Genomic DNA, 56,301 nt, shown 5'->3' on the forward strand with positions numbered 1-56,301 from the left:
CGCCAGTACGAAACCGTAGGCTGCGTGGTTGCGCAGCAGCGAGGCGCCGGTGGTGCAGAAGGCCAGCCACAGGGCCATGGCCAGCAGGAACAGCAGGGGCGCCTGGCCCAGGGTAGCGATCAGCAATATCGACACCACGGCCCCCACCAGGGTGCCCAGCAGGCGGTAGGCGCCCTTGGCCAGGACCATGCCGCTGCTGGACTGGCTGACGATGAACACCGTGGTCAGGGCCCATTGCGGTTGTTCGAAATCCAGGCGGAACGCCAGGTACAGGGCCAGGCCACCGGCAATCAGGTTGCGCGCGGCGAACAGCAGGTCGGCAGGGGCGGGGGCGAAGAGGGCTTGCCAAATATCGGCGCGGAAAAAGGTCGGCAGTTTCATCTTTCAGACACATCGATAGCTAGCTAATGATTAGCATCGTATCGATTTTGCCAGGGTGTGCCAATCGGCTTTTCAACGAGCGGGGGAGGAAGGGGCTTTGACGGGGAGCGCACGCCCCGCCGGATGGCGGGGCGAGGCAGGGTTACTCGGCGATCTGCAGCTTGCGCGACTCGGTGTAGACGTAGCGCACTTTCTCGTATTCGAACGGCGAGTTCAGCTGGCCATAGCGGAAGCTGGTCTGGTAGCGCTTGTCGACCCCGCGCAGGACCCAGATTTCCGGGTGGTTGCTGCTGGCTTCCGAAACATTGAGGAAGTTGATCGCCGATTCGGCGGTGTAGTCCACCGCCAGCCCGGCGGTATCGCGCAGGTTCGACGGACCTAGGATCGGCAGCACCAGGTAGGCGCCGCCGGGCACCCCGTAGAAGCCCAGGGTCTGGCCGAAGTCTTCGTTCTGGCGCGGCAGGCCCATCTTGGTGGCCGGGTCCCACAGGCCGGCCACGCCGATGGTGGTGTTGAGCAGCAGGCGCGCGGTGGTTTCCATGGAGCGCTGGCCCTTGAACTGCAGCAGGCTGTTGACCAGGTTCGGCACATCGCCCAGGTTGTTGAAGAAGTTGCTCACCCCGCTGCGCAGGAACCCCGGGGTCACATAGCGGTAGCCGTCCACCACCGGCAGGAACACCCACTGGTCGAAGCGGTAGTTGAAGTGGTAGACCCGACGGTTCCACGACTCCAGCGGGTCATAGACGTTCAGCGCATTGAGGGTCGAGCGCTCGAATTCGCGCTGGTCCAGGCCCGGGTTGAACTTGAGTTTCTTCAACGGTTCGGTGAAGCCGTCGGGATCGGGCGTGACCGGGGTGTTGGCCTTGCTGTTGTCGGCTTGGGCATAGCCTGCGCAGAACAACGCAGCGATAAGCAGGAGATGTTTAGCCACGGAAGAACTCCAGCATGGCGTCGCTGTTGACGCGGTAGTTGAGGTTGCCGCAGTGGCCGCCATGGGGGTAGACGGTCAGGCGGTCACCAAAGGTTTTACGCAGGAAACCCAGGTCGCCGGGGCCCAGGATCACGTCGTCGGCGTTGTGCATCACGGCGATCTTCGGGCTGGCCTTGAGGTAGTCCTGCAGGGCGTAGAGGCTGACCTGGTCGATCAGTTGCAGCAGGCTGCCGCCATCGGTGCGGGCGCGCCACATGGGGATCACCTGCTCGGTCAGGTAGCAGTCGAAGTCGCATTGCAGCGCACGCTTGAGAAACGGCGTGAGGCTGGTGCCTTCGCGGATCGGGTATTTGGGCGGGGTGATCAGGCCGCGGCGGTTGATCAGGTCCGAGGTGAAGGCAATGTCCGCCGCCGAGAAACGGAAGGAGGTGCCGATCAGCATCGCCATCTGCTCGTTGGTCAGGTGCTGCTTGGATTGCTGGAAGTCGTAGAGCAGGGCGTCGTTGAGGTCGATATAGCCCTTCTGCTGGAAGTAGCGGGTCAGCTTGCCCAGCACCAGTTCGTAGAAGGTGGTGCTGTTGTTGATGCCCTTGACCTCGGTCTGCACCAGCTTGTCGAGGTTGGTGATCGAGGTATAGAGGTTGACCGGCGGGTTGAGCAGCAGGACTTTCTTGAAATTGAAGCTGCGCCGGGTTTCATCCAGCTTGCTGACGAAGGCCGCATCCAGCGCGCCAAGGCTGTAGCCGGTGAGGTAGAACTCGGTGATCGGCAGCTTGGGATTCTGCGCCCGTACGGCCTGCATCACCCGGTACATGTCCTCGGCGTCTTCCTGGGTCACGCCCGGGGTGGCAAAGCGCGAAGCGGCGCTGATGAAGTCGAAGCTGGTGGGCGAGGACAGCTGCACCACGTGGTAGCCGGCTTTGTAGTAGAGCTTCTTCAGGTACTCGTTGAGGCTACTGTCATAGCGCGCCCCGGTGCCGGCGATCAGGAAGATCAGTGGCGCGGCGTGGTCCTGGGTGGCAATGCGGTAGGTGAGTTTCTTCACCGCCCAGAAGTTGTCCGGGAGGATGAATTCCCGTTCCGGGCGCAGCCTCAGGCTGTGGTCAGACTGGCGGATGTCATCGTTGGAGGGCAGTTCCGGGCGCAACTCCGGAGGCGTTGTGGCAATGGTGGCTTCGAAGGGGTTGGTCAACGGGTAGCCATAGGTGGCCGGGTCGACGTCGACCGCCAGCGCGGACGCACTCAGGATAAGGCCGCCAAACAAGGCAGCGAAGCGCAAGGAACGAAGCATGACTGTATCCCTAGAAGAAGGTACCGAATGAGGTTCGCAGGCTATGACCACCGCGCTGCTGCCGAAGTGCCATGGTTGGGCACAAATAACGCCTGCGACAGGCTTATTGGGAAGTGATAGTAGCCGGACGATACACTTTGCCGCCATTTGCATGACAGATATCTGCTCCTGGCGCTTGCCAAGCGTTCGCGGGGGATTATGCTGGGCGCCGTTTTGACTGTTCGGAGTGTTTCATGTCCCGCCGCCTTCCCCTGATTCTGCTGCTCGTGGTCCTGCCGCTGTGGCTGGCCGCCAGTTATGGCCTGCGCTACGGCTTCATGGAGGATGCTCGCTGGGTGGGTGCCTGTGTCGAGGCCGCGAGCCGCTGGGAGTGCGGGCTGCGCTCCAGCCTGGGTTGGATGATTCACTTCAAGGTGCTGGGCTGGAGCGCGGTGGCCGTGGCGCTCCTGGGTTTTGTCATGCCCGGGCGTGCCGGTTGGGGGCTGGGCGTACTGGCATTGCTGATCGGCATTCCGGCCCTGGCCCTGTACAACACCACCCTGGCGGTATTTGCCGTGGTGATTGCCGGCTTGCGCCTGGTACGCGCCAGCAAGCCATAGCCGCAGCAGCGGCCATGGCCTATGGCCTCAGGCCCTGGGGGCCCGCAGGTTGCGCCAAAGCGCCGCTACCATCAGCAGGCTGACCAGGGCCCAGCCCCAGGCCTGCTGGTTGGCCAGGCCTTCCTGATACAACTGCGGGGCAATGCCGGCACCGACGATAAAGGTCAGCAGGGCAATCTCCCGGCGCGGCACTCGCACCGGCCGGCACAGGTAGACCAGTGCCGGCAGTAGCAGGGCCGCGCTGGGGAAGCTGCGGTAGCGCGGGTCGAACACCAGCTCCAGCATCATCACCGCCGCGGCGAAGCCTGCGGCCGTCAGCAGCCAGCCGGCCCGTTTCTCCAGTGCATTGAAGGCCTCCAGGCGCCAGCCCTGGCGAGGGCTCAGGGCCAGGGCGGCGTGGGCCAGCACCAGCAGGTTGAGCCCCAGCAGAAACGCGGCCCAGCACCATTCACCGGCGAAACGGCTGGTTACCCGCGCCAGTTCTCCCCAGGTTCCGATGCTGCAAGCGGCCACTGCGCCCAACAGGGGCAGCAGCAGGGCGGCGCGGTGGTCGCGGGGCCGGCCGCCGAGCACCAGTGTGCCGAGCAGTATCAGGCCGCCGACGCCCAGCCACAGCGGCCAGTACGGCAGGTTGGACACCGGGCCGGCGAGGATGCCCTTGTCTTGGCGATCAGCATCGAACAGCCCCCAGTAGCCACCGACGGCACCTTCGCTGGCGCGCTTCCAGGGCTGGTCGAAAGCTTCGATCAGGTTGTAGTGCCAGCCATTGTGTTCCGCCAGGGCGACGAAACCGCGGATGAACTTGGCCTCGTTGACCCGGCTGGGCAGCGCGGTTTCTCGCTGCCGGCCTTCACTGGGCCAGCCGGTCTCGCCAATCAGCACGTCCTTGGGGGCGAAGCGGTTGCCGAACACCTGGCGCACCTCGGCCACGTGGTTCAAGGCGGCGTCGATGTTCGACGGATCGTCTTCCCAGTACGGCAGCAGGTGGATGGTGAGGAAATCCACCGCCGGGGCGATTTCCGGGTGCTTGAGCCAGAACTCCCAGACATCGGCGTAGGTCACCGGCTGCTTGACCCCGGCCTTGACCTTGAGGATCAGCCGCGCCAATTGCGCGCCGGTGACCTCCTTGCGCAGCAGGGCTTCGTTGCCGACGATCACCGCACTGACCACGTCCGGGTTGGCGTTGGCCGAGGCGATCAGCAGGTCGACTTCCTTCTCGGTGTCCACCGGGTTGCTGTTGACCCAGGCGCCGATCATCAGCTTCAGGCCGTGCTTGCGCGCCAGGTCCGGCAGGGCTTCCAGGCCGGTCATGGAATAGGTACGGATGCATTCGAAACGGGTCGCCAGCAGGGCCAGGTCCGCGTCCATGCGCTGTGGGCGCAGTTTGAACGGCTGGTCGAAGGGCGACTGGTCCTTGTCGAACGGGGTGTAGGACGCGCATTGCAGCTTGTGGCTGGCGCTGGCGACATCCGGCAGGTGCACTGGCCGGCCAAGGCCGTACCAATAACCGCAGAGGGCCAGCAGCCCGAGCAGGCAGGCGAACAGATAGGGCAGGGCGGGGAAACGAGGGGTGGCGGGCATGATCGGGCCGTCGTGGAACAAAGCCGGGCATCTTACCCGCATTTGTCCGCAGCTTGGTGGGCTGCATGATTTTGACATGCAAAGTTCGGGCGGACCCACTGCTCGGGAGAGGCCGGCCGTTGGTTACTGGCTATCTGATGTCGCTGCTGGCTGCCTTGAGGTCGTAGACAGAGCAGGTCGCGGAGCAGGGCGGGTTGATGATCCAGGCATCAGTACTCCGCTGATGATCGAACGTGTTCGCGGTGAGGCGTGATGGGGGCGCTGAGCACCATAACCATACGTTGACGTGCCTGGCAGCCGCCCGGCACTGCACTTTTCGGGGAAGTAACGATGAAGATGCGACGACTCTTAGGCGCAGGTGCCGCACTGGTACTTGCCATCAGCTCCACTCTGGCCAGTGCCGACAGCAAGACCCTGAGCATCGGCTATGTCGACGGCTGGTCCGACAGCGTGGCGACGACCTATGTGGCGGCGGAAGTGATCAAGCAGAAGCTCGGTTATGACGTCAAGCTGCAAGCGGTAGCGACCGGGATCATGTGGCAGGGCGTAGCCACCGGCAAGCTCGACGCCATGCTTTCGGCCTGGCTGCCGGTGACCCATGGCGAGTACTGGGCCAAGAACAAGGACAAGGTGGTGGACTACGGCCCCAACTTCAAGGACGCCAAGATCGGCCTGATCGTGCCGGAGTACGTCAAGGCCAAGTCCATCGAGGACCTCAAGACCGATACCACGTTCAAGAACAAGATCGTCGGCATCGACGCCGGCTCGGGGGTAATGCTCAAGACCGACCAGGCGATCAAGGACTACGGCCTGGACTACAAGCTGCAGGCCAGTTCCGGGGCCGCAATGATCGCCGAGCTGACCCGCGCCGAAGAGAAACAGGACGCCATCGCCGTAACCGGCTGGGTGCCGCACTGGATGTTCGCCAAGTGGAAACTGCGCTTTCTCGAAGACCCCAAGGGCGTGTACGGCGCTGCTGAAACCGTCAACAGCATTGGCAGCAAGGGCCTGGAGAAGAAGGCGCCGGAAGTGGCAGCCTTCCTGAAGAAATTCCAGTGGGCCTCGAAAGATGAAATCGGTGAGGTCATGCTGGCCATTCAAGAGGGTGCAAAACCCGATGTGGCGGCCAAGGATTGGGTGAGCAAGCACCCGGAAAGGGTTGCCGAGTGGACTGCTAAATAAGCATAAAGCGTCTAGATCAGGGGTCTTGAGGCCGCGCACTGGAAACAGTGGGCGGCCTTGTCATTTATTGAAGAAAAAACCGGCGCCAACGCTAATGTCGTTCTAATACTAAGGTCGTCTGGAACCTGCTCCATAGCCGCATAGAGTGGATTAGGTTCCACCTAAAATCTGTGCTGCGAGGATAAAAACAATGAACGACAGCATTTACCTCTCGATTCAAAACAGCCCGCGTTTCAAGGAGCTGGTCAGCAAACGAGAGCGGTTCGCCTGGATTCTCTCGGCGATCATGCTTGGGCTTTACTCGGCTTTCATTTTGTTGATCGCCTATGGTCCCCAGATCCTGGGAGCCAAACTCAGTCCCACCTCATCCATCACCTGGGGCATTCCCATCGGTGTTGGCTTGATTCTCTCGGCCTTCATCCTGACGGCCATCTATGTCCGACGCGCCAACGGCGAATTCGACGAGTTGAACAATGCGATCCTGAAGGAGGCTCAGCAATGATCCGACGTCTATTCGCAGCACTCGGTCTTGCCGCCTTCGCTCCCGCCCTCTGGGCTGCAGACGCCTTGACGGGCGAAGTCCACAAGCAACCGCTCAACGTATCGGCGATCGTGATGTTCGTGGTCTTCGTCGGTGCCACCCTGTGCATCACCTACTGGGCCTCCAAGCGCAACAAGTCGGCTGCCGACTATTATGCGGCGGGCGGCAAGATCACCGGCTTCCAGAACGGCCTGGCGATCGCTGGCGACTACATGTCCGCGGCGTCCTTCCTGGGGATTTCCGCCCTGGTGTTCACTTCCGGCTATGACGGCCTGATCTACTCCATCGGTTTCCTGGTGGGCTGGCCGATCATTCTGTTCCTGATCGCTGAGCGCCTGCGCAACCTGGGCAAGTACACCTTTGCCGACGTGGCGTCCTACCGCCTCGGGCAGACCCAGATCCGCACCCTGTCGGCCTGTGGCTCGCTGGTGGTGGTGGCGTTCTACCTGATCGCGCAGATGGTGGGTGCCGGCAAGCTGATCCAGCTGCTGTTCGGCCTCGACTACCATGTGGCGGTGATCCTGGTGGGCATCCTGATGTGCCTGTACGTGCTGTTCGGCGGCATGCTGGCCACGACCTGGGTGCAGATCATCAAGGCGGTGCTGTTGCTCTCCGGCGCGTCCTTCATGGCACTGATGGTGATGAAGCACGTCAACTTCGACTTCAACACCCTGTTCTCCGAAGCGGTCAAGGTTCACCCCAAGGGTGAAGCGATCATGAGCCCCGGCGGCCTGGTGAAAGATCCGATCTCGGCGTTCTCCTTAGGCCTCGCGCTAATGTTCGGTACCGCTGGCCTGCCGCACATCCTGATGCGTTTCTTTACCGTCAGCGATGCCAAGGAAGCCCGCAAGAGCGTGCTCTATGCCACAGGCTTCATCGGCTACTTCTACATCCTGACCTTCATCATCGGCTTCGGCGCGATCCTGCTGGTTAGCACCAACCCGGACTTCAAGGATGCCGCAGGCGCCTTGCTGGGCGGCAACAACATGGCGGCGGTGCACCTGGCCAACGCAGTGGGCGGCAGCGTGTTCCTCGGCTTCATTTCGGCCGTGGCCTTCGCCACCATCCTGGCGGTCGTTGCAGGCCTGACCCTGGCCGGCGCCTCGGCGGTGTCCCATGACCTGTATGCCAGCGTGATCAAGAAGGGCAAGGCCAACGAAAAGGACGAGATCCGCGTTTCCAAGATCACCACCGTGGCATTGGGCGTACTGGCCATCGGCCTGGGCATTCTCTTTGAAAGCCAGAACATCGCGTTCATGGTAGGCCTGGCGTTCTCCATTGCCGCCAGCTGCAACTTCCCGGTACTGCTGCTTTCCATGTACTGGAAGAAGCTCACCACCCGTGGCGCCATGATTGGCGGCTGGATGGGCCTGGTGAGTGCCGTGGCGCTGATGATCCTCGGCCCGACCATCTGGGTGCAGATCCTGCATCACGAGAAGGCGATCTTCCCGTACGAGTACCCGGCGCTGTTTTCGATGATCATCGCCTTCATCGGTATCTGGTTCTTCTCCATCACCGACAAGTCGACCGCGGCGGTCAACGAGCGGGCGCTGTTCTTCCCGCAGTTCGTGCGGTCGCAGACCGGCCTGGGCGCCAGCGGGGCGGTGTCGCACTAAGCCAGATGAATGTATCGGCTTCTATATAGAAGCTGCGTAATGGCGAAATGCCCCGATCGAGAGACCGGGGCATTTTTCTGTCCGCTCGTCTTGCCCGGATTTCCCCGACTGCAGGCGCAGGCGCATAGATGCTGGCTTGCCAGCGAAAGCGTATGTGAGGGGCGAGGCTTACGGGGCGCTTCGCCGCGAGGCCAGTTGCAGCGGGAGGCGAGGGCAGGGCAGAAACAAATACGACCTCTGTTAGAGGCCGTATCCGGTGCAGCTAAGACGTGTGCGTAAGGCAGGTCTTATTTGCGGTCTTCCAGTTTGGTGATGTCACGCGACTCGTAGCCGGTGTACAGCTGGCGTGGACGGCCGATCTTGTACGGGCTGGAGAGCATTTCCTTCCAGTGCGAGATCCAGCCGACGGTCCGCGCCAGGGCGAAGATCACGGTGAACATGCTGGTTGGAATGCCGATCGCCTTGAGGATAATCCCCGAGTAGAAGTCGACGTTCGGGTACAGCGAGCGCTCGATGAAGTACGGGTCGGTCAGGGCGATCTCTTCCAGGCGCATGGCCAGTTCGAGTTGCGGATCGTTGTTGATGCCCAGTTCCTTGAGAACTTCGTCGCAGGTCTGCTTCATGACGGTGGCGCGCGGGTCGCGGTTCTTGTACACGCGGTGACCGAAGCCCATGAGCTTGAACGGATCGTTCTTGTCCTTGGCCTTGGCGATGAACTTGTCGATGTTCGAGACATCGCCAATTTCGTCGAGCATGGTCAGTACCGCTTCGTTGGCACCGCCGTGGGCCGGGCCCCAGAGTGCAGCGATACCAGCAGCGATACAGGCGAACGGGTTGGCACCCGAGGAGCCCGCCAGGCGCACGGTGGACGTCGAGGCGTTCTGTTCGTGGTCGGCATGGAGGATGAAGATCCGGTCCATTGCCTTGGCCAGTACCGGGCTGATCGGTTTGATCTCGCACGGGGTGTTGAACATCATGTGCAGGAAGTTTTCCGCGTACGACAGGTCGTTGCGCGGGTACATCATCGGCTGGCCCATGGAGTACTTGTAGACCATCGCTGCCAGGGTCGGCATCTTGGCCACCAGGCGCACGGCGGAGATTTCGCGGTGCTGCGGGTTATTGATGTCCAGGGAGTCGTGGTAGAACGCCGACAGGGCACCGACTACGCCGCACATCACCGCCATCGGGTGGGCGTCGCGACGGAAACCGTTGAAGAAGCTCTTGAGCTGTTCGTGAACCATGGTGTGGTTCTTCACGGTGCTGACGAACTGGGCCTTCTGTTCGGCGGTGGGCAATTCACCGTTGAGCAGCAGGTAGCAGGTTTCCAGGTAGTCCGATTTCTCGGCCAGCTGTTCGATCGGGTAGCCGCGATGCAGCAGAATGCCGTTGTCGCCGTCGATGTAGGTGATTTTCGACTCGCAGGAGGCGGTCGACATGAAACCCGGGTCAAAAGTGAAGCGGCCCGTGGCCGTCAGACCCCGAACATCGATTACATCGGGACCAACGGTGCCGGTTAAAATGGGCAGCTCGACGGGGGCTGCGCCCTCGATGATCAACTGCGCTTTTTTGTCAGCCATGTGGCCTCCTATTTATGCTTGAAATCATCAGACAGACCCCCCACGCAGGGCCCGCACCACTATAGTGAGATAAATCCGAATGTCAATTTGCCTAAAGTCTTGTCCCAGAAGGCTTTGGGAGGGATTTTTTCGCGAAATTCAGCGCCATTTACGCCTTTTATAACGCTAACGCAATCAGCTATTAGGGGAAGGTCTTTGCGTTGTCATTAGTAGCCTAACTGTCTATACTCGGCCACCGACCTCCGTAGGCTTCTGGGCCCGCTTTGCTGGGGGTCGCACTCCCTGGGTAGTGGTTGCCTGACCAGTGCACTCCCCAACAACTTTGCCCTGATTGTTAGGGGCTCTTCAGTGTGAAAAAAGCCGTGAATAGCCAACGACCTGTAAACCTAGACCTAAGGACCATCAAACTCCCCATCACCGGCGTTACGTCGTTTCTTCACCGTGTTTCCGGCATCATCCTCTTCCTGGGCATCGGCATCATGCTTTATGCATTGAGCAAATCCCTGGGTTCCGAGGAAGGCTATGCCGAGGTGAAGGCGTGCTTGACCAGTCCGCTGGCCAAATTCGTTGCATGGGGCCTCCTGTCCGCCTTGCTGTATCACTTGGTGGCCGGTGTACGCCATCTGATTATGGACATGGGCATCGGTGAGACGCTGGAAGGCGGCAAGCTGGGCTCGAAAATCGTTATCGCCGTATCCGTGGTGGTAATCGTTCTGGCGGGAGTTTGGATATGGTAACCAGCGTTACGAACCTGTCGCGTTCGGGCCTTTATGACTGGATGGCACAACGTGTGTCTGCGGTCGTTCTCGCGGCTTATTTCATTTTCCTGATCGGATACCTCGTAGCGAATCCGGGCATTGACTACACCCAGTGGCATGGCCTGTTCGCAAACAACTGGATGCGTATCTTCAGTCTGCTGGCCATGGTGGCCCTGGGCGCTCACGCCTGGGTCGGCATGTGGACCATCTCGACTGACTACCTGACGCCGATGGCGCTGGGCAAGTCGGCCACAGCAGTACGTTTCCTTTTCCAGGCAGTATGCGGCGTCGCGATGTTCGCTTACTTCGTCTGGGGTGTGCAGATTCTCTGGGGTATCTGATTCATGGCTAACATTCCAACCATTTCATTCGACGCCATCATCATTGGCGGCGGCGGCGCCGGCATGCGTGCCGCACTGCAGCTGGCCCAGGGCGGCCACAAGACTGCGGTGATCACCAAGGTGTTCCCGACCCGTTCGCACACTGTGTCTGCCCAGGGCGGCATCACTTGCGCGATCGCCTCGGCGGACCCGAACGATGACTGGCGCTGGCACATGTACGATACCGTCAAGGGTTCCGACTACATCGGTGACCAGGACGCTATCGAATACATGTGTCAGGAAGGCCCGGCTGCGGTCTTCGAACTGGACCACATGGGTCTGCCGTTCTCCCGTACCGAAACCGGTCGTATCTACCAGCGTCCTTTCGGCGGTCAGTCCAAGGACTACGGCAAGGGCGGCCAGGCTGCTCGTACTTGCGCAGCGTCCGACCGTACCGGTCACGCACTGCTGCACACCCTGTATCAGGGCAACCTGAAAGCCGGCACCACCTTCCTCAACGAGTGGTACGCAGTCGATCTGGTGAAGAACCAGGACGGCGCCTTTGTCGGCGTGATCGCTATCTGCATCGAAACCGGCGAAACCACCTACATCCGCTCCAAGGCCACCGTTCTGGCCACCGGCGGTGCAGGTCGTATCTACGCCTCCACCACCAACGCCCTGATCAACACCGGTGACGGCGTTGGTATGGCGCTGCGTGCTGGCGTTCCGGTGCAAGACATCGAAATGTGGCAGTTCCACCCGACCGGTATTGCCGGCGCTGGTGTACTGGTAACCGAAGGTTGCCGTGGTGAGGGTGGTTACCTGATCAACAAGCATGGCGAGCGTTTCATGGAGCGTTATGCTCCGAACGCCAAAGACCTGGCTGGCCGCGACGTTGTTGCGCGCTCCATGGTCAAGGAAATCATCGCCGGCAACGGCTGTGGCCCGAACGGCGACCACGTGATGCTCAAGCTCGACCACCTGGGCGAGGAAGTGCTGCACAGCCGCCTGCCAGGCATCTGCGAGCTGTCCAAGACCTTTGCGCACGTTGACCCGGTGGTTGCTCCGGTTCCGGTCGTTCCAACCTGCCACTACATGATGGGCGGCGTTGCCACCAACATTCATGGCCAGGCCATCACCCAGAACGCCGCTGGCGAAGACACCATCATCCCTGGCCTGTTCGCAGTGGGTGAAGTGGCTTGCGTATCGGTACACGGCGCCAACCGTCTGGGCGGCAACTCGCTGCTGGACCTGGTGGTGTTCGGCCGTGCAGCCGGTCTGCACCTGGAAAAAGCGCTGACCGACGGTATCGAATACCGCGACGCCAGCGACACCGACGTAGATGTTGCCCTGAACCGCCTGGCCAAGCTCAACGAGCGCACCACCGGTGAAGACGTCGCAACCCTGCGTCGCGAGCTGCAGAACTGCATGCAGAACTACTTCGGTGTATTCCGTACCGGCGAATACATGCAGAAGGGTATCGCCCAGCTGGCTGACCTGCGCGAGCGTATCGCCAACGTCAAGATCAACGACAAGTCTCAAGCTTTCAACACTGCGCGTATCGAAGCACTTGAGCTGCAGAACCTGCTGGAAGTGGCCGAAGCCACTGCCATCGCTGCCGAAGTGCGCAAAGAGTCCCGCGGCGCTCATGCCCGTGAAGACTTCGAAGACCGTGACGACGAAAACTGGCTGTGCCACACCCTGTACTTCCCGGGTGAGAAGCGCGTTGCCAAGCGTGCGGTCAACTTCTCGCCGAAGACTGTTCCGACTTTCGAACCAAAAGTCCGGACTTACTAAAGGGTGATCGATATGTTGCAAGTTGAAGTTTATCGTTACAACCCCGACACCGACTCGGCTCCGAAAACCCAGGTTTTCCAGGTTGACACCGGTGGCAAGGACTTGATGGTGCTGGACGTGCTGGCCCTGATCAAAGAGCAGGACGAAGGTTTTTCCTACCGTCGTTCCTGCCGTGAAGGCGTTTGCGGTTCCGATGGCATGAACATCAACGGCAAGAATGGTCTGGCGTGCATCACGCCACTGTCTGCCGTGGTCAAGAAGAACAAGCTGGTTATTCGTCCTCTGCCAGGTCTGCCGGTTATCCGTGACCTGGTCGTCGATATGAGCATCTTCTACAAGCAATACGAGAAGGTGAAGCCCTTCCTGCAGAACGATACGCCGGCTCCGGCCATCGAACGTCTGCAGTCCCCGGAAGAGCGCGAGAAGCTCGACGGTCTGTACGAGTGCATCCTGTGCGCTTGCTGCTCGACCTCTTGCCCGTCCTTCTGGTGGAACCCGGACAAGTTCCTGGGTCCAGCTGCCCTGCTGCAAGCCTACCGCTTCCTGGCAGACAGCCGTGACACCAAGACGTCCGAGCGTCTGGCTTCCCTGGACGACCCGTTCAGCGTATTCCGCTGCCGGGGCATCATGAACTGCGTCAACGTTTGTCCGAAGGGCCTGAACCCGACTAAGGCCATCGGTCACATTCGTAACATGCTGCTGCAGAGTGGCGTGTGATTCAGCTGTTGTACCCGTAGGACCGCTGTACCCGTAAAAGCCACGGCGCGGGCTTCAACCCGCGTCATGGCTCTAACCTGAGCAGCAGCTCACAAAGTGGCTGCTCTATATTTTGAAGAAATGAGACAAGCAGGGGCATCCGGGCTGGTACCCGGACTATCAGCGTGATCCTAAGTGGCTTGTTTTGGTCGCTGCATTCGGACTTCTGCAAGCTTGCTCGGTGTCGTCGCCGGTGGTGTTCCCCTAACCGAGGGTGACCAAGCATGCAAGAAAGCGTGATGCAGCGCATGTGGAACAGCGCCTACCTATCCGGTAGTAACGCTGCCTATGTGGAAGAGCTCTACGAGCTCTACCTGCACGACCCTAACGCTGTGCCAGAAGAGTGGCGCACTTACTTTCAGAAGTTGCCTACCGACGGCAGCACTGCCATCGATGTTTCGCACTCGACAATCCGCGATCATTTCGTCTTGCTGGCAAAGAACCAGCGCCGCGCCCAACCGGTATCCGCCGGTAGCGTGAGCAGTGAGCACGAGAAGAAGCAAGTTGAAGTGCTGCGATTGATCCAGGCCTATCGGATGCGTGGCCACCAGGCAGCCCAGCTGGACCCGCTGGGGCTGTGGCAGCGTCCTGCACCTGCAGACCTGTCGATCAATCATTACGGCTTGACCAATGCCGATCTTGATACGACCTTCCGTGCCGGCGACCTGTTCATCGGCAAAGAGGAAGCGAGCCTACGCGAAATTCACGAAGCGTTGCAGCAGACATATTGCCGCACCATTGGCGCTGAATTCACGCACATCACCGATTCCGAGCAGCGTCAGTGGTTCCAGCAGCGTCTGGAAAGCGTACGCGGCCGTCCGACCTATTCCGCCGACATCAAGAGCCACCTGCTCGAGCGCGTCACTGCGGCTGAAGGCCTGGAAAAATACCTGGGTACCAAATACCCGGGCACCAAGCGTTTCGGTCTGGAAGGCGGCGAGAGCCTGATTCCGATGCTCGACGAGCTGATCCAGCGTTCCGGTTCCTACGGCACCAAGGAAGTGGTGATCGGCATGGCCCACCGTGGCCGTCTGAACGTGCTGGTCAACACCTTCGGCAAGAACCCGCGCGAGCTGTTCGACGAGTTCGAAGGCAAGAAGAAGGTCGAGCTGGGTTCCGGTGACGTTAAATACCACCAGGGCTTCTCGTCCAACGTAATGACCACCGGTGGCGAAGTTCACCTGGCGATGGCGTTCAACCCGTCCCACCTGGAAATCGTTTCTCCAGTGGTCGAAGGTTCGGTGCGCGCCCGTCAGGACCGTCGCAACGACCAGACCGGCGACAAGGTTCTGCCGATCTCGATCCACGGTGACGCGGCATTCGCCGGCCAGGGCGTGGTGATGGAAACCTTCCAGATGTCCCAGACCCGCGGTTTCCGTACCGGCGGCACTGTGCACATCGTGATCAACAACCAGGTCGGTTTCACCATCAGCAACCCGCTGGACTCGCGCTCCACCGAGTACGCCACCGACGTTGCGAAGATGATCCAGGCGCCGATCCTCCATGTGAATGGTGATGATCCGGAAGCCGTGCTGTTCGTGACCCAGCTGGCCATCGACTACCGCATGCAGTACAAGCGCGACGTGGTGATCGACCTGGTCTGCTACCGTCGTCGCGGCCACAACGAGGCCGACGAGCCAAGCGGCACCCAGCCACTGATGTATCAGCAGATCGCCAAGCAGCGCACCACCCGTGAACTGTATGCCGATCGCCTGACCCAGGGCGGTGTGCTCGACGCAGAGCGTGTTCAGGCGAAAGTCGACGAATACCGCAACGCGCTGGACAACGGTTTGCACGTGGTCAAGAGCCTGGTCAAGGAGCCGAACAAAGAGTTGTTCGTGGACTGGCGTCCGTACCTGGGCCATACCTGGACCGCGCGTCACGACACCACCTTCGACCTCAAGACTCTTCAGGAACTGTCCGCCAAGCTGCTGGAGCTGCCGGAAGGCTTCGTGGTTCAGCGTCAGGTCGCGAAGATCTACGAAGACCGTCAGAAGATGCAAGCCGGCGGCCTGCCGATCAACTGGGGTTACGCTGAAACCATGGCGTACGCGACCCTGGCGTTCGAAGGTCACCCGATCCGCATGACCGGCCAGGACATCGGCCGCGGCACCTTCTCGCACCGCCATGCCGTGTTGCACAACCAGAAAGATGCCAGCACCTATATCCCGCTGCAGCATCTGTTCGACGGTCAGCCGCGCTTCGACCTGTACGACTCGTTCCTGTCGGAAGAAGCGGTACTGGCATTCGAATACGGCTACTCGACCACCACGCCTAATGCGCTGGTGATCTGGGAAGCCCAGTTCGGCGACTTCGCCAACGGTGCACAAGTAGTGATCGACCAGTTCATCACCAGCGGCGAGCACAAGTGGGGCCGTCTCTGCGGTCTGACCATGCTGCTGCCACACGGTTATGAAGGTCAGGGTCCCGAGCACTCCTCGGCTCGTCTGGAGCGTTACCTGCAGCTGTGCGCCGAGCACAACATCCAGGTATGCGTACCGACCACGCCGGCTCAGATCTACCACTTGCTGCGTCGCCAGGTGATTCGTCCGCTGCGCAAGCCGCTGGTCGTGCTGACACCGAAATCCCTGCTGCGTCATAAACTGGCCATCTCGACCCTGGAAGATCTGGCGGAAGGTTCGTTCCAGACCGTTATCCCGGAAATCGATGCCCAGGATCCAAAAGACGTGGGTCGCATCATTCTGTGTAGCGGCAAGGTCTACTACGACCTGTTGGAAAAACGCCGTGCCGAAGGTCGTGACGACATCGCCATCGTGCGTATCGAGCAGCTGTACCCATTCCCTGAGGACGACCTGATCGAAGTCCTGGCTCCGTACAAAAACGTCAAACACATCGTTTGGTGTCAGGAAGAGCCGATGAACCAGGGTGCCTGGTACTGCAGCCAGCATCACATGCGTCGCATCATCAGCGGTCACAACAAGTCGCTCGTACTCGAGTACGCGGGCCGTGACGCTTCTGCTGCTCCAGCTTGTGGTTATGCATCGATGCACGCTGAGCAGCAGGAAAAACTGCTGCAAGATGCCTTTACTGTTTAACGCCTTCGCGCACCTGAAACCGAATTTAAGGAACCACAGATAATGGCTATCGAGATCAAAGCCCCCACTTTCCCGGAATCGGTTGCCGATGGCACCGTTGCCACCTGGCACAAGCAACCGGGCGACGCCGTCAAGCGTGACGAGCTGATCGTTGACATCGAGACCGACAAGGTCGTGCTGGAAGTTCTGGCCACCGCTGACGGCGTGCTGGGCGCTATCGTCAAGAACGAAGGCGACACCGTTCTGTCCGACGAAGTCCTGGGCTCCATCGTTGAAGGCGGCGCCGCTGCCGCTGCTCCTGCTGCCGCCGCCGCTCCGGCCGCTGCCGCTGCTGCCCCGGCTGCTGCCGATGGCGAAGACGATCCAATCGCTGCTCCTGCCGCGCGCAAGCTGGCTGAAGAAAACGGTATCAACATCGCTTCCGTTGCCGGTACCGGCAAAGGCGGCCGTGTGACCAAGGAAGACGTGGTCGCTGCTGTTGCCGCGAAGAAAGCCGCTCCGGCTGCCGCGCCTGCCAAGGCTCCGGCTCCTGCCGCTGCTGCTCCGGTCTTCGCTGCCGGTGATCGCGTCGAGAAGCGCGTGCCTATGACCCGCCTGCGTGCCAAGGTTGCCGAGCGTCTGGTTGAAGCCCAGTCGAACATGGCGATGCTGACCACCTTCAACGAAGTCGACATGACTGAAGTCATGGCCCTGCGTTCGAAGTACAAGGACCTGTTCGAGAAGTCCCACAATGGCGTACGCCTGGGCTTCATGTCGTTCTTCGTCAAGGCCGCCACCGAAGCCCTGAAGCGCTTCCCGGCTGTCAACGCCTCGATCGACGGTTCCGACATCGTCTACCACGGCTACGCCGACATCGGTGTTGCGGTCTCCAGCGACCGTGGCCTGGTGGTTCCGGTTCTGCGTAACGCCGAACTGATGAGCCTGGCCGAAATCGAAGGCGGCATCGCCACCTTCGGCAAGAAGGCCCGTGACGGCAAGCTGTCGATGGAAGAGATGACCGGTGGTACTTTCACCATCACCAACGGTGGTACTTTCGGTTCGATGATGTCGACCCCGATCGTCAACCCGCCACAAGCCGCGATCCTGGGCATGCACAACATTCTGCAGCGTCCTATGGCGATCAACGGTCAAGTGGTCATCCGTCCGATGATGTACCTGGCGCTGTCCTACGATCACCGCCTGATCGACGGTAAAGAAGCCGTGACGTTCCTGGTGACCATCAAGAACCTGCTGGAAGACCCGGCTCGTCTGCTCCTGGACATCTAAAAAGCAGCTGCATGCTGCAAGCGGGAAGCGTCGCGCCCCAGGGCAAGAGGCTTCAAGCTTGTGGCTGCAGCTTCTAGCTTGCCGTTAAAAGGAACCTTTTATGACTCAGAAATTCGACGTGGTAGTGATTGGCGCGGGCCCAGGCGGTTATGTCGCCGCAATCAAGGCCGCACAACTCGGTTTCACCACCGCTTGCATCGAGAAGTACACCGATAAAGAGGGCAAGCTGGCCCTCGGTGGTACTTGCCTGAACGTCGGTTGCATTCCTTCCAAGGCGCTGCTGGACAGCTCCTGGAAATTCCACGAAGCCCAGGACGGTTTTGCCATCCACGGTATCAACCACGCTGGCGTGACCATGGATGTACCCGCCATGGTGGGTCGCAAGGCCAACATCGTCAAAGGCCTGACCAGCGGTGTTGCCACCCTGTTCAAAGCCAATGGCGTCACTTCGATCCAGGGCCACGGCAAACTGCTGGCCGGCAAGAAAGTCGAAGTCACCAAGCCTGACGGTTCGGTTGAAGTGATCGAAGCCGAAAACGTGATCCTGGCTCCGGGCTCGCGTCCGATCGACATTCCACCGGCTCCGGTCGACCAGAATGTGATCGTCGACTCCACCGGCGCTCTGGAATTCCAATCCGTACCAAAACGCCTGGGCGTGATCGGCGCTGGCGTCATCGGCCTGGAACTGGGTTCGGTATGGTCGCGCCTGGGTGCGCAAGTGACTGTCCTGGAAGCCCTGGACACTTTCCTGATGGCAGCCGACACCGCTGTTTCCAAGGAAGCGCTGAAAACCCTGACCAAGCAAGGCCTGGACATCAAGCTGGGCGCTCGCGTGACCGGCTCCAAGGTCAACGGCGAAGAAGTCGTGGTCACCTACACCGACGCCAATGGCGAGCAGACCATCACTTTCGACAAGCTGATCGTTGCCGTTGGTCGCCGCCCGGTGACCACCGACCTGCTGGCCGCCGATTGCGGCGTGACCCTCGACGAGCGCGGTTTCGTGCACGTTGACGATCACTGCGCTACCACCGTACCGGGCGTCTACGCCATCGGTGACGTGGTGCGCGGCATGATGCTGGCTCACAAGGCCTCGGAAGAGGGCATCATGGTTGCCGAGCGCATCAAGGGCCACAAAGCCCAGATGAACTATGACCTGATCCCTTCGGTTATCTATACTCACCCGGAAATTGCATGGGTCGGTAAAACCGAGCAGGCCTTGAAAGCTGAAGGCGTTGAAGTTAACGTCGGCACCTTCCCGTTCGCCGCCAGCGGCCGTGCCATGGCAGCCAACGACACCGGTGGTTTCGTCAAAGTCATCGCCGATGCCAAGACTGACCGCGTATTGGGCGTCCACGTGATTGGCCCAAGCGCTGCGGAACTGGTTCAGCAAGGTGCGATCGGCATGGAATTCGGCACCAGCGCCGAAGACCTGGGCATGATGGTTTTCTCCCATCCGACCCTGTCCGAAGCCCTGCACGAAGCAGCTCTGGCTGTGAATGGCACTGCCATCCACATTGCCAACCGCAAGAAACGCTAAGCAATAATAAGAAACCACGGCGGTTGGCCCGTCGTGAGCCTTGTGCGCAAGACTCACCGCGGAATATCCGCTGGACTCGACCTCTCGAGGTAGCGCCACACACTGGACCGGGGCCCAGGCTCCGGGTTCAGGTGTGGCGCTGGTTTTGAGAGTAGCGGTCACAGGTGGTGCGGCACTCAATCTTGAGCGCAGCGCCGAATGCGCAGTACCTAACGAAGACGGTAAAAAGCATGAATCTTCACGAGTATCAGGGTAAGCAGCTGTTCGCTGAATACGGCCTGCCAGTATCCAAAGGCTACGCGGTAGACACCCCGGAAGAAGCAGCAGAAGCTTGCGACAAAATCGGCGGCTCCGAGTGGGTTGTCAAAGCCCAGGTTCACGCCGGTGGTCGCGGTAAAGCGGGCGGCGTTAAGCTGGTTCGCAGCAAAGAAGACGCTAAGGCATTCGCTCAGCAGTGGTTGGGCAAGCGTCTGGTGACCTATCAGACTGACGCCAATGGTCAGCCTGTCACCAAGATCCTGGTTGAATCGTGCACTGATATCGCTAAAGAGCTGTACCTGGGCGCTGTCGTTGACCGTTCGAGCCGTCGCATCGTGTTCATGGCTTCCACCGAAGGTGGCGTGGACATCGAGAAAATCGCTCACGACACTCCAGAAAAAATTCTCAAGGCCACTATCGATCCACTGGTTGGCGCTCAGCCATTCCAGGGTCGCGAGCTGGCTTTCCAACTGGGTCTGGAAGGCAAGCAAGTTGCCCAGTTCGCCAAGATCTTCGTAGGTCTGGCCAAACTGTTCCAGGATCACGATCTGGCCCTGCTGGAAGTGAACCCGCTGGTGATCAAGGCCGACGGCGATCTGCACTGCCTGGACGCGAAGATCAACATCGACGCCAACGCCATGTACCGTCAGCCTAAGCTGAAAACCTTCCACGATCCGTCCCAGGACGATCCGCGCGAAGCCCACGCTGCCAAGTTCGAACTGAACTACGTAGCTCTGGAAGGCAACATCGGCTGCATGGTCAACGGTGCCGGCCTGGCCATGGGTACCATGGACATCGTCAACCTGCACGGCGGCAAGCCAGCCAACTTCCTCGACGTAGGTGGTGGTGCTACCAAAGAGCGCGTGACCGAAGCCTTCAAGATCATCCTGTCCGACACCAACGTCGCTGCAGTACTGGTCAACATCTTCGGCGGCATCGTTCGTTGCGACATGATTGCCGAGGGCATCATCGGCGCCGTGAAAGAAGTCGGCGTGAAAATCCCGGTTGTTGTTCGCCTTGAAGGCAACAACGCTGAACTGGGCGCTAAAGTACTGGCAGAAAGCGGCTTGAACATCATCGCTGCTACCAGCCTGACCGACGCTGCTCAACAAGTTGTCAAAGCTGCGGAGGGCAAATAATGAGCGTCCTGATCAATAAAGACACCAAAGTTATCTGCCAGGGCATTACCGGTTCGCAAGGTAGTTTCCACACCCAGCAAGCCATCGAATACGGCACCAAGATGGTTGGCGGCGTAACTCCTGGCAAAGGCGGCACCGAGCACCTGGGCCTGCCAGTGTTCAACACCGTGAAAGACGCTGTAGCTGCCACTGGCGCCACCGCCAGCGTGATCTACGTTCCAGCTCCTTTCTGCAAGGACTCGATCCTGGAAGCGGCCTTCGGCGGCATCAAGCTGATCGTCTGCATCACCGAAGGCATTCCTACCCTGGACATGCTGGACGCCAAGGTTAAGTGCGACGAGCTGGGTGTTACCCTGATCGGCCCTAACTGCCCAGGCGTGATCACCCCAGGCGAATGCAAGATCGGCATCATGCCAGGTCACATTCACTTGCCAGGCAAGGTCGGTATCGTTTCCCGTTCCGGCACCCTGACCTATGAAGCTGTTAAGCAGACTACTGACGCCGGTTTCGGTCAGTCCACCTGCGTCGGCATCGGTGGTGACCCGATCCCGGGTTCGAACTTCATCGACATCCTGAAGCTGTTCCAGGAAGACCCGAAGACCGAAGCGATCGTGATGATCGGTGAGATCGGCGGTTCGGCTGAAGAAGAAGCGGCTGCCTACATCAAGGCTCACGTGACCAAGCCGGTTGTTTCCTACATCGCTGGTGTGACTGCTCCTCCGGGCAAGCGCATGGGCCATGCTGGCGCAATCATCTCCGGCGGCAAAGGCACTGCAGACGAGAAATTCGCTGCTCTGCAAGACGCAGGCGTGAAAACCGTGCGTTCGCTGGCAGACATCGGCAAGGCCCTGGCCGAGCTGACCGGTTGGGCTGTCAAGTAAGCCTCGCGCTTAGCTGACGCTTCAACCACAAAGGCCACCTTCGGGTGGCCTTTGTGCTTTCTGCCGTAGGAGATCTGCATCCTGCACAGAGCTTGGGGGAAATATAATTTCAAAAATGCGACATCATTCTGTCGCATATCGGATAGTTCGCCCTGGAACAGTGCGCTTGTCTTACCGATTCTGTAATCTAGCCGCCTCTTTTTGCGTCTGCTGCCCACAAGGTCGCTGCGCGCTAAACGGGTCAGTCTTATACGGACTGACAGCATTTCCCTCACCCATAAGGGAAATCCCTCTCTAAATTCCGATTCAGTAGTGTGGTATTTCCTTAATGAAAGTGTTGAAAGGTCAGGACATCCTGGCACTCGGCTTTATGACTTTTGCCCTGTTCGTCGGGGCCGGCAACATCATTTTCCCGCCCATCGTCGGCCTGCAGTCCGGACCCAATGTCTGGATGGCGGCGCTGGGCTTCCTGATCACCGCGGTCGGTCTGCCGGTGATCACCGTGGTTGCCCTGGCCAAGGTCGGCGGTGCCATGGACGCGCTGAGCACGCCTATCGGCAAGCTGGCCGGTGGCTTGCTGGCAGCGGTCTGCTACCTGGCGGTAGGCCCGCTTTTCGCCACGCCACGTACCGCTACCGTGTCCTTTGAAGTGGGCCTGGCGCCGCTGACCGGCGAAAGCCCGCTGGCGCTGTTCCTCTACAGTTCGGCGTACTTCCTGCTGGTGTTCTTCATCTCCCTGTACCCGGGTCGCCTGCTGGACACCGTCGGACGCTTCCTGGCGCCGCTGAAGATCATCGCCCTGGCTGTACTGGGCATCGCGGCCTTTGCCTTGCCTGCCGGCGACATCGGCACCGCTACTCCCGAGTACGTTGCAGCGCCGTTCTCCCAGGGCTTCATCAATGGTTACCTGACCATGGATACCCTGGGCGCGCTGGTGTTCGGCATCGTCATCGTCAATGCCATCCGTTCCCGCGGGGTCGAGTCGCCTCGGCTCATTACTCGTTATGCCGTGATCGCCGGCCTGATCGCCGGGGTCGGCCTGGCGCTGGTCTACGTCAGCCTGTTCCGCCTGGGCTCGGGCAGCCATGAAGTGGCCGCCGGTGCCAGCAACGGCGCCGCGGTATTGCACGCCTATGTGCAGCACACCTTCGGTTCCCTGGGCAGCGGCTTCCTCGCGGTACTGATTTCCCTGGCCTGCCTGGTAACCGCCGTGGGCCTGACCTGCGCCTGCGCCGAGTACTTCAGCCGTGTCCTGCCGCTGTCCTACAAGACGCTGGTGGTGATCCTCGCGGCGTTCTCGCTGCTGGTATCGAACCTGGGCCTGACCAAGCTGATCGCATTTTCGATCCCTGTGCTGACCGCGATTTACCCGCCGTGCATCGCCCTGGTGGCCCTGAGCTTCTGCAAGGACTTCTGGCAGGATCAGCGCCGTATCGTCGGCCCGGTGATGCTGGTGTCCTTCGTCTTCGGCCTGATCGATGCCCTCAAGGGCGCGGGCCTGGCCGGCTGGATGCCAACCCAGCTGTCGCACTTGCCGCTGAGCGAGCAGGGCCTGGCGTGGCTGGTGCCGTCGGTGATCGTGCTGGTGGTGGCAGTGATCTGCGATCGCCTGCTGGGCAAGCGCAGCGAAGCCCTGGCCTGACCTGAAGTTGCTGGCCCAGGGCCGCCACAAGCGGCCCCGAGCCTGCTAAAAAAATGCCCCGCATCGATGGATGCGGGGCATTTTTTATGGCCGCACCGCGGTGTCTTTTTCCCCTGCGGGGCGTCGAAGCTGTGCCCTTTGCTTTTGTCCTCTGCCAACGCCTTACAGGAATTTGCATGTCGTTCGTTCAAGCCAACCTGATCCATTTACTGGCCGCCCTATGGTTCGTCGTCTGCTGGGGTGGCTATACCCGCTACGCCAGTTGGAAGGGCAGGGACACCGCGTGCCTGGCCAGTGTCCTGCACCTGTATCGCGAGGACTGGATGCGCCGCATGCTGCTGCGGGACAACCGCATCGCCGATGCCAGCGTGATCGGTAACCTGGAGCGCAATGCCTCGTTCTTCGCATCCAGCACCTTGATCATCCTGGCGGGCATCCTCACCGTGCTGGGCGCCTCGGAGCGTGCAGTGTCGCTGTTGGCGGACATCCCCATGGTCCAGCAGGCGTCCCAGGGCATGTCGGAAATCAAGCTGCTGTGCCTGGCACTGGTGTTCGTCTATGCCTTCTTTACCTTCAGCTGGTGCATGCGCCAGTACAACTTTGCCGCAGTGCTGGTGGGGTCGGCGCCAATGATTGGCGAGCGTCATGTTTCCGAGCAGGAGCGCAAGGCTTTTGCATCGCGAGCGGCGCGGGTAATTTCCATGGCGGCCAACCAGTTCAACTTCGGATTGCGTTCCTATTACTTCGGCATGACCATGCTGGCCTGGTTCGTCAGCCCCTGGTTATTCATGCTGATGAGCGCGGGTGTGGTGTTTGTCCTGTATCGGCGGGAGTTCCACTCCGATGTACTTGAGGTCATGGTCTATACACCGACAGAACAACCTGTGGTCGATAGCCCCAAAGATGCAGCCTGAGCGGTGATGGCTGATCGATTGAACGGTTGAAAGGAGTTGGCCAATGAGCAGTTCGCGTGCCCTGAAGTACCTGTGCCTGGGGGTCTTCCTGTTATCGGGCTGCAGGGCGCAAACCCTGTATCTGAATGGCGAAGCCCAGGGCAGGGTGGTAGATGCATTGAGCGGCATGCCGATCGCCGGGGCCAAGGGCGCCTTGTGTGGTGCACAGTTCCTGACGGCCGATGACGGGAGCTTCAAGGTCGAAGCGGCAACTGACTGGGAATGGGTCATGCTGCTGGCCGGGCGTTCGCCGCAGGACATCCCGCACCCTTGTTTCATGAGTATCGCGGCAGCGGATTACCAGACCCGCCAATGGCTGGCGCCGTTTACCGCCCACTATGACTTTCCCATCAGGTTGCTGCCCATTTCCAGCCCCTTGCACTATGCACTGGAGCCCTCAGGCAATGAATCGGCGCCAGGGCAACCGTTGCAGGCAGAGCCCCGCCAGGACGAATTGTTCCTGGGGGCAGGCGGCTGATCTTCAACGCTTAGTTGCTTGCCCGGCAACTAAGCACTGTTGTATTGAGCGACTGTTTTACGAGCAGGAAAAAGCCCGCACTTGGCGGGCTTTGTTCTTTGTTGCGCTAAAACCGACTTAGTTGGTTTTAGGAGCTGCTTCCTTGGCGCTTTCTTCAGCAGCGGCCTTGTTGGATTCAGCCTGATCTTTGGCTGCTTCGGCGTTTTCTTTTGCCGCGTCGTTCACTTTATCCTGAGCTTCGTTCATTTTCTGTTGGGCTTGCTCAGCATGTTGATTGGCATCTTGAGCTTTGTCCTCGGATTTTTTGTCGCAGGCGGCCAGACCGAGGGAGGCGGTCAGCATCAGGGCAATAGCTAAAGTCTTACGCATGGGGTGTTTCTCCTTAGTGAAGATATCTACTGGCCTTTCGATCATGGCCTTGTGATTTAAGTTCCTTGAGACTCACAGATATATTAAGTCCTCATTTCATGGAACTTTTGCCTGCTTCATTCAACGCACATTCCCGACAATAAAAAGAGATAAATCCCATGGCGCAAAACCCTATTACTGAGCGTGCGGCGCGCTTTCTTTCCGCCTTGCGCCACTGCCAGGTGCTGGGCATCCGGGTACATAGCGCCTCTGAAGAGGGCCTGACCCTGACCTTGCCCTACAGTCCGCAGATTGTCGGCGACCCGCAAACCGGGATCATTCACGGCGGTGCCTTGACCACGCTGATGGACAGCGCCTGTGGCATGGCCACGCTTTGCGTGCTGCCGGAGTTCGAGGTGTGTCCGACCCTGGACCTGCGCATAGACTATATGCATCCGGCGGTCCCTCATCATGACGTGCACGGCTTTGCCCAGTGTTACCGGGTCACCACCGATGTGATCTTTACCCGCGGCTTTGCCTATCAGGATGATCCCGAGCGCCCCGTGGCTCATGTAGTCGGCACGTTCATGCGCATGGGCCGGGGGCTCAAGGGCAGCCGCGGGCTTGCCAGCTCGATCAAGGGGGAGCGGGCATGAGCACGGACCTTCGAGCACTCCTGGAGCAGGCTCGCCAGCAGGGCGATTACACCGCGTTGCTGGAGCAGATCCCCTACGCGAAGCTGATTGGCATCGAGTGCACGCAACTGGGAGATGAACTGCTGTTTCGCCTGCCGGCCAACAAGGACAATATCGGCAACCCTCTGCTTCCAGCCCTGCACGGTGGAGTGATCGCCGGTTTCATGGAACTGGCGGCCGCCTTGCATTTGCTGATTCTCACCGGCTCGCCCGGGGTGCCGAAAATCATCGACTTTTCCCTCGACTACCTGCGCGCCGGGCAGTTTCGCGACACCTTTGCCCGCTGCCAGGTGTGCCGGCAGGGCAGGAGGGTGGCCAATGTCGCCATCACCGCCTGGCAGAGCACTGCCGAGGAGTCGATTGCCACCGCTCGCGCACATTTCAAGATCGAAGAGAGCACCGGCCCTTGAAATCCAGCGAGCGACCCCCACTTTCATGTCATCCCGCCGCTCTCCGCTCCCGGAGCGCGGCCAATGCCATCTGATTGGAGTTTGATGACCATGAGTGTGGAAACTCAAAAGGAAACCCTGGGCTTCCAGACCGAGGTAAAGCAACTGCTGCACCTCATGATCCATTCGCTGTATTCCAACAAGGAAATCTTCCTTCGCGAATTGATCTCGAACGCCTCTGACGCCGTCGACAAATTGCGCTTCGAAGCCCTGTCCAAGCCCGAGTTGCTGGAAGGTGGCGCCGAACTGAAAATCCGTGTGAGCTTCGACAAGGACGCGAAAACCGTCACCCTCGAAGACAACGGTATCGGCATGAGCCGAGAAGATGTGATCACCCACCTGGGGACCATCGCCAAATCCGGCACCGCCGATTTCATGAAGAACCTCACTGGCGACCAGAAGAAGGATTCGCACCTGATCGGTCAGTTCGGTGTCGGCTTCTACTCCGCCTTTATCGTGGCCGACCAGGTTGAAGTGTTCAGCCGCCGTGCCGGCCTGCCTGCCAGCGAAGGCGTGCACTGGTCTTCCAAGGGCGAGGGCGAGTTTGAAGTTGCGACCATCGACAAGGCCGAGCGCGGTACCCGCATCGTCCTGCACCTGAAATCCGGTGAAGACGAGTTCGCCGATGGCTGGCGCCTGCGCAACATCATCAAGAAGTATTCCGACCACATCGCGCTGCCGATCGAGCTGCCCAAAGAAGCCGCTGCCGCTGAAGGCGAAGAGAAACCTGCGCTGGAGTGGGAAACCGTCAACCGCGCCAGTGCCCTGTGGACCCGTCCGCGTACCGAGATCAAGGACGAGGAATACCAGGAGTTCTACAAGCACATCGCCCATGACTTCGAAAACCCGCTGAGCTGGAGCCACAACAAGGTCGAAGGCAAGCTGGAGTACAGCTCGCTGCTCTACGTCCCGGCTCGCGCGCCGTTCGACCTGTACCAGCGTGAAGCGCCCAAGGGCCTCAAGCTCTACGTGCAGCGCGTGTTCGTCATGGACCAGGCCGAGTCGTTCCTGCCGCTGTACCTGCGCTTCATCAAGGGCGTGGTGGATTCCAACGACCTGTCGCTGAACGTCTCGCGGGAAATCCTGCAGAAAGACCCGATCATCGACTCGATGAAGTCGGCGTTGACCAAGCGTGTCCTCGACATGCTGGAGAAACTGGCGAAGAACGAGCCCGAGCAATACAAGGGCTTCTGGAAGAACTTCGGCCAGGTGATGAAGGAAGGCCCGGCCGAAGACTTCGCCAACAAGGAGAAGATCGCCGGCCTGTTGCGCTTCGCCTCTACCCAGGGCGACGATGGCGAGCAGAATGTCTCCTTGGCCGACTACCTGGCTCGCGCCAAGGAAGGCCAGGACAAGATCTACTTCCTCACCGGCGAATCCTACGCCCAGGTGAAGAACAGCCCGCACCTGGAAGTCTTCCGCAAGAAAGGCATCGAAGTGCTGCTGCTCACCGACCGTATCGACGAGTGGCTGATGAGCTACCTCAACGAGTTCGACGGCAAGAGCTTTGTCGACGTGGCGCGCGGTGACCTGGACCTGGGCAACCTCGACTCCGAAGAGGACAAGAAGGCTGCCGAGGAAGTCGCCAAGACCAAGGAAGGCCTGGTTGAGCGGATCAAGACCGCCCTGGGCGAGAGCGTCAGCGAAGTGCGGGTTTCCCACCGCCTGACCGACTCGCCGGCGATCCTGGCCATTGGCGAGCAGGACCTGGGGCTGCAAATGCGTCAGATCCTTGAAGCCAGCGGGCAGAAGGTTCCGGATTCCAAGCCGATCTTCGAGTTCAACCCGACTCACCCGCTGATCGAGAAACTCGATGGCGAGCAGAGCGAAGAGCGCTTTGGCGACCTGTCGCACATTCTCTTCGATCAGGCGGCCCTGGCGGCCGGTGACAGCTTGAAGGATCCGGCGGCCTATGTGCGCCGGCTGAACAAGCTGCTGGTGGAGCTGTCGGTTTAACCACGTTGCAAGAAAAACCCGCTTCGGCGGGTTTTTTCATTCTGGTGTCCCCCTACTGGAGAAGATGAGTCATGAGTCAAATCACAGTGCGTTCCGTGGTCTATCAGATCGATGGCCAGCCCTATGAAGGCCGCCTGGCCTTCGATGCCGCCCATAAAGCTGCGCGCCCGGGGTTGCTGATGGCGCCGAACTGGATGGGTGTCAGCGCCGGAGCGGAGAAGATCGCCGAGGCGGTGGCGGCCAAGGGTTATGTGGTGCTGATCGCCGATCTGTATGGCCAGTCGCTGCGCCCCGGCGATGCGAGCCAGGCCGGTGCGGCGATGATGCCGCTCAAGGATGATCGCGCTCTATTGCGCAAGCGCATGCAGGCGGCCTTTGCGGCCTTGCAGAGCCAGGGTGAAGCAGCAGTGGACACCTCCAGGCTGGCCACCTTCGGCTTCTGCTTTGGCGGCTGCTGCGCCCTGGAACTGGCCCGCAGTGGCGCGCCAGTGAAGGCGGCGGTGTCGTTCCACGGCACCCTGGACACCCCCAACCCTGCCGATGCCAACAATATCAAGGGCTCGGTACTGGTGCTGCACGGCGCGGCGGACCCGTTCGTGGCCAAGGAGCAACTGCCGGCCTTCGAAGCGGAAATGGACGCCGCGGGAGTGGACTGGCAACTGGTCAGCTACGGTGGCGCGGTGCATTCCTTCACCGACACCCACGCCAACCTGCCGGGCAAGATGATGTACGACGCCAAGACCTCGGCCCGTGCCTTCGCCACCATGCATTACCTGTTGGACGAAGTCTTTAGCGGCTGACCCACCGACCCTGATCCCGTAGGAGCTGGCTTGCCAGCGAAGGCGTCAGTGAGAGCAACGCCAGACTCACGGGCCTGTTCGCCGGCAAACCGGCCCCTACCGATCAGTGGCGGGAGGGCGGCAATTCGATGCGCTCGCTTTCTCCCGGCACTTGCGGCCAGTCCCCGGCGGCCCAGCGTTTGCGAGCTTGATCGATCAACAGTGGATCGCTGGCGACGAAGTTCCAGTTGATCCGCCGCGGGCCGTCCAGGGCGGCGCCGCCGATCAGCACCGCGTGGCAATCGCTCTCGGCGAACAGCGTGGCGTTCTCCCCCTCTGGCAATACCACCAGCGAGTGCACGGGCAATGGCTCGCCGTCCAGTTGTGCCTCGCCGTCCAGGACATACAGCGCGCGCTGTTGATGCTCGGTGGGAATCAGCAGGCTGGTGGCGGTCTGCAGCCGCAGCTCGGCATACAGGGTGGGGGAGAGCACCGGCACCGGCGACTGCAGGCAGAAACCGCTGCCGGCAATCATCCGAATGCTTACCCCCAGATTGTCGCTCACTGGCAGGCTGCTGGCCGGGTGATGGCTGTAGTGCCCCGGGCCCTGCTCCTGTTCTTTGGGCGAGGCCAGCCAGACCTGCAGGCCGTGCATGGCAAACCCCTGGGCCTGCAAGGGCGCTGGCGTGCGCTCGACATGGGCGATGGCGCTGCCGGCGGTCATCCAGCTGACGTCCCCGGCGCCCACGATCTGGTCGGAGCCCAGGCTGTCCTTGTGCTGGATCTGCCCGTCGAACAGGTAGGTCAGGGTGGACAGGCCGATATGCGGATGCTGGCGGATATTCATGCCCTTGCCCGGCGGGTAGCGGGTTTCCAGCATGTGGTCGAAGAACACGAAAGGCCCGACACTGCGGCACTGGGCCGAAGGCAGGGGGCGCAGGATGGGTTGGCCTTCAACGTCCTCGGCACGGGGACGGATCACGAGGGGAGAGTTCATGGCGGATTCCAGGCTGATCGGGTTATGCCCGGGAGCATAACCCGCTTGTGCCCGCCTTGCCGCTACTGGCTGAAGGCGCCTTCGGAGAGGTGGGTTTCGATGCTGACTTCGCTGGTGGTCATCAGCTTGTGGATCGGGCAACGGTCGGCCACCCGGTGCAGCTCATCACGCTGGGCATCGGTGAGCACGCCCTTGAGGGTCAGTTTCACATGCAGGGCGTACTTGCCTTTCTGCTCTTCGCTGTTGTCGTGCTTGATCTCCACCGTGACCCCGGTCAGCGGGATGTTCTTCTTCTGCGCGTAGAGCTTGAGGGTCAGGGCCTTGCAGGCGCCCAGGGCGGCATCGAAGTAGTCATGGGGCTCGGGGGCGGTGCCTTCGCCACCAGCGGACTTGGGCAGGTCGGTGAACAACTGATGATCGTCGACCTGGATGCTGTGGCGGAAACCTTCGCTGGACTCGGTATTGACGGTGATGGTCATGGCAAACCTCAGGCAGTGATGAATAAGGATCAGGCTATAAGGGTGCTGAAGTTATAGAGCATATTGAAGCGCGGGCGTTCCCCTTTTTCTGAACCTGCGGCTCGGGGTCGCGGTCTATTCTGCTTCGATCCATGGGAGGCGGCCCGGTGCACTGGAACCCCGTTCAAGCAAGCTGTTTGTGGGCGCTGCTCATGCTGCCGCTGGTGGTGGCCCAGGCGCGTGACTATGTGTACAGCGACGCGCACCTGCATTACGTGGACTTCTTCCAGGAAACCGAGGGCATGGAAGCCTTGCTCAAGGCCATGGACGACAACCGCATCGAGCAGGTGATGATTGCCGGGATTCCGGTGGCCAAGAAATGGCACGAGGATGAGCCCAAACGCCCGCGCTATTACGCCGGGGACGATGCTGCGGCCTACTGGTACAGCGCCACCGATGTGCTGGTGGCCGCCGCGGTGAAAAAGCTGCCGGCCGAGCAGCGCCGGCGCTTTCATCCGTTCCTTTCGGGGTTCAACCCCAACGACAAGAATTCCGCGGCGCATATCCAGCGCATGCTCGATCTCGACCCGGGGCTGTGGCAGGGCATCGGCGAGGTCTTCACCCGGCACGACGATCTCACCGCGCTGACCGCCGGCGACACGCCGCGGGCCAATAACGAGGCGATGACCAAGGTCTATCACCTGGCGGCCGAGAACGACCTGCCGGTCATGCTGCACGCCAATATCACCTCCAAGCGCGAGCGCAATCCGTTGTACCTGGCGGAAATCGAAGAGCCGCTGCGCAATCACCCCCATACACGTTTTATCTGGGCCCATGCCGGCACCAGTGCCGAGATCCATCGTCACCAGACCCGGCTGGAGTTCTTGCTGCCGACCCTGGCGCGGCTGCTGGAGAGCTACCCCAACCTGTACATCGACCTGTCCTGGAGCCTGCTCACGCCCTATTTGCTGGATAAGCAGGGCAACCCTGACCCGGCCTGGCTGCAGCTGGTGGAGCGCTTCCCGGAGCGCTTCATGCTGGGCTCGGACGTGGTTGGGCGCTTCAACAAACTGGGGAGCGAGCTGCGGGGGTTCGATGGCTTTCTTGACGCCTTGCCGCAGGCGGTGGCACGCAAGGTGGCCCATGACAATTTCCTCGCCATCCTTCCCGCCAACCATCGTCCCTAGCAGGCGCCAGACTGTCATCAGCCTGTCATGCCTGCTTCATAAGCTCGCGCCATCTCAATCAAGGAGCGCGATATGCACCTCACTCGTTTAAGCGCACTGGCGGCGCTGATGATCTTCAGTGGCCTGGCCAGCGCCGAAGTCCGTGTCGAAGGGCCGGTGGAATACGGCGTGTTCGAAGGGCCCAAGGCCGAGCTGCAATCGGGGGAGCGGGTACTGCGCCGCAGCAACGAGAAGATCCAGCAGACGTCCGTGGTGCCCGCCAGGCTGGGGACCAAGTTCGGCATGCGTTACCAGTTGCTGGGCAAGGTGGCCGAAGATCAGCCCCTGACTCTTCTTTACCTGACGCCGGGCATCCGTACGCCGGACGGGGTACGCCATGACAAGTTCGAAATCACTCAGAAACTGGTGCCCAACGCTCCCCAGGATGTAATGGCCTACGAGTTCACCGAAAGCCATGAAGTGGTCCCGGGCGAGTGGCGTTTCATGGTCTTCCAGGGCGACCGATTGTTGGCAGAACAGCGATTTTCTGTGCGCTGAATCGTTTTACGCCCAAGTATTGGAGTGCTAGGGCGTTTTGATATCACGTTTTTGTCTTACGCAATTTTCCAATGGCCCGATACCGTCTAAGAGCACCCTGCTGCAAGTTCTTGCAGCGCTCTAGGAAGGAGCCAGAGGAATGAGTCTTAGAAGTCTGAACATTGCGCTACGGGCGAGCCTGGGTTTCGGCTTGCTGGCGCTGATGGTGTTTGCCCTGGGGGCATTCGCCTTGATGCAGATGGGCAATATGCGCCAGCAGTCCGATGAAGTGGAAAGCAATTGGCTGCCCAGCGTGATGTCCGTAGGGGAAATGAACCAGGACCTGCTGCGCATTCGCGCCCTGACCCTGCGGCTGTTGATTAATCGCGACCCGCAGGCAATCACCCAGAACGAAAACAAGATCAACGAGATCAAGAGTGTCCTGGGGGTTGCCCAGAGCCGCTACGAATCCTTGATCCTCCTGCCTCAGGAGCGGGTCCTGTTCGACCGCTTCAAGACTATCGAGAAGCAGTATCTGCAACGCCAGGAGCGGGTCATGCAGCTCTCCAGCCAGAACCAGCTGGAGGAAGCGGTCAAGGTGGTCAATGGCGAAATGAACCAGCTGGCCGATGAGATGGCCGCGACCCTGCACGAGCTGGTGGAGTTGAACAAGCAAAGCGCGACCCATGCCACCGATCTGGCCCAGGCGGTGTTCAGCAAGTCGCGGGTATGGGTGATCGGCATGATCGCCCTGTCGGCGCTGGTGACCATCGGCCTGGCCCTGTTGTTGACCCGTAGCATCGTCCTGCCTCTGGCGCAGTCGTTGAATGTGGCTGAAGTGGTGGCCGGCGGCGATCTGACCGGCACTATCACGGTGACCGGCAGGGACGAGCCGGCGCGCCTGCTGCACGCGCTCAAGGCCATGCAGCACAGCCTGCGGGAAACCATCCGGCGCATCTCCGATTCATCCAGCCAGCTGGCCTCGGCCTCGGAAGAACTCAGTTGTGTCACCGAGGATGCGACCCGTGGCCTGCATCAGCAGAGCCTGGAGATCGAACAGGCGGCCACGGCGGTAAACCAGATGACCGCAGCGGTGGAGGAGGTGGCCAGTAACGCAGTGGCCACGTCCGAAGCCTCGCGGGAGTCCGACCGCATCGCCCAGCACGGGCGCGAGCAGGTGCACCAGACGGTGCTCTCGATCGAGTCGCTGGCTCAGGACGTGACGGCCAATGCCAGCCAGGTGGAGGATCTGGCGCAGAAGGTCTATGGCATCAGCAAGGTGCTGGAGGTGATCCGTTCCATTGCCGAGCAGACCAACCTGCTGGCGTTGAACGCGGCCATCGAGGCGGCACGGGCTGGTGATGCGGGACGCGGGTTTGCAGTGGTGGCCGATGAAGTCCGGGCCCTGGCTCATCGGACCCAGCAGTCGACCCAGGAAATCGAGCAGATGATCGGCGGTATCCAGAAGGGTACCGACCAGGCCGTCAGTTCCATGCAGCAGAGCAACAGCCGCGCCCATTCGACCCTGGAGGTGGCCAAGGCGGCAGGACAGGCGCTGGAGGAAATCGCATCGGCCTTCACCCAGATCAATGAGCGCAACATCGTCATTGCCAGCGCCTCGGAGCAGCAGGCGGCAGTGGCGCGGGAGGTGGACCGCAACCTGATGAACATCCGCGACCTGGCCTTGCAGACCTCCGCCGGGGCCAATCAGACCAGTGCGGCCAGCCAGGAGTTGTCGCGCCTGGCGGTGGACCTGAACAGCATGGTGGCGCGTTTCTCGGTCTGAGCCTTCTGGCGGGCGAAAAAAAGCCCCGAACCGGTCGGGGCTTTTTCATTCGGCGAAGCGGCGGGGCTTACTTGCCCTGCCAGCGCTTCAGGACCAGGGTGGCGTTGGTGCCACCGAAGCCGAAGCTGTTGCTCATCACGGTGTTGATGGTGGCGTCTTCGCGGGTCTTGGTCAGGATCGGCATATCGGCCACTTCCGGATCCAGCTCGTCGATGTTGGCCGAACCGGCCATGAAGTTGCCTTCCATCATCAGCATGCAGTAGATCGCTTCATGAACGCCGGCAGCGCCCAGGGAGTGACCCGACAGGCTCTTGGTGGAGCTGATGGCCGGGGCCTTGTCGCCGAACACTTCACGCACGCCCTTCATTTCCGCGACGTCGCCGACCGGGGTTGAGGTGCCGTGGGTGTTCAGGTAGTCGATAGGGGTGTCGACGGTGGACATGGCCATTTCCATGCAGCGGATTGCACCTTCGCCGCTTGGAGCCACCATGTCGTAGCCATCGGAAGTGGCGCCGTAGCCGACGATTTCCGCGTAGATCTTGGCACCACGGGCCTGAGCGTGTTCCAGCTCCTCGACCACTACCATGCCGCCACCGCCGGCGATGACGAAACCGTCACGCTTGGCGTCGTAGGCGCGGGAGGCCTTTTCCGGGGTTTCGTTGTACTGGGTGGACAGGGCACCCATGGCGTCGAACAGGAACGACTGGGTCCAATGCTCTTCTTCACCGCCACCGGCGAAGACGATGTCCTGCTTGCCCATCTGGATCTGTTCCATGGCGGTACCGATGCAGTGAGCACTGGTGGCGCAGGCAGAAGCGATGGAGTAGTTCAGGCCCTTGATCTTGAACGGGGTGGCCAGGCAGGCGGAAACGGTGCTGCTCATGGTCCGCGTAACGCGGTATGGGCCAACGCGCTTGACGCCTTTCTCGCGCAGGATGTCCAGCGCTTCCATCTGGTTCAGGGTCGAGGCGCCGCCGGAGCCGGCGATCAGGCCGGTGCGCGGGTTGGACACTTGTTCTTCGCTCAGGCCGGAGTCGGCGATGGCGTCTTTCATGGCCAGGTAGGCGTAAGCCGCCGCGTGGCCGACGAAGCGATAGATCTTGCGGTCGATCAGCTCTTCGAGGTTCAGGTCAATGGAGCCGGAAACCTGGCTACGCAGACCCATTTCGGCATATTCCGGGTTGAAGCGGATGCCAGGGCGACTTGCACGCAGGTTAGCGGAGACGGTCTCTTTGTCATTGCCCAGGCACGAAACAATGCCAAGACCTGTGATAACGACGCGGCGCATGCGGATAACCCTTAGAAGTTGTCAGTTGAAGTAAACACGCCGACCCGGAGGCCCTCGGCGGTATAGATTTCGCGGCCGTCAACGCTGACCGAACCATCGGCGATGGCCATGTTCAGCTTGCCCTTGAGCACGCGCTTGATGTGAATGTTATAGGTAACTTTCTTGGCGGTCGGCAGGACCTGGCCGAAGAATTTCACTTCCCCCGAACCCAGGGCGCGACCGCGGCCCGGCAAGCCCTGCCAGCCGAGGAAGAAACCCACCAGTTGCCACATGGCATCCAGGCCCAGGCAACCTGGCATCACCGGGTCGCCTTCGAAGTGGCAAGCGAAGAACCACAGGTCTGGAGTGATATCCAGCTCAGCGACCAACTCACCTTTACCGTACTTGCCACCCTCTTCGCTGATATGGGTGATGCGATCCACCATCAGCATGTTGGGGGCGGGCAGTTGCGCGTTACCTGGGCCGAACAGCTCACCGCGACTGCAGCGCAGCAGGTCTTCCCGAGTAAAGGCGTTTTGTTTGGTCATGCGAGCTCCTCAATAGTCCCGTGCGGCAGGGTTGGGCAAATCTTCCCGGCCGATCGAAGCGTTCATGCCTCGAGCCGGCAGCCTACTCATAGACTATTGCGTTGTAGTGAAAGTCACAGCACAAAGGGCATGAATGTACACTTGTGCACTGAAATTTTTTTTGAGGGGCTTTTCAGGGCCCCGTCGGGTGCCTAAGACTGCCGCACTTTCGCCCATGACGCCAGTCGTAGCTGTTGGAAAATAGCCGGTTATTGCACCCAACGTTGGAGAATTTGCTGCAGATCCGCGCGCTTGAAAGGCTTGGCCAGGTAGTCATTCATGCCCGCTGCAAGGCAGGCCTCACGGTCGCCCTGCAAGGCGTTGGCGGTCAGGGCGATGATCGGTAAATCGGCACAGCCGGGCAGTTGGCGGATCTGCCGGGTGGCTTCATAGCCGTCGACCAGCGGCAGTCGGCAATCCATCAGAATCGCCTCGAAGATCAGGCTTTCGGCACTGCGAACCGCCTGGGCGCCATCGGTGACGATGCTCACGGTGAACCCCAGGCTGCGCAGCATGGCCTGGATCACGGTCTGGTTCACCGGGTTGTCTTCCACCAGCAGCACGTTGCGGCCTTCACCGGAGTGCTGATTGCTGCTCACCCGCGGGGCCAGTACCGGCAGGCTCTGCTGGAACAGCGCCAGGGGGATTTCCAGGGTGAACACCGAGCCTCGGCCTTCCTCGCTCTGGGCCCGCAGGGTGCCACCCATGCGCTCGGCCAGGGTGCGGGCGATGGGCAGGCCCAGGCCAGTGCCGCCATAGCGACGGGAAATCGAACTGTCGGCCTGCTGGAAGGCGTCGAACATCAGCTCCAGGCTGGCCGGGCTGATGCCGATACCGCTGTCGCGCACTGCGCAGGTGAACCACAGCAGTTCGTGATCCAGGGCCTGCCACTGGGGCTCGATGGTGATGCTGCCCTGTTCGGTGAATTTCAGAGCGTTGCCGATCAGGTTGACCAGGATCTGCCGGATTCGCGTCGGGTCGCCCTTGACCTGCAGCGACTCCATGCCCGGCGGCAGCCGCAGTTGCAAGTCCAGGCCGCGTTGCAGGGCGCTGTGCTGGAAGGCCTGGGCCGAGCTGGTGATCAGTTCGGCAAGGTTGAACGGGATGTGCTCCAGTTCCAGGGCCGAGCGTTCGATGCGGGAGAAGTCGAGGATGTCGTTGATCACCTTCAGCAGGTGTTCGGTGGATTCCGACGCCAGCGCCGCGTACTCGCTCTGTTCCTGGGTCATCTGGGTGGTTTCCAGCAGTTGCAGCATGCCCAGCACACCGTTCATCGGTGTGCGCAGCTCGTGGCTCATCATCGCCAGGAAATCCGACTTGGCCTTGTTCGCCCGTTCCGCCTCTTCCCGGGTCTGGATCAACTGGGACATGGCCTGGTGCTGCTCGCGGCTGGCCAGTTCCAGGCCGGCGGCGAGGTTGTTGATGTGCCGGGCCAGGTTGCCCAGCTCGCCATCGTCGACGATCGGCAGCGGGGTCTTGAAATCCCCTTCCTGGATGGCCTTCACCGCATCGCCCATGGCGCGGATCGGCTGTGCCAGGCCGGCCGCCAGGCGCCGGGCCAGGAGAAAGGTGAAGAGCAGGGCGAACAGCGCGAGGATGGCGGCCTTGAGGAGGATTTCCTGCTGGCGCTGGCTGAAGGCGTCGTTGGACATGCCGACGATCACCCGGCCCAGGTAGCCATCGCCCTGGGCGGCCACGCTGGCCGGGTCGTTTTGCAGAAAGTCGTTGTGCACCTGGATGCGCTGCAGGCGTACCGGGGCCTGGAATACCTTGATCTGCTGCGCGTGGTTGTGGCTGGCCGAGGGCTGTTCCACGTACACCAGGATGTTGTTGGCGCTGTCCTGCACTTCCAGGAAGTGCACATGAGGTGTGGCCAGGGTTGCCTGCAGCAGGCTCTCCAGGCCCTCGTTGTTGCCGGAGATCACCCCGTACTCGGTGGCTGGCGCCAGTTGATTGGCGATCAGTTGCCCGGTGTGGTTGAGCTCCTGGCGCAAGTCCTGGATACGCACGAAGGTAAAGAAGCTGATCAGCAGCAGGGTCAGGAGCAGGGCCGGGCCCAGGCTGATGAGCTGAGTGCGGGTCTGGATATCCCATCGGCGACGCAATGTCATGGGTGCTTCTCTCCTTCACTCAACTGGCGCGCAACGGCCTGCGGGTCGATTTCCTCGATGCCCAGCGAGCGTGCCACCTGTGGGTTGCTCAGTACTTTGAAAGCCGTCGGGTATAGCGCGCGGGGCCAGCGGGCCGGCGGTTGGTCGAGCAGGCTGTCCAGGGTCTGCAGCCAGTCCTGCTGGTCGCTGTAGGTGCTGGCCAGGCTGCCGGCCCGGACGAAGCCGGCATTGGGGCCGATCAGTGCCTGTTGCCGGGCGTAGCTGCTCAGTAGCAGGTTCTTCACGGTTTTCGGGTTGTATAGCTTCGGATCATCCAGGCCCAGCAGCACTTCGCTGTTGCGCAGCAGGTTCTGCAGCGGGCGGCTGTCGCTGGTGCTGTCCCAGGGTTCGGCGATGATCTCCATGTCCAGGGTTTGCGCGGCCAGGTGCAGTTCCTTGAGCAGGAACCGGCTGTCGGCGCTGTACAGCACCCCCACCCGGCGCACCTGGGGCACAACACTGCGGATCAGGCGCAACTGGCGCTCCAGGGGCGGGTCGCTCCACAACAGGCTCAACCGTGGATGAGGGCTTTGCGCCAGGCGCTGTTGGGCCTGCAGGCGGCTGATGCGCATGACCAGGGTTGGCGGGCCCAAGGGATCTTGCAGGCGCCAGTCGAGGCTTTGCGGGTCCAGCAGGATCAGGCGCGTGCTGCCGGGCAGTTGGCCCGGCGGCGGCAGTTGGGCCAGGGGGACGAAGCGCACCTGGTCACGGGGGCGCTGGGCGGCGAGTTCTTCGGTGAAAGTGCGCACGCTGCTGTTGTCGTCGCTGGCGGTGAGCAGCACATCGGCCGCCCACAACGGGCTGCCCAGCAGCATGCCCAGTACCAGCAGGCACAGGCACAGGCGACGATGTATGCGCAGGGCCTGCCAGGGCCGACGGTGGCCCATGTCAGAACTCGAGCTCCGCGCTGAAGTAGACCACGTGGCGCGAGTCGTAGAGATTGTCGGCGAAGGTGGTGGGCTGGTGGTCGAGCCGTTGCTGCAGGGTGCCGGCCAGTTCCAGGCTGGTCTTGCTGCCCAGGGCCAGGCGCTTGGCGATGCGGGTGTCGACCCGTTCGAAACGGTAGCCGTTGAGGGCGCTGTCGCCATAGTAGAAGAGCGCGCTGGACCAGCCCTGGCCCCAATTGCGCAGCCAGCCGGCGGAGCCGCTGTTGCTGGCGGTCAGGCGCTGGTCCAGGCGGTTGCTGGCCTGGGCATGGACGTAGGCGTAGGTCAGGCGCAGGCGGTCGGCGCGGCTCAGTTGCCAGTCCAGCTGGCTCTCGGTACCGGCGAAGCGCGAGGCGTTGCTGTTGCTGGCGATGTACTGGTTGTTGCGCAGCGGCTCGCTGATCATCCCGGTGATTTCGTCATAGAACAGCTTGATGTCGAGGTTCAGCGCCTGGTCGACGAAGTAACCGTTGTAGCCCAGTTCCCGGGAACGCATGTGCTCCTGGTCGAGGTCGCCGGGGCCACGGGTCTTGACGAAGTACTGGGCGCTGTTCTGGCCGTAGACCGGGGTGCTCAGGCCGGTGACCCGGTAGCTCCAGTTGACGTTGTTCTCGAACATGTCCGGGGAGCGGATGGCTTCCGAATACACCGCCCGCAAGCCGTGGCGCGGGTTGATCAGGTAGTTGACCGCGATCCTCGGGGTCAGGGAGTTGCCGGTCAGCTGGGTGTCTTCGTACATAGCCCCGCCCTGGATCAGCCAATGTTCGCTGGCCCGCCATTCCAGCTGGCCGAACAGGCGCCAGGTGGTGTCGTCGAGGGTGCCGTTGAAGTAGGTTTCGGAGTCGGCCCGGTCGTAACGATAGTTCATGCCGCTGACCAGCCGCAGGTTGTCGCCGAGGCTCAGGGTGTCCTGCAACTCCAGGTCGTAGCGGGTTTCCCGAGAGCTCTGGTCGATGTTGCCGCAGACGGTATTCTTGCCGCCGCCGGTTTTCCATTGGTCGATGACCTGGTTGGCCAATGCCTGTTCCGTCGGGGTTCCACTGGGCGCCGCGCTTAAATAATCGGGCATGTGGCGCGCCAGGCGCTCGGCGTAGTTCGGGTTGAGTTGCCACAGGCGTGTCAGCTCGGGGCTGAAGGAAATTGCCGCGTCGCAGGCACGCCAGGTCTGCTGGCGGTCCCAGTGCTGGGCCGAGCCCTGGATATAAAGGCTGTGCTGTGGATTGAGCTCCAGGTTCCAGCGCAGTGACCCGGCGTAATCCTTGGCCACCACATCGGAGTTGTTGCCTTGCTGGGTTACCCCGTGGAACACCGGCAGATAGGTATAGGGCCGCTGGTTGGTGCCTTCCTTGGCATTCAACTGCCAGTCGATGCTTTGCTGTTCATTGAGCATCTGGCTCACGGAGAGACTGAAGCGGTTCAAGCGCTTGCTGTCGCGGTAGTCGGCCCCCAGGCGATTCTTGTCGAAGCCATCATCTTCCTGCCCCGACAGCGACAGGCGCAGGTCGCCGGTTTCCCAGCCGGTACCCTGGCTGGCATACCAGTCGCTGATGCCGCGCTGGCCCCGGGTCAGCTTGACCCGCGTGCCATGGCTGTTGGCCGGGGCGCGGGTGATGATGTTGACCACTGCCATCAGCGCATTGGCGCCGTAGCTGACGGTATTGGGGCCGCGAAACACCTCGATGCGCTCGATGTCTTCCATGGCCACCGGGATATCGCTCCAGTCCACTGTCGCCAGGCCGGCGCGATACACCGAACGCCCGTCGATCAGCACTTGCATGCGCCGGGCTTCGCTGGCGTTGGTGCCGTGGTAGTTGACCGTGGCCTGGTTGCCGCTGATGGCGCCGACCATCATCCCCGGCACCAGGCGCAGCAGTTCGCTGATGTCCCGGGCGCCGCTGGCCTTGATCAGCTCGTTGTCGAGCACCGTCATGCTGCCGGGAACCGCGGCAGGGGACTGTTTCAGGCGGGTGGCGGTGAGGACTTCGGGCAGGGCGGTGCCGTCCAGGAACAGATCGTCGGCCAGCACCGAGTGGCCGAACAGCATGCCCAGCAGCAGCGATAGACGAAGAGGTGAGGGGCCAGCGGACACGACACAGCCTTGAATCTTGATGGAAGGCGCGCATGTTAACCGAGAAAGTCGAGTTTTCCAGTCGATAAGCCCGACATTCCCCGAATGACTCCACGTGTTCCCGACAGGTTGCCTGAATGGCCCCTGGGGCTGGTGGTGAGAAAACCGCCCCGTATAATGCCGCCATCGCCACTGCTATGGATTAACGGATTGCATATGACACAACAGCGCCCTATTGCGGTCCTGGGAGGCGGAAGTTTTGGTACCGCCGTGGCCAATCTGCTGGCCGAGAACGGCCACCGGGTGCGGCAGTGGATGCGCGACCCCGAGCAGGCCGAGGCCATTCGGGTCAACCGCGAGAATCCGCGCTATCTCAAGGGCATCAAGATTCATCCGGCGGTGGAGCCGGTCACCGACCTGCTGGCCACCCTCACTGACAGTGACCTGTGCTTTGTCGCCTTGCCCTCCAGCGCCCTGCGCTCGGTGCTGGCGCCCCACGCCGAGCTGCTCCGCGGCAAGCTGCTGGTCAGCCTGACCAAGGGCATCGAGGCCCAGACCTTCAAGCTGATGAGCGAGATTCTCCAGGACATCGCCCCGCAAGCGCGCATCGGCGTACTTTCCGGCCCCAACCTGGCTCGGGAAGTGGCCGAGCACGCCCTGACCGCCACCGTGGTCGCCAGTGAAGACGAAGAGCTCTGTCAGCGGGTCCAGGCCGCGCTGCATGGCCGCACCTTCCGCGTCTATGCCAGTGCCGACCGCTTCGGCGTGGAACTGGGCGGGGCGCTGAAGAACGTCTACGCGATCATCGCCGGCATGGCGGTGGCCCTGGGCATGGGGGAAAACACCAAGAGCATGCTGATTACCCGGGCGCTGGCGGAAATGACCCGCTTTGCCGTGAGCCAGGGCGCCAACCCCATGACCTTCCTCGGCCTGGCCGGGGTCGGCGACCTGATCGTCACCTGTTCCTCGCCCAAGAGCCGCAACTACCAAGTGGGCTTTGCCCTGGGCCAGGGCCTGAGCCTGGAAGAGGCGGTGACCCGCCTGGGTGAGGTGGCGGAGGGCGTCAACACCCTCAAAGTGCTCAAGGTCAAGGCTCAGGAGCTGGGGGTCTACATGCCGCTGGTGGCCGGCCTGCACGCGATCCTGTTCGAAGGGCGTACGCTGAACCAGGTAATCGAGCTCTTGATGCGCGGCGAGCCGAAAACCGACGTCGACTTTATCTCCACCAGCGGATTCAACTGAGCAGCACAGGAGCCAGACATGAACGATACGAATTCCGAAGCCAAATACGAGTCCATCCTCCTGCGGGTGCTGTGGATGCTGATATTCGTGCTGGTGTGGCAGGTGGCGCAATTTCTCCTGGGCGCGCTGGTGCTGGTGCAGTTGATCTATCGCCTGATCTACGGCGCGCCGAATGCCGGCCTGATGAACTTCGGCGATAGCCTGAGCCAGTTCCTGGCGCAGATCGGTCGGTTCGGCAGCTTCCATACCGAACAGAAACCCTGGCCGTTCGCCGATTGGCCCGCTCCCCGGGCGCCTGAAGGCGAGGCCCCCCATAGCGTGCCGCCAGCGCCTCACCCGGTGCGTGACGAGGAGCCCAAGCTGTGAAGCTGTGGGTGCTGCGTCACGGCCAGGCCGAGTCCCATGCGCCGACCGATGCCCAGCGCAACCTCACGGCCCACGGTCGCGAGGAAGTGCTGGGCAGCGCCGCGCACCTGATCGGCCAGCCCATCGCCGCGATCCTCGTCAGCCCTTATGTACGTGCCCAGCAGACCGCACAGCTGGTGCGCGAGGCCCTGGGGTTCGAAGGCGAGATCCGCACCGTGCCCTGGCTCACCCCCGAGGCCAACCCGCTGCAAGTGCTGGAGCAACTGGACAGTGCCGACAACCTGCTGCTGGTCAGCCATCAACCCCTGGTGGGCAACCTGATCGGCCTGTTGCAGCACGGCCACCTGCGTGATCCGCAGCCGATGAACACCGCCAGCCTGGCGGAGCTCGAAGGCGACTGGCCCCTGGCGGGGTTGATGACCTTGAATGCCGTGACACACCCTTGATGGACGCGGCGGCCGGGCATGCCCGGGCCGCCGTTGTTGCCTCGAACCCACCGATCCCCGGTTGCGATCCGCTACATTTCTTAACTTGCAGCGCTCCTTTGTGCGTGGAATAGTCCACCAAGCAAGTGCTTGGTTGGTGTCACGAACAGAATAAGAACAAAGGAGCGAGTCATGTCTGCTGCTTTTCGTTTGCCCCTGCAAGTGTTCTACGAGCGCGAGGCTCGTCATCCCCAGCAGCGCTTTCTGGTCCAGCCCAGTGCCGGCGGGCAGGTGCAGGAACTGAGCTGGTTCGAGGTGGGCCAGCAGGCCCGGCGTGCCGCCCAATGGCTGCGCGAGCGCCAGCTGCCTCCCGGCAGCCACATTGCAATCATTGGCAAGAACTCCGCGCACTGGGTCATCGCCGACCTGGCGATCTGGATCGCCGGGCATGTCTCGGTGCCGCTGTATCCCAATCTCACGGCCGAGTCGGTAGCCCAGGTGCTGGAGCATTCCGAGTCGGCCCTGGCCTTTATCGGCAAGCTGGACGACTGGCCGCAAATGGCGCTCGGGATCAAGGCCGGGCTGCCCACCATCCGCTTGCCCCTGGCCCCCGAAGGCCCTTTCGATTTCAGTTGGGAAGACCTGCAGCGCTGTCCGCCGATCGAGGATAGCCCGAGCCCTGCGGCCGATCAGCTGGCCACCATCATTTATACGTCCGGTACCACTGGGCTGCCCAAGGGCGTAATGCACAGTTTCGGCAACCTGGGCTTTGCCGCCAGCCATGGTGTGCAGATGTTCGGCCTGGGCCCCGAGGACCGGCTGCTGTCCTACCTGCCCCTGTGCCACGTGGCCGAGCGCATGTTTGTCGAGATGGCGGCGATCTATACCGGGCAGACGGTGTTCTTTGCCGAAAGCCTGGATACCTTCCTCGCCGACCTGCAGCGAGCCCGGCCCACCGCGCTGTTTGGCGTACCGCGGATCTGGACCAAGTTCCAGATGGGGGTCTACAGCAAGGTGCCGGCCAAGCGCCTGGATTTTCTCCTGGGCCTGCCCTTCATCGGCAAGCGTGTCGGCCACAAGGTGCTGAGCGGGCTCGGGCTGGACGCGCTGCGGGTGGCGCTGTCGGGCGCGGCACCGGTGCCCCAGACCCTGTTGCACTGGTATCGACGCCTGGGGCTGGACGTGCTGGAGGTGTACGGCATGACCGAGAGCTGCGGCTATTCCCATATCGGCCGCTCCGGTGAGCATGTGCCCGGCTGGATTGGCCGGCCCTGCCCGGAAGTCGAGGTGCGCATCGACGAGGCGGGGGAGGTCCAGGTGCGCAGCGGAGCCACTATGCAGGGCTATTTCAAGGACCCGCAGAAGACCGCCGAAACCGTCACCGAGGATGGTTTCCTGCGTACCGGCGACAAGGGGGAGCAGGATGCCGCCGGCAACCTGCGCCTGACCGGCCGGCTCAAGGAGATCTTCAAGACCAGCAAGGGCAAGTACGTGGCCCCGGCGCCCATCGAGAACCTCCTGGCGGTGCATGCCCATATCGAGCAGGTATGCGTGGTGGGCGACGGGCTGATTGCCCCCCTGGGCCTGTGCGTGCTTTCGGCTGCGGGCGTGCAGGCCGCCGCCGGCAGTGCCCGGGAAGGCTTGCACAGCAGCCTGGAAAGCCTGCTGGCCCAGGTCAATGGCAGCCTGGACAAGCACGAGCGGCTGCATCGGCTGGTGGTGGTCAAGGACAGTTGGGCGGTGGAAAACGGCTTTCTTACCCCAACCCTGAAGATCAAGCGCAATGTGATCGAAGCCACCTATGGCGGCAGTTTTCAAGCCTGGAGCGAGCGCAGCGAAGCCGTGCTGTGGCAGGATTGACCGACAATAACCACCCATAAGGGAAGCGGCGATGAGTCTATGGCGTACCACTCCGAACATCGAGCAACTGAACGCGATCCAGAAGAACACCATCGGCGAAGTGCTGGATATTCGCTTCGAGTCCTATGACGAGCAGTCACTGACCGCGAGCATGGTCATCGACCATCGCACCCACCAGCCCTACGGGCTGCTGCACGGCGGGGCCTCGGTGGTGCTGGCGGAAACCGTCGGCTCCATGGCCAGCTACCTGTGCATCGACGCCAGCAAGTTCTACTGCGTGGGGCTGGAGATCAATGCCAATCACCTGCGGGGCTTGCGCACCGGGCGGGTCACGGCGGTGGCCAAGGCCATTCATATCGGGCGCACCACCCATGTCTGGGACATTCGCCTGAGCAGTGATGAAGGCAAGGCCAGTTGCGTCTCGCGCCTGACCATGGCGGTGGTGCCCCTCGGGCAGAACCCGCCGGCGCAATGAGGCAACGCGCCATAGGCTGAGCCTGGGTGTCAGCATTCCTGTCCGTTACGGTCATTGCCCTAGTGCCAGGGCCTGCGGACAATCGGTGTTCGTTTGGTGGATGGATAGGTCGGTATGTCGCAACAGGTGTTTTTCGCTCACGCCAATGGGTTTCCCTCCGGCACGTACGGCAAGTTGTTTGCTGCCCTGGCGCCGGAATTCGAGGTGGCTCATCTGCAGCAGCATGCCCACGACCCGCGCTTTCCGGTGGACGACAACTGGCGCAGCCTGGTGGATGAACTGATCCACCACCTGCAACAGCAGGCCCAGCCGGTCTGGGGCGTGGGGCATTCGTTGGGGGGTGTGCTGCACCTGCACGCGGCCCTGCGCTGCCCGGAACTGTATCGGGGGGTGGTGATGCTCGATTCGCCTGTGCTGACCCGGGCCGACCAATGGGTGATCCGCGCCGCCAAGCGCCTGGGCTTCATCGACCGGCTGACTCCGGCCGGGCGCACCCTGGGGCGCCGCGAAGAGTTTGCCGACATCGAGGCCGCCCGCAGTTACTTCTCCCGCAAGACGCTGTTTCGGGCCTTCGACCCCGATTGCCTGGATGCTTACCTGCAGCACGGCCTGCAGCAGGTGGGGGATCGCTTGCGCCTGCGTTTTGACCCGGCCACCGAAATCAGCATCTACCGCGGCGTGCCCCATACCAGCCCGGGCAGTGCGCGCCAGCTCAAGGTACCGCTGGCGGTGGTGCGCGGACAGCAGAGCCGGGTGGTGATGCGCCATCACACCAGTGCGGTCGGGCGCATGCCCCTGGGCGAGTCGCTGACCATGCCCGGTGGCCACATGTTTCCCCTTGAGCGCCCCCAGGACACCGCGGCGCTGCTCAAGGAGCTGTTCACTCGCTGGCAACGGAGCCCTGCATGAGCCACGCCGTCGAAGAAGTCCGCCTGAACCTGCCGCACATCGAACTGGCGGCCCATCTGTTCGGGCCCGAGGACGGTCTGCCGGTCATCGCCTTGCATGGCTGGCTGGATAACGCCAACAGCTTCGCCCGGCTGGCGCCCAAGCTCGCAGGCCTGCGCATCGTTGCCCTGGACCTGGCGGGCCACGGTCATTCAGGGCATCGCCCGGCAGGGGCCGGCTATGCCCTGTGGGACTACGTCTATGACGTGCTGCAAGCCGCCGAACAACTGGGCTGGAAGCGCTTTGCCCTGATAGGCCATTCCCTGGGGGCGATCGTCTCGCTGGTGCTCTCGGCGGCGATGCCGGAGCGGGTCAGCCACCTGGCCCTGATCGATGGGGTGATCCCGCCGACCGCCAATGGCGAGGACGCCGCCGAGCGCCTGGGCATGGCGTTGCAGGCACAGTTGAATCTGCAGAACAAGAACAAGCCGGTGTACGCCACCCTGGAGCGGGCCATCGAGGCGCGCATGAAGGGCCTGGTGGCGGTCAGCCGCGAGGCGGCCGAACTGCTGGCCCAGCGCGGCCTGATGCCGGTGCCCGGCGGCTATACCTGGCGCAGCGACAGCCGCCTGACCCTGCCTTCGCCGCTGCGCCTGACAGAGGAGCAGGCCATGTCCTTTGTTCAGCGGGTTGCCTGCCCGACACAACTGGTGGTGGCGGCCGATGGCATGCTGGCCAAGCACCAGGCTTTGTTGCAGCGTCTACCCTTCAGCGTTGAGCAGTTGCCCGGGGGGCATCACCTGCACCTCAACGACGAGGCGGGCGCCACCTTTGTCGCAGACTGTTTCAATCGGTTTTTCGCCGTTCCTTGACTTGACGGGATCAACTGTCGAGGCTGGGCGGGTTGAAATGGGAGACAACCATGATAGATCTGTACACCGCTGCGACCCCCAATGGTCACAAGGTTTCCATCCTGCTTGAGGAACTCGGCCTGCCCTATGAGGTGCACGCCTTGAGTTTCGACAAGAAGGAGCAAAAGGCCCCAGCGTTCCTGAAGATCAATCCCAATGGGCGTATTCCGGCCATCGTCGATCGCGACAATGGCGATTTTCCGGTGTTCGAATCCGGCGCGATCCTGGTGTACCTGGCCGAACGCACTGGCCAGTTGTTGCCGGCCGACCCCAAGGGCCGTTCGCTGGTCATGCAATGGCTGATGTTCCAGATGGGCGGGGTCGGGCCCATGCAGGGCCAGGCCAATGTGTTCTTCCGCTATTTCCCGGAGAAGCTGCAAGGCGCCATCGACCGTTATCAGCACGAGACCCGGCGCCTGTACGAAGTGCTCGACAGCCGCCTGCAACAGGCCGAGTACCTGGCCGGCGACTACAGCATTGCCGACATCGCCACCTTCCCCTGGGTGCGCGGCCATGAATGGTCCGGGGTTTCGGTGCAGGGCCTGCAGGCGTTGCAACGCTGGATGGCGGCCCTGGAGGCCCGTCCTGCGGTGCAGCGAGGCTTGCAGGTTCCACAACGCAGCGACGATGCCAGCGTCGTCAAGGGCGCCCAGGCCATGCTTATCCGATGAGAGTTTCCATGCGTTCAATCAGTGTTCTGGGCCTGTCCCTGGCAAGCACCCTGGTGCTTGCCGCCGATTTGCCGGGCAGCCACGACCTGCCCCTGGTCCCCCGTCTGGCCGATGCACAGATCGTCGACTACCGCCCCGAAGTGGAGCAGGAGCGCGTCTACCCCTTGGGTTCGATCCGCCGTATCAGCGGCCAGTTGCGTTTCGATGGCCAGGTCAATGCCCGCGGCAAGCTCACCGCCATCACTTACCAGTTGCCCGCCGAGCGCACATCCAACGAAGCCTTCACCCTGGCCAGGGAGGCGCTGCAAAAGCAGGGCGCCGAGCTGCTGTTCTGGTGCCAGGCACGCGATTGCGGTGAAAGCAGCCTGTGGGCCAACGAAGTATTCGGCAACGCCAAGCTGTTTGGCGCCGATGAACAGCAGGCCTATCTGCTGCTGCGGTTGGCGGCGCCCCAGGACAACTCCCTGGTAGCCCTGTACAGCATCACCCGGGGTAACCGCAGGGCCTACCTGCATGTGGAGCAGTTCGACGCCAGCGCGCCGCTGGGGGACCTGCTACCCACTTCGGCTACCCTGCTGCGCCAGCTCAAGGACACCGGCAAGCTGGACCTGCCGAAACTCGCCGAGCCCCAGCCCACCTGGCTCAACCTGCTGTCCCGCGGGCTTAACCTGGACACCACCCTGCGCATCAGCCTGTCCGGCAAGCAGGCCGAAGCCTGGCGCCAGGCGCTGATTGGCCAGGGCGTGCTGGCCTCGCGGATGGAAACCGGTAGCACCGACGCAGCAGGCCTGCATTTCGAACTACTGCGTTAAGCTGTTTCAGGCAGCCCGCGCTCGCGGGTTCGCCTACTCTTCACTGGTTCTTCTTGCGCGAGACATTTCATGCCCAATAACGATCGCCTGCTGGTGCAGATCCTGCTCCTGGTGCTGTTCGGTGCCAGCTTCTGGGTCATGGCGCCTTTCTGGTCAGCACTGTTCTGGGGCGCCGTGCTGGCGTTTGCCAGTTGGCCGCTGATGCGCCTGCTGACCCGCTGGCTCAATGGCCGCGAATCCCTGGCGGCGGCCCTGCTGACCCTGGGCTGGATGGTGCTGGTGGCCGCGCCACTGGTCTGGCTCGGCCTCAACCTGGCGGACCATGTGCGCGATGCCACGGCCTTCATCAAGGACGTGCAGGTCGACGGCCTGCCCGCCGCTCCAGAGTGGCTCGGCAACCTGCCATTGGTGGGCGAGCGCCTGGTGGGCTTGTGGAACAGCATCGACCAGCAGGGCGCGGCCCTGATGCTGGCGGTCAAACCCTATCTGGGGCAGGTGGGCAACTGGCTGCTGGCTCGCAGCGCGCAGATCGGCGGGGGCATCCTGGAGCTGACCCTGAGCATCGTCTTCGTGTTTTTCTTCTACCGCGATGGCCCGCGCCTGGCGCTGTTCGTGCACAAGTTGCTCGAACGCCTGATTGGCGAGCGCGCCGGCTACTACATCGACCTGGTGGCTGGCACCGTGCAACGGGTAGTCAACGGGGTGATCGGCACCGCGGCGGCCCAGGGCCTGCTGGCGCTGATCGGCTTCCTGATTGCCGGAGTGCCCGGGGCGCTGGTGTTGGGGATCGTCACCTTCCTGCTCAGCCTGATTCCCATGGGCCCGCCCCTGGTATGGATCCCGGCTACCGCCTGGCTGGCCTGGAAAGGCGAATACGGCATGGCGGTGTTCCTGGGGATCTGGGGCACCTTCATCATCAGTGGCGTGGACAACGTGCTCAAACCGTACCTGATCAGCCGCGGCGGCAACCTGCCGCTGGTGATCGTGCTGCTGGGGGTGTTCGGAGGCCTGATCGCCTTCGGTTTTATCGGCCTGTTTATCGGCCCGACCCTGCTGGCGGTGGCCTACAGCCTGTTGCTGGACTGGAGCGCCAGCCAGGCCCGGGCCCAGGAGCCGCGCTGAGCCATCGATTGCCGCTCCCCCGTGAGCGGCAAGGGGCGTCAGGCAGCGACGTTGACGCTGCCACCGAGGCTGCGGGTGTTCAACTGACACTGCTTGCTCAAGTTGGCGATCACCTTGCCCAGGGCTTCGGCAAGGTTTGCCTGCGGGTCCTGGGGGCGCTGTCCTGGTTGCTTCCGGCCTGCAACGCGGCCGTTAGTTCATCGCTGTCGATGCCGCCATTGCTGTCGCGGCCCAGGTCGCGAAAGTGCTTGTCCAGACTGACCAGGATGCCGTTGTCGCTGTTCTGCGACAGGGCGTTTTGAGCTTGTCCTGAGCCACCGCGCCATCATCGTTGCCGTTGAGTTTGGCGAACGGTTCCATGTGCAATGGCTGGCCACGGCTGGTGGTGCTGGAGCTGCAATAGCTCTACCCGTTGCTACTGAGGCTACCGATCATGGGGCCCACTTCCTGCAGATGAATAGCACCGGGGGGGGGGCTCCGGCCCATGCGGCATGGGGGGAATTGCCCTGGCTATTGGCGTTGTGGACCTGGCGCTACACAAGGCACTCAAGGCCTGGGCAGACGCAGTACCGCGGTCAGGCCGCCGCCGGGGGTTTCTTCGAGGATCAGTTGGCCGCCCAGGCGCTCTGCCGCTTCACGGGCGATGGTCATGCCCAGGCCGACGCCGCCGGAGTTGCGGTTGCGCGAGCCCTCCAGGCGAAAGAACGGCTCGAACACCGCTTCACGCTTGTCGGCGGCAATCCCCGGGCCGTGGTCGATGACCCGGATCAGCAGGTGCCCGCGGTCGTCCTCCAGGGCCAGGGTTGCCTGGCCGGCATAGCGCAGGGCGTTGTCCAGCAGGTTATTGATGCACGACTGCAAGGCCATGGGCTGCACCAGCAGGGGGGCGCAATGGCCTTGGGCCTGAGCGTCGGCGCCCTGGTCCTGGGCGTTCTCGCACAGCGACTCCACCAGGGCCTGCACGTCCATCCATTGCTCGGCCTCGCTGGTGCGTTGTTCGTGCAGGTAGCTGAGGGTAGCGTCGAGCATCTTGATCATGTCATCCAGGTCCTGGCGCATCTGCCCTTGCAGCTTGCTGTCCTCGATCTGTTCCAGGCGCAGTTTCAGCCTTGATAACGGGGTGCGCAGGTCGTGGGAGACGGCACCGAGCATGCGCCCGCGTTGCTGCACCTGCTCGCGGATGCGCTTTTGCATCTGGTTGAAGGTGCTGGCCGCTTGCCGGGCTTCCCTTGGGCCCACCTCTTCCAGGGGCGGGCTGTCGAGGTTTTCGCTCAAGCGCTCGGCGGCGGCGCTCAGGCGCTGGATCGGCCGCGACAACAGCTTGGCGCCGTACCAGGCAGCAATGATCAGGGAAATGAACTGGAACGTCAGGGGCACCAGCGGGCCGCCGAACCAGGGCCGTGGCGGGCGCCTGGGATAGGGCGGGGGCGGGCGTTGGGCGTCGCTGAATTGTCCTGGTTCGGGCGGCGGCGGTGGCGCAGGAGGGCGCCCGTAATGGTGAAACCAGAAAAACGCCAGCAGGTGGGCGAGGACGATCGCGATCAGCAAGACGCCGAACAGGCGGCCGAACAACGTATCGAAACGCCCGCGCATCAGCCGATATCCCGGGCGTCGAACAGGTAGCCTTCACCGCGCACGGTCTTGATCAGTTGCGGTGATTTCGGGTCGTCGCCGAGCTTTTGCCGCAGGCGCGAGACCAGCAGGTCGATGCTGCGATCAAAGGCCTCGATGGAGCGGCCGCGGGCCGCGTCCAGCAGTTGCTCTCGGCTCAGTACCCGGCGCGGGCGCTCGATGAACACCCAGAGCAGGCGGAATTCGGCGTTGGACAGCGGCACCACCAGGCCATCGGCGGAGATCAGTTGGCGCAGCACACTGTTCAGGCGCCAGTTGTCGAAGCGGATATTGGCCCGCTGCTCGCTGCGATCGTCGCGCACCCGGCGCAGGATGGTCTGGATCCGGGCCACCAGTTCCCGTGGCTCGAAAGGCTTGGCCATGTAGTCGTCGGCCCCCAGCTCCAGGCCGATGATGCGATCGGTGGGCTCGCAGCGGGCGGTGAGCATGAGGATCGGGATGTCCGATTCGGTACGCAGCCAGCGGCACAGGGACAGGCCGTCTTCGCCGGGCAGCATCAGGTCGAGCACCACCACGTCGAAGTGCTCGGCCTGCAAGGCCTGGCGCATCGCCGCGCCGTCGGTGACGCCGCTGGCGTGAATGTTGAAACGCGCCAGGTAGTCGATCAGCAGCTCGCGGATCGGCACGTCGTCGTCGACGATCAGGGCCCGGGTGTTCCAGCGTTTGTCGTCGCCACTGACCAATGCTTTGGCGTCTTCGTTGAGAGGGGCTGAAGTGTTCTGCATGGGTGCGGTCGTCTGCCAGGTAGGCTGCCGGCGCCTGAGAGCGGCGGCGGGGTTGTGGCTTCAGCATAGGCGTCCAGCCCGGGGGCTGGAAGTGCTGTTCGAAGGTGTTGCGGCTGGCGAGGGTAGCGCCGGGGATTGTTGCCGGCGTGTCGTCAGTGTATCGAGATTGATACAAATGCCGTGGCGTGGGGGGCGTTTGCCGGGAAGGTCGGCCTTCTTGCGCACCGTTGAGGAGGATTTACCTCTGATCGGGTCCCGGAGCGGCGCGGCTTGCGCTACAATCCGCGCCGATTTCGACTTGCCTGAGAGCCCCTTCATGTCCGCCTGCCAGACTCCTATCATCGTCGCCCTGGATTTCCCCACCCGTGACGCCGCACTGAAACTGGCCGATCAACTGGACCCCAAACTGTGCCGGGTCAAGGTCGGCAAGGAGCTGTTCACCAGCTGCGCCGCCGAGATTGTCGGGACCCTGCGGGACAAGGGTTTCGAAGTGTTCCTGGACCTGAAGTTCCACGACATTCCCAACACCACCGCCATGGCGGTCAAGGCCGCCGCGGAAATGGGCGTGTGGATGGTCAATGTGCACTGCTCCGGCGGCCTGCGCATGATGGCTGCCTGCCGCGAGGTGCTGGACCAGCGCAGCGGCCCCAAGCCGCTGCTGATCGGCGTCACCGTGCTTACCAGCATGGAGCGTGAAGACCTGGCCGGTATCGGCCTGGACATCGAGCCCCAGGAGCAGGTGCTGCGCCTGGCGGCCCTGGCGCAGAAAGCCGGCATGGACGGCCTGGTGTGCTCGGCCCTGGAAGCCCAGGCCCTGAAGAGCGCCCATCCGTCCCTGCAACTGGTGACCCCGGGGATTCGCCCGGCGGGCAGCGCCCAGGACGACCAGCGGCGGATCCTCACCCCGCGCCAGGCCCTGGATGCCGGTTCCGATTACCTGGTGATCGGTCGCCCCATCAGCCAGGCGGCCGATCCGGCCAAGGCCCTGGCCGACGTCGTGGCCGAACTGGCCCTGTAACACGCTTCCTCTTGTAGGAGCCGGCTTGCCGGCGATAGCGGTTTTGCGGTTGGCGGCCCTTTCCGGCCGCCGTTGCGGATCGCCGACAAACCGGCTCCTACGGATTCAGACTTTCAGCACCAGCTTGCCGAAGTTCTCGCCGCTGAACAGCTTGCCCAGGGTTTCCGGGAAGGTTTCCAGGCCCTCGACAATATCCTCCTTGCTCTTGAGCTGCCCCTTGGCCATCCAGCCGGCCATTTCCTGCCCGGCTTCGGCGAACTGCGCGGCATAGTCCATCACCACGAACCCCTCCATGCGCGCCCGGTTGACCAGCAGCGACAGGTAGTTGGCCGGCCCCTTGACCGCTTCCTTGTTGTTGTACTGGCTGATGGCGCCGCAGATCACCACCCGCGCCTTGACGTTCAGGCGGCTGAGCACGGCATCGAGGATGTCGCCGCCGACGTTGTCGAAATACACATCGACGCCTTTGGGGCACTCGCGCTTGAGGCCGGCGTGGACGTCTTCGTTCTTGTAGTCGATGGCGCCGTCAAAGCCCAGCTCGTCGATGAGGAACCGGCACTTGTCCTGGCCGCCGGCAATCCCTACCACGCGACAGCCCTTGATCCTGGCGATCTGCCCGGCAATGCTGCCCACCGCGCCGGCGGCCCCGGACAGCACCACGGTGTCGCCGGCCTTGGGCGCGCCCACGTCCAGCAGGGCGAAGTAGGCGGTCATGCCGGTCATGCCCAGGGCCGACAGATAGAGCGGCAGCGGGGCCAGCTTGGGGTCGACCTTGTAGAAGCCCCGGGGCTCGCCGAGGAAGTAGTCCTGCACGCCGAGCGCGCCATTGACGTAGTCGCCCACCGCGAAGTCGGGGTGGCTGGAGGCGATCACCTGGCCCACGCCCAGGGCGCGCATGACCTCGCCGATGGCCACCGGGGCAATGTAGGACTTGCCCTCGTTCATCCAGCCGCGCATGGCTGGGTCCAGGGACAGGTATTCATTCTTCACCAGAATCTGCCCGGCGGCGGGCTCGCCCACTGCCACTTGCTGGTAGGTGAAGGTATCGCGGGTGGCCGGTCCGATGGGGCGTTTGGCGAGCAGGAACTGGCGATTGGTCAGGGCGGTCATGGCAGGCACTCGTGGGATGAATGAACCCCTAGTTGATAGCCCCTTGGCCTCGGTGCCGCAAGGTTTGCCGCTGCAGCGAATGGAGGCCAATCGATCACCCTGATAAAGCCCCCGGCAGATTCATCACCAGAATGCATAAGCATCCAACCGGGCTTTTGATAGTGCTGACGCCACCAGCCCCGGCTGTGGCTAGATTGGGCCGGGTAGCTGACCCGCATTCGATCGAGGATTCCTGTAATGAGCATGACGTTTTCCGGCCAGGTGGCCCTGGTGACCGGCGCAGCCAATGGTATCGGCCAGGCCACTGCCCAGGCATTTGCCGCACAAGGCTTGAAGGTGGTGGTGGCAGACCTGGACACGGCGGGGGGCGAGGGCACCGTGGCGCTGATCCGCCAGGCCGGTGGCGAGGCGCTGTTCGTGCCGTGCAACGTTACCCTGGAGGCGGATGTGCAAAGCCTCATGGCCCGCACCATCGAAGCCTATGGGCGCCTGGATTACGCCTTCAACAATGCCGGTATCGAGATCGAAAAGGGCCGCCTTGCGGAGGGCTCCATGGATGAGTTCGACGCCATCATGGGGGTCAACGTCAAAGGGGTCTGGCTGTGCATGAAGTACCAGTTGCCGCTGCTGCTGGCCCAGGGTGGTGGGGCGATCGTCAACACCGCCTCGGTGGCGGGCCTGGGCGCGGCGCCGAAGATGAGCATCTATGCGGCCTCCAAGCATGCGGTGATCGGCCTGACCAAGTCGGCGGCCATCGAATATGCGAAGAAGAAAATCCGCGTGAACGCGGTATGCCCGGCGGTGATCGACACCGACATGTTCCGCCGTGCCTACGAGGCGGACCCGAAGAAGGCCGAGTTCGCCGCGGCCATGCACCCGGTGGGGCGCATCGGCAAGGTCGAGGAGATCGCCAGCGCGGTGCTCTACCTGTGCAGCGATGGCGCGGCCTTTACCACCGGCCATGCACTGGCGGTCGACGGCGGGGCCACCGCGATCTGATGCCGATGGCCGGGGCCCGATGGAATCGACCTCCAGTGTCCTGAAAACGACCTCGGCGTAGCTTTTTGCCATTATTCCGACGTCAGAGACTTGTGCGCCGGTGCATGCCGTTGCGACCCTTCGCCAAGACAAGATGGCCCTATTGCCATTGGGGATTGGAAGGGGACTGCGCACCATGACTTCGGCCGCAAGTGGACGTTTTGCCAACCTGGGCATGGCAAAGAAACTGGGCATCGGGTTTGCCCTGGTGTTGCTTCTCACGGCTCTGGTGGCGGGGATCGGTGTCTGGTCCCTGCAGACCATCAGCCAGCGCTTCGATGGTCTCAAACAGATGTCCCAGCTCAATAGCGGCGTGCTCAAGGTGCGGCTGCAGGAGCAGGACTACGCCCTGCATGGCGACAGCAAGACCGTGGACAGCCTGCATGAAAGCCTGGAGGGCCTGCAGGCCCTGGCCCAGCAGCTCAAGGTGCGGTCGGCGGCCAACCAGACCGCGATGGGCGATGTGGAGCTGGCGCTGGCGGACTATCGCAAGGCCTTCGACGAGTTCGTCGAGCTGACCCAGGCCAAGGACCTGGCCCTGGAAATGGCCAGTTGGTCGGTGTCCAGCGTGGCCAATAACCTTGACGTGCTGCAGGCCGGGTTGGCGGATGACGGTGCTTATACGCTCAAGGAATCCCAGGGCAAGGACGGTGCCGAATTCATCGAGCAGGCCAATCAGATCAGCCAGGTTTCACGCCTGATGCTGCAGGCCATGAACGAGGCCCGGGTGCGCTTGGATCAGAACCGCAAGGGCGGCGACCAGGAGCCCGCCGAGCAGGGCAAGATCGAGCAGGCCGATCAGGCCCTGGCCCAGGCCGAGCAGTTGAAGGCCACGGTCAAGGATGCGGGCTATCAGACGGTGCTCAACGAAGTCTCGGGGCATATCGGCAACTTCAGCGAGAAGCTCAACGAGTACACCGGGTTGCTGGCCCAGGAGAAGCAGGTCTATCAGCAGTTGCATGAGCGCGCCGCCCAGGTGATGGCGCGGGTTGATCAGGCGTACGGGGCGCAAGAGCAGTCGATGCTGGGGGAGCTGGACAAGAATTCCCTGCTGATCATCGGCTCCTCGGCCTTGGCGCTGTTGGTGGGGCTGTTGGCGGCCTTGAGCGTCACCCGCCTGATCGTGCGCCCGTTGCGCAGTGTGATGCACGTGGCTCAGCAGATCGCAGCCGGTGATCTGACCGCGACCGTGGAGGTGACCCGACGTGACGAGATCGGTCAGTTGATGCAGGCCATGCAGCAGATGGGCAGCGGCCTGAGCGGCATTGTCAGTGGCCTGCAGGCGGGGATCGAGCAA

General features: G+C 62.2%; 52 protein-coding genes (2 of these 52 cut by a window edge). 36 read left to right on the forward strand and 16 right to left on the reverse strand.

The genetic code is table 11. The features are described from left to right. The 3 genes from KCG88_RS28180 to KCG88_RS28190 form a co-directional block, all read right to left on the reverse strand. On the reverse strand, positions 1-381 hold the 5' end (the start) of the coding sequence (locus KCG88_RS28180; RefSeq protein WP_210713595.1) for an FUSC family protein. The gene continues 1,653 nt to the left of window position 1, outside the view; only the first 381 of its 2,034 coding nucleotides appear in the window; the start codon lies at positions 379-381; its stop codon lies beyond the left edge, outside the window. A gap of 142 nt (positions 382-523) precedes the next feature. Continuing rightward, entirely contained in the window at positions 524-1,312 is a 789-nt protein-coding gene (locus KCG88_RS28185; RefSeq protein WP_047284626.1) for a VacJ family lipoprotein, read from the reverse strand. Further along, complete coding sequence (locus tag KCG88_RS28190) at positions 1,305-2,603, reverse strand: serine/threonine protein kinase (protein ID WP_047336069.1); 1,299 nt, start codon at positions 2,601-2,603, stop codon at positions 1,305-1,307. Before KCG88_RS28190 ends, KCG88_RS28185 begins: the two co-directional genes overlap by 8 nt. A gap of 233 nt (positions 2,604-2,836) precedes the next feature. Between KCG88_RS28190 and KCG88_RS28195 the strand changes: the two genes are divergently transcribed. Then, positions 2,837-3,202 (forward strand): hypothetical protein, encoded by a 366-nt coding sequence (locus tag KCG88_RS28195; RefSeq protein WP_011060042.1) that lies wholly within the window; start codon positions 2,837-2,839, stop codon positions 3,200-3,202. 27 nt (positions 3,203-3,229) lie between these two features. On the opposite strand, the gene KCG88_RS28200 is transcribed toward KCG88_RS28195, so the two are convergent. After that, positions 3,230-4,783 (reverse strand): beta (1-6) glucans synthase, encoded by a 1,554-nt coding sequence (locus tag KCG88_RS28200; RefSeq protein WP_210713596.1) that lies wholly within the window; start codon positions 4,781-4,783, stop codon positions 3,230-3,232. Positions 4,784-5,113: 330 nt separating this feature from the next. On the opposite strand from KCG88_RS28200, the gene KCG88_RS28205 reads away from it, so the two are divergent. From KCG88_RS28205 to KCG88_RS28215, 3 genes are all read left to right on the forward strand, one after another. Next, entirely contained in the window at positions 5,114-5,965 is an 852-nt protein-coding gene (locus KCG88_RS28205) for a glycine betaine ABC transporter substrate-binding protein (protein ID WP_047284628.1), read from the forward strand. Between the two features lie 190 nt (positions 5,966-6,155). Next, positions 6,156-6,467 (forward strand): DUF485 domain-containing protein, encoded by a 312-nt coding sequence (locus tag KCG88_RS28210; RefSeq protein ID WP_011060045.1) that lies wholly within the window; start codon positions 6,156-6,158, stop codon positions 6,465-6,467. Beyond that, entirely contained in the window at positions 6,464-8,122 is a 1,659-nt protein-coding gene (locus KCG88_RS28215; protein ID WP_047284629.1) for a cation acetate symporter, read from the forward strand. Before KCG88_RS28210 ends, KCG88_RS28215 begins: the two co-directional genes overlap by 4 nt. 287 nt (positions 8,123-8,409) lie before the next feature. Here the strand turns inward: KCG88_RS28215 and gltA are convergent, their stop codons facing one another. Further along, complete coding sequence (gene gltA / locus KCG88_RS28220) at positions 8,410-9,699, reverse strand: citrate synthase (protein WP_011060047.1); 1,290 nt, start codon at positions 9,697-9,699, stop codon at positions 8,410-8,412. 350 nt (positions 9,700-10,049) lie between these two features. Here gltA and sdhC point away from each other — a divergent pair, with 350 nt between their 5' ends. From sdhC to KCG88_RS28280, 12 genes are all read left to right on the forward strand, one after another. Next, a complete protein-coding gene (sdhC, locus tag KCG88_RS28225; RefSeq protein WP_015634665.1) occupies positions 10,050-10,436 on the forward strand; it encodes a succinate dehydrogenase, cytochrome b556 subunit in 387 nt (128 codons plus the stop codon). After that, positions 10,430-10,798, forward strand: coding sequence for a succinate dehydrogenase, hydrophobic membrane anchor protein (gene sdhD, locus KCG88_RS28230; protein ID WP_011060049.1), 369 nt, complete (start codon positions 10,430-10,432; stop codon positions 10,796-10,798). Before sdhC ends, sdhD begins: the two co-directional genes overlap by 7 nt. A gap of 3 nt (positions 10,799-10,801) precedes the next feature. Then, positions 10,802-12,574 (forward strand): succinate dehydrogenase flavoprotein subunit, encoded by a 1,773-nt coding sequence (sdhA, locus tag KCG88_RS28235; protein ID WP_011060050.1) that lies wholly within the window; start codon positions 10,802-10,804, stop codon positions 12,572-12,574. A 12-nt stretch (positions 12,575-12,586) separates the two neighbouring features. After that, a complete protein-coding gene (locus tag KCG88_RS28240; RefSeq protein WP_022643104.1) occupies positions 12,587-13,291 on the forward strand; it encodes a succinate dehydrogenase iron-sulfur subunit in 705 nt (234 codons plus the stop codon). Positions 13,292-13,554: 263 nt separating this feature from the next. Beyond that, the gene (locus KCG88_RS28245) at positions 13,555-16,386 is read left to right on the forward strand and encodes a 2-oxoglutarate dehydrogenase E1 component (protein WP_047284630.1); all 2,832 of its coding nucleotides are present in this window, start codon (positions 13,555-13,557) and stop codon (positions 16,384-16,386) included. 42 nt (positions 16,387-16,428) lie between these two features. Next, on the forward strand, positions 16,429-17,652 hold the full coding sequence (gene odhB, locus KCG88_RS28250) for a 2-oxoglutarate dehydrogenase complex dihydrolipoyllysine-residue succinyltransferase (RefSeq protein WP_025128636.1): 1,224 nt from the start codon (positions 16,429-16,431) through the stop codon (positions 17,650-17,652). A gap of 100 nt (positions 17,653-17,752) precedes the next feature. Further along, entirely contained in the window at positions 17,753-19,189 is a 1,437-nt protein-coding gene (lpdA, locus tag KCG88_RS28255; protein ID WP_011060054.1) for a dihydrolipoyl dehydrogenase, read from the forward strand. A gap of 230 nt (positions 19,190-19,419) precedes the next feature. Beyond that, positions 19,420-20,586, forward strand: a complete 1,167-nt coding sequence (sucC, locus tag KCG88_RS28260) for an ADP-forming succinate--CoA ligase subunit beta (RefSeq protein WP_009047768.1) — start codon at positions 19,420-19,422, stop codon at positions 20,584-20,586. Continuing rightward, positions 20,586-21,467 (forward strand): succinate--CoA ligase subunit alpha, encoded by an 882-nt coding sequence (gene sucD / locus KCG88_RS28265; RefSeq protein ID WP_003223019.1) that lies wholly within the window; start codon positions 20,586-20,588, stop codon positions 21,465-21,467. The genes sucC and sucD overlap by 1 nt, the downstream gene beginning before the upstream one ends. 328 nt (positions 21,468-21,795) lie before the next feature. After that, positions 21,796-23,109 (forward strand): branched-chain amino acid transport system II carrier protein, encoded by a 1,314-nt coding sequence (gene brnQ / locus KCG88_RS28270; RefSeq protein WP_047284631.1) that lies wholly within the window; start codon positions 21,796-21,798, stop codon positions 23,107-23,109. A 176-nt stretch (positions 23,110-23,285) separates the two neighbouring features. After that, the gene (locus tag KCG88_RS28275) at positions 23,286-24,023 is read left to right on the forward strand and encodes a DUF599 family protein (protein ID WP_011060056.1); all 738 of its coding nucleotides are present in this window, start codon (positions 23,286-23,288) and stop codon (positions 24,021-24,023) included. Positions 24,024-24,066: 43 nt separating this feature from the next. Then, positions 24,067-24,540 carry a hypothetical protein gene (locus KCG88_RS28280; RefSeq protein WP_210713597.1) on the forward strand — a complete coding sequence of 158 codons (474 nt, stop codon included), beginning with the start codon at positions 24,067-24,069 and terminating at the stop codon, positions 24,538-24,540. 117 nt (positions 24,541-24,657) lie between these two features. On the opposite strand, the gene KCG88_RS28285 is transcribed toward KCG88_RS28280, so the two are convergent. Beyond that, positions 24,658-24,909, reverse strand: a complete 252-nt coding sequence (locus KCG88_RS28285; protein WP_011060058.1) for a hypothetical protein — start codon at positions 24,907-24,909, stop codon at positions 24,658-24,660. A 158-nt stretch (positions 24,910-25,067) separates the two neighbouring features. On the opposite strand from KCG88_RS28285, the gene KCG88_RS28290 reads away from it, so the two are divergent. The 4 genes from KCG88_RS28290 (at position 25,068) to KCG88_RS28305 (ending at position 28,788) form a co-directional block, all read left to right on the forward strand. Then, entirely contained in the window at positions 25,068-25,544 is a 477-nt protein-coding gene (locus tag KCG88_RS28290; protein WP_047284633.1) for a PaaI family thioesterase, read from the forward strand. After that, positions 25,541-25,993 carry a PaaI family thioesterase gene (locus tag KCG88_RS28295; protein ID WP_015634670.1) on the forward strand — a complete coding sequence of 151 codons (453 nt, stop codon included), beginning with the start codon at positions 25,541-25,543 and terminating at the stop codon, positions 25,991-25,993. Before KCG88_RS28290 ends, KCG88_RS28295 begins: the two co-directional genes overlap by 4 nt. Positions 25,994-26,083: 90 nt before the next feature. Further along, positions 26,084-27,988 (forward strand): molecular chaperone HtpG, encoded by a 1,905-nt coding sequence (gene htpG / locus KCG88_RS28300; protein ID WP_011060059.1) that lies wholly within the window; start codon positions 26,084-26,086, stop codon positions 27,986-27,988. A 71-nt stretch (positions 27,989-28,059) separates the two neighbouring features. Further along, positions 28,060-28,788 (forward strand): dienelactone hydrolase family protein, encoded by a 729-nt coding sequence (locus KCG88_RS28305; protein ID WP_015634672.1) that lies wholly within the window; start codon positions 28,060-28,062, stop codon positions 28,786-28,788. A 103-nt stretch (positions 28,789-28,891) separates the two neighbouring features. Here the strand turns inward: KCG88_RS28305 and KCG88_RS28310 are convergent, their stop codons facing one another. Together KCG88_RS28310 and KCG88_RS28315 are read right to left on the reverse strand one after the other, a co-directional pair. Then, positions 28,892-29,764, reverse strand: coding sequence for a pirin family protein (locus KCG88_RS28310; RefSeq protein WP_047336073.1), 873 nt, complete (start codon positions 29,762-29,764; stop codon positions 28,892-28,894). A gap of 62 nt (positions 29,765-29,826) precedes the next feature. Then, positions 29,827-30,243 (reverse strand): OsmC family protein, encoded by a 417-nt coding sequence (locus tag KCG88_RS28315; RefSeq protein ID WP_011060062.1) that lies wholly within the window; start codon positions 30,241-30,243, stop codon positions 29,827-29,829. Between the two features lie 191 nt (positions 30,244-30,434). On the opposite strand from KCG88_RS28315, the gene KCG88_RS28320 reads away from it, so the two are divergent. From KCG88_RS28320 to KCG88_RS28330, 3 genes are all read left to right on the forward strand, one after another. Then, entirely contained in the window at positions 30,435-31,409 is a 975-nt protein-coding gene (locus KCG88_RS28320) for an amidohydrolase family protein (protein ID WP_210713598.1), read from the forward strand. 72 nt (positions 31,410-31,481) lie between these two features. After that, positions 31,482-31,946, forward strand: coding sequence for a DUF3859 domain-containing protein (locus KCG88_RS28325; protein WP_015634675.1), 465 nt, complete (start codon positions 31,482-31,484; stop codon positions 31,944-31,946). A 139-nt stretch (positions 31,947-32,085) separates the two neighbouring features. Next, positions 32,086-33,711 carry a methyl-accepting chemotaxis protein gene (locus tag KCG88_RS28330; protein ID WP_047284642.1) on the forward strand — a complete coding sequence of 542 codons (1,626 nt, stop codon included), beginning with the start codon at positions 32,086-32,088 and terminating at the stop codon, positions 33,709-33,711. A 67-nt stretch (positions 33,712-33,778) separates the two neighbouring features. Here the strand turns inward: KCG88_RS28330 and fabB are convergent, their stop codons facing one another. From fabB to KCG88_RS28355, 5 genes are all read right to left on the reverse strand, one after another. Next, entirely contained in the window at positions 33,779-34,999 is a 1,221-nt protein-coding gene (fabB, locus tag KCG88_RS28335) for a beta-ketoacyl-ACP synthase I (RefSeq protein ID WP_210713599.1), read from the reverse strand. 11 nt (positions 35,000-35,010) lie between these two features. Further along, entirely contained in the window at positions 35,011-35,526 is a 516-nt protein-coding gene (fabA, locus tag KCG88_RS28340; protein WP_011060067.1) for a 3-hydroxyacyl-[acyl-carrier-protein] dehydratase FabA, read from the reverse strand. A gap of 248 nt (positions 35,527-35,774) precedes the next feature. Next, positions 35,775-37,676, reverse strand: a complete 1,902-nt coding sequence (locus KCG88_RS28345; RefSeq protein WP_015634677.1) for an ATP-binding protein — start codon at positions 37,674-37,676, stop codon at positions 35,775-35,777. Continuing rightward, positions 37,673-38,602 (reverse strand): ABC transporter substrate-binding protein, encoded by a 930-nt coding sequence (locus tag KCG88_RS28350; RefSeq protein WP_047336075.1) that lies wholly within the window; start codon positions 38,600-38,602, stop codon positions 37,673-37,675. Before KCG88_RS28350 ends, KCG88_RS28345 begins: the two co-directional genes overlap by 4 nt. 1 nt (position 38,603) lies before the next feature. Next, positions 38,604-40,730 (reverse strand): TonB-dependent receptor, encoded by a 2,127-nt coding sequence (locus KCG88_RS28355; protein ID WP_210713600.1) that lies wholly within the window; start codon positions 40,728-40,730, stop codon positions 38,604-38,606. 195 nt (positions 40,731-40,925) lie between these two features. Here KCG88_RS28355 and KCG88_RS28360 point away from each other — a divergent pair, with 195 nt between their 5' ends. From KCG88_RS28360 to KCG88_RS28405, 10 genes are all read left to right on the forward strand, one after another. After that, positions 40,926-41,951 (forward strand): NAD(P)H-dependent glycerol-3-phosphate dehydrogenase, encoded by a 1,026-nt coding sequence (locus KCG88_RS28360; protein ID WP_047284650.1) that lies wholly within the window; start codon positions 40,926-40,928, stop codon positions 41,949-41,951. An 18-nt stretch (positions 41,952-41,969) separates the two neighbouring features. Then, the gene (locus KCG88_RS28365; RefSeq protein WP_011060072.1) at positions 41,970-42,317 is read left to right on the forward strand and encodes a DUF4389 domain-containing protein; all 348 of its coding nucleotides are present in this window, start codon (positions 41,970-41,972) and stop codon (positions 42,315-42,317) included. After that, positions 42,314-42,763 carry a phosphohistidine phosphatase SixA gene (gene sixA, locus KCG88_RS28370; RefSeq protein WP_093406499.1) on the forward strand — a complete coding sequence of 150 codons (450 nt, stop codon included), beginning with the start codon at positions 42,314-42,316 and terminating at the stop codon, positions 42,761-42,763. The genes KCG88_RS28365 and sixA overlap by 4 nt, the downstream gene beginning before the upstream one ends. Before the next feature lie 171 nt (positions 42,764-42,934). Continuing rightward, entirely contained in the window at positions 42,935-44,602 is a 1,668-nt protein-coding gene (locus KCG88_RS28375) for an AMP-binding protein (protein ID WP_047284653.1), read from the forward strand. Between the two features lie 31 nt (positions 44,603-44,633). Further along, positions 44,634-45,077: a hotdog fold thioesterase gene (locus tag KCG88_RS28380; RefSeq protein WP_011060075.1), complete on the forward strand. Its 444-nt coding sequence runs from the start codon at positions 44,634-44,636 to the stop codon at positions 45,075-45,077. Between the two features lie 114 nt (positions 45,078-45,191). After that, entirely contained in the window at positions 45,192-45,986 is a 795-nt protein-coding gene (locus tag KCG88_RS28385) for an alpha/beta hydrolase (RefSeq protein ID WP_011060076.1), read from the forward strand. Next, a complete protein-coding gene (locus KCG88_RS28390) occupies positions 45,983-46,837 on the forward strand; it encodes an alpha/beta hydrolase (RefSeq protein WP_047284656.1) in 855 nt (284 codons plus the stop codon). The genes KCG88_RS28385 and KCG88_RS28390 overlap by 4 nt, the downstream gene beginning before the upstream one ends. 50 nt (positions 46,838-46,887) lie before the next feature. Beyond that, on the forward strand, positions 46,888-47,547 hold the full coding sequence (locus tag KCG88_RS28395) for a glutathione S-transferase N-terminal domain-containing protein (protein WP_210713601.1): 660 nt from the start codon (positions 46,888-46,890) through the stop codon (positions 47,545-47,547). An 8-nt stretch (positions 47,548-47,555) separates the two neighbouring features. After that, entirely contained in the window at positions 47,556-48,359 is an 804-nt protein-coding gene (locus KCG88_RS28400; RefSeq protein ID WP_047284659.1) for a DUF4892 domain-containing protein, read from the forward strand. 69 nt (positions 48,360-48,428) lie between these two features. Further along, positions 48,429-49,481, forward strand: a complete 1,053-nt coding sequence (locus KCG88_RS28405) for an AI-2E family transporter (RefSeq protein WP_011060080.1) — start codon at positions 48,429-48,431, stop codon at positions 49,479-49,481. A gap of 546 nt (positions 49,482-50,027) precedes the next feature. On the opposite strand, the gene KCG88_RS28410 is transcribed toward KCG88_RS28405, so the two are convergent. Then, a complete protein-coding gene (locus tag KCG88_RS28410) occupies positions 50,028-51,074 on the reverse strand; it encodes a HAMP domain-containing sensor histidine kinase (protein ID WP_047284664.1) in 1,047 nt (348 codons plus the stop codon). After that, on the reverse strand, positions 51,074-51,838 hold the full coding sequence (locus tag KCG88_RS28415; protein WP_011060083.1) for a response regulator: 765 nt from the start codon (positions 51,836-51,838) through the stop codon (positions 51,074-51,076). The genes KCG88_RS28410 and KCG88_RS28415 overlap by 1 nt, the downstream gene beginning before the upstream one ends. A 316-nt stretch (positions 51,839-52,154) precedes the next feature. Here KCG88_RS28415 and pyrF point away from each other — a divergent pair, with 316 nt between their 5' ends. Next, positions 52,155-52,856, forward strand: coding sequence for an orotidine-5'-phosphate decarboxylase (pyrF, locus tag KCG88_RS28420; RefSeq protein ID WP_011060084.1), 702 nt, complete (start codon positions 52,155-52,157; stop codon positions 52,854-52,856). Between the two features lie 105 nt (positions 52,857-52,961). On the opposite strand, the gene KCG88_RS28425 is transcribed toward pyrF, so the two are convergent. Next, positions 52,962-53,966 carry an NADP-dependent oxidoreductase gene (locus tag KCG88_RS28425; RefSeq protein WP_047284666.1) on the reverse strand — a complete coding sequence of 335 codons (1,005 nt, stop codon included), beginning with the start codon at positions 53,964-53,966 and terminating at the stop codon, positions 52,962-52,964. A gap of 237 nt (positions 53,967-54,203) precedes the next feature. On the opposite strand from KCG88_RS28425, the gene KCG88_RS28430 reads away from it, so the two are divergent. Beyond that, positions 54,204-54,965 (forward strand): SDR family oxidoreductase, encoded by a 762-nt coding sequence (locus KCG88_RS28430; protein ID WP_210713602.1) that lies wholly within the window; start codon positions 54,204-54,206, stop codon positions 54,963-54,965. A 175-nt stretch (positions 54,966-55,140) separates the two neighbouring features. Continuing rightward, on the forward strand, positions 55,141-56,301 hold the 5' portion of the coding sequence (locus tag KCG88_RS28435) for a methyl-accepting chemotaxis protein (RefSeq protein WP_210713603.1). It continues 810 nt past the right edge of the window; only the first 1,161 of its 1,971 coding nucleotides appear in the window; it begins with the start codon at positions 55,141-55,143; its stop codon lies beyond the right edge, outside the window.

Source organism: Pseudomonas sp. MWU349 (assembly GCF_017947325.1).
Taxonomy (GTDB): Bacteria; Pseudomonadota; Gammaproteobacteria; order Pseudomonadales; family Pseudomonadaceae; genus Aquipseudomonas; species Aquipseudomonas protegens.

What these genes read in the sequence shown, in the direction of transcription:
- KCG88_RS28190 (WP_047336069.1), bottom strand. Translation starts at nt 2,603, where the DNA reads ATGCTTCGTTCCTTGCGCTTCGCTGCCTTGTTTGGCGGCCTTATCCTG.
- KCG88_RS28195 (WP_011060042.1), top strand. Translation starts at nt 2,837, where the DNA reads ATGTCCCGCCGCCTTCCCCTGATTCTGCTGCTCGTGGTCCTGCCGCTG.
- KCG88_RS28200 (WP_210713596.1), bottom strand. Translation starts at nt 4,783, where the DNA reads ATGCCCGCCACCCCTCGTTTCCCCGCCCTGCCCTATCTGTTCGCCTGC.
- KCG88_RS28205 (WP_047284628.1), top strand. Translation starts at nt 5,114, where the DNA reads ATGAAGATGCGACGACTCTTAGGCGCAGGTGCCGCACTGGTACTTGCC.
- KCG88_RS28210 (WP_011060045.1), top strand. Translation starts at nt 6,156, where the DNA reads ATGAACGACAGCATTTACCTCTCGATTCAAAACAGCCCGCGTTTCAAG.
- KCG88_RS28215 (WP_047284629.1), top strand. Translation starts at nt 6,464, where the DNA reads ATGATCCGACGTCTATTCGCAGCACTCGGTCTTGCCGCCTTCGCTCCC.
- gltA (WP_011060047.1), bottom strand. Translation starts at nt 9,699, where the DNA reads ATGGCTGACAAAAAAGCGCAGTTGATCATCGAGGGCGCAGCCCCCGTC.
- sdhD (WP_011060049.1), top strand. Translation starts at nt 10,430, where the DNA reads ATGGTAACCAGCGTTACGAACCTGTCGCGTTCGGGCCTTTATGACTGG.
- sdhA (WP_011060050.1), top strand. Translation starts at nt 10,802, where the DNA reads ATGGCTAACATTCCAACCATTTCATTCGACGCCATCATCATTGGCGGC.
- KCG88_RS28240 (WP_022643104.1), top strand. Translation starts at nt 12,587, where the DNA reads ATGTTGCAAGTTGAAGTTTATCGTTACAACCCCGACACCGACTCGGCT.
- KCG88_RS28245 (WP_047284630.1), top strand. Translation starts at nt 13,555, where the DNA reads ATGCAAGAAAGCGTGATGCAGCGCATGTGGAACAGCGCCTACCTATCC.
- odhB (WP_025128636.1), top strand. Translation starts at nt 16,429, where the DNA reads ATGGCTATCGAGATCAAAGCCCCCACTTTCCCGGAATCGGTTGCCGAT.
- lpdA (WP_011060054.1), top strand. Translation starts at nt 17,753, where the DNA reads ATGACTCAGAAATTCGACGTGGTAGTGATTGGCGCGGGCCCAGGCGGT.
- sucC (WP_009047768.1), top strand. Translation starts at nt 19,420, where the DNA reads ATGAATCTTCACGAGTATCAGGGTAAGCAGCTGTTCGCTGAATACGGC.
- sucD (WP_003223019.1), top strand. Translation starts at nt 20,586, where the DNA reads ATGAGCGTCCTGATCAATAAAGACACCAAAGTTATCTGCCAGGGCATT.
- brnQ (WP_047284631.1), top strand. Translation starts at nt 21,796, where the DNA reads ATGAAAGTGTTGAAAGGTCAGGACATCCTGGCACTCGGCTTTATGACT.
- KCG88_RS28275 (WP_011060056.1), top strand. Translation starts at nt 23,286, where the DNA reads ATGTCGTTCGTTCAAGCCAACCTGATCCATTTACTGGCCGCCCTATGG.
- KCG88_RS28280 (WP_210713597.1), top strand. Translation starts at nt 24,067, where the DNA reads ATGAGCAGTTCGCGTGCCCTGAAGTACCTGTGCCTGGGGGTCTTCCTG.
- KCG88_RS28285 (WP_011060058.1), bottom strand. Translation starts at nt 24,909, where the DNA reads ATGCGTAAGACTTTAGCTATTGCCCTGATGCTGACCGCCTCCCTCGGT.
- KCG88_RS28290 (WP_047284633.1), top strand. Translation starts at nt 25,068, where the DNA reads ATGGCGCAAAACCCTATTACTGAGCGTGCGGCGCGCTTTCTTTCCGCC.
- KCG88_RS28295 (WP_015634670.1), top strand. Translation starts at nt 25,541, where the DNA reads ATGAGCACGGACCTTCGAGCACTCCTGGAGCAGGCTCGCCAGCAGGGC.
- htpG (WP_011060059.1), top strand. Translation starts at nt 26,084, where the DNA reads ATGAGTGTGGAAACTCAAAAGGAAACCCTGGGCTTCCAGACCGAGGTA.
- KCG88_RS28305 (WP_015634672.1), top strand. Translation starts at nt 28,060, where the DNA reads ATGAGTCAAATCACAGTGCGTTCCGTGGTCTATCAGATCGATGGCCAG.
- KCG88_RS28310 (WP_047336073.1), bottom strand. Translation starts at nt 29,764, where the DNA reads ATGAACTCTCCCCTCGTGATCCGTCCCCGTGCCGAGGACGTTGAAGGC.
- KCG88_RS28315 (WP_011060062.1), bottom strand. Translation starts at nt 30,243, where the DNA reads ATGACCATCACCGTCAATACCGAGTCCAGCGAAGGTTTCCGCCACAGC.
- KCG88_RS28320 (WP_210713598.1), top strand. Translation starts at nt 30,435, where the DNA reads ATGCTGCCGCTGGTGGTGGCCCAGGCGCGTGACTATGTGTACAGCGAC.
- KCG88_RS28325 (WP_015634675.1), top strand. Translation starts at nt 31,482, where the DNA reads ATGCACCTCACTCGTTTAAGCGCACTGGCGGCGCTGATGATCTTCAGT.
- KCG88_RS28330 (WP_047284642.1), top strand. Translation starts at nt 32,086, where the DNA reads ATGAGTCTTAGAAGTCTGAACATTGCGCTACGGGCGAGCCTGGGTTTC.
- fabB (WP_210713599.1), bottom strand. Translation starts at nt 34,999, where the DNA reads ATGCGCCGCGTCGTTATCACAGGTCTTGGCATTGTTTCGTGCCTGGGC.
- fabA (WP_011060067.1), bottom strand. Translation starts at nt 35,526, where the DNA reads ATGACCAAACAAAACGCCTTTACTCGGGAAGACCTGCTGCGCTGCAGT.
- KCG88_RS28345 (WP_015634677.1), bottom strand. Translation starts at nt 37,676, where the DNA reads ATGACATTGCGTCGCCGATGGGATATCCAGACCCGCACTCAGCTCATC.
- KCG88_RS28350 (WP_047336075.1), bottom strand. Translation starts at nt 38,602, where the DNA reads ATGGGCCACCGTCGGCCCTGGCAGGCCCTGCGCATACATCGTCGCCTG.
- KCG88_RS28360 (WP_047284650.1), top strand. Translation starts at nt 40,926, where the DNA reads ATGACACAACAGCGCCCTATTGCGGTCCTGGGAGGCGGAAGTTTTGGT.
- KCG88_RS28365 (WP_011060072.1), top strand. Translation starts at nt 41,970, where the DNA reads ATGAACGATACGAATTCCGAAGCCAAATACGAGTCCATCCTCCTGCGG.
- KCG88_RS28375 (WP_047284653.1), top strand. Translation starts at nt 42,935, where the DNA reads ATGTCTGCTGCTTTTCGTTTGCCCCTGCAAGTGTTCTACGAGCGCGAG.
- KCG88_RS28380 (WP_011060075.1), top strand. Translation starts at nt 44,634, where the DNA reads ATGAGTCTATGGCGTACCACTCCGAACATCGAGCAACTGAACGCGATC.
- KCG88_RS28385 (WP_011060076.1), top strand. Translation starts at nt 45,192, where the DNA reads ATGTCGCAACAGGTGTTTTTCGCTCACGCCAATGGGTTTCCCTCCGGC.
- KCG88_RS28390 (WP_047284656.1), top strand. Translation starts at nt 45,983, where the DNA reads ATGAGCCACGCCGTCGAAGAAGTCCGCCTGAACCTGCCGCACATCGAA.
- KCG88_RS28395 (WP_210713601.1), top strand. Translation starts at nt 46,888, where the DNA reads ATGATAGATCTGTACACCGCTGCGACCCCCAATGGTCACAAGGTTTCC.
- KCG88_RS28400 (WP_047284659.1), top strand. Translation starts at nt 47,556, where the DNA reads ATGCGTTCAATCAGTGTTCTGGGCCTGTCCCTGGCAAGCACCCTGGTG.
- KCG88_RS28405 (WP_011060080.1), top strand. Translation starts at nt 48,429, where the DNA reads ATGCCCAATAACGATCGCCTGCTGGTGCAGATCCTGCTCCTGGTGCTG.
- KCG88_RS28410 (WP_047284664.1), bottom strand. Translation starts at nt 51,074, where the DNA reads ATGCGCGGGCGTTTCGATACGTTGTTCGGCCGCCTGTTCGGCGTCTTG.
- KCG88_RS28415 (WP_011060083.1), bottom strand. Translation starts at nt 51,838, where the DNA reads ATGCAGAACACTTCAGCCCCTCTCAACGAAGACGCCAAAGCATTGGTC.
- pyrF (WP_011060084.1), top strand. Translation starts at nt 52,155, where the DNA reads ATGTCCGCCTGCCAGACTCCTATCATCGTCGCCCTGGATTTCCCCACC.
- KCG88_RS28425 (WP_047284666.1), bottom strand. Translation starts at nt 53,966, where the DNA reads ATGACCGCCCTGACCAATCGCCAGTTCCTGCTCGCCAAACGCCCCATC.
- KCG88_RS28430 (WP_210713602.1), top strand. Translation starts at nt 54,204, where the DNA reads ATGAGCATGACGTTTTCCGGCCAGGTGGCCCTGGTGACCGGCGCAGCC.